The organism is Paenibacillus mobilis (genome assembly GCF_058267595.1).
The window spans coordinates 56,258-113,928 of the sequence record NZ_JBZCMS010000008.1; the positions used below are offsets into that span (position 1 = coordinate 56,258).

Annotated in this window: 45 protein-coding genes (2 of these 45 running past the window's edge); 37 read left to right on the forward strand and 8 right to left on the reverse strand. The window is 53.7% G+C overall.

Annotated features, from left to right (window positions below):
• A protein-coding gene (locus AC3ZPD_RS15705) for an MGDG synthase family glycosyltransferase (RefSeq protein ID WP_490985229.1) crosses the window boundary here: on the reverse strand, nt 1-1,033 show its 5' portion. Its footprint begins 131 nt before the window's first position; only the first 1,033 of its 1,164 coding nucleotides appear in the window; the start codon lies at nt 1,031-1,033; its stop codon lies beyond the left edge, outside the window.
• 471 nt (nt 1,034-1,504) lie between these two features.
• On the opposite strand from AC3ZPD_RS15705, the gene AC3ZPD_RS15710 reads away from it, so the two are divergent.
• The 7 genes from AC3ZPD_RS15710 (at nt 1,505) to AC3ZPD_RS15740 (ending at nt 7,242) form a co-directional block, all read left to right on the forward strand.
• Entirely contained in the window at nt 1,505-1,693 is a 189-nt protein-coding gene (locus tag AC3ZPD_RS15710; protein WP_490985230.1) for a hypothetical protein, read from the forward strand.
• Between the two features lie 165 nt (nt 1,694-1,858).
• Nucleotides 1,859-2,614 (forward strand): type I methionyl aminopeptidase, encoded by a 756-nt coding sequence (gene map, locus AC3ZPD_RS15715; protein ID WP_490985231.1) that lies wholly within the window; start codon nt 1,859-1,861, stop codon nt 2,612-2,614.
• A gap of 339 nt (nt 2,615-2,953) precedes the next feature.
• Nucleotides 2,954-3,676 (forward strand): hypothetical protein, encoded by a 723-nt coding sequence (locus AC3ZPD_RS15720; RefSeq protein WP_490985232.1) that lies wholly within the window; start codon nt 2,954-2,956, stop codon nt 3,674-3,676.
• A 57-nt stretch (nt 3,677-3,733) separates the two neighbouring features.
• On the forward strand, nt 3,734-4,147 hold the full coding sequence (locus AC3ZPD_RS15725; protein ID WP_490985233.1) for a GntR family transcriptional regulator: 414 nt from the start codon (nt 3,734-3,736) through the stop codon (nt 4,145-4,147).
• Complete coding sequence (locus AC3ZPD_RS15730; RefSeq protein WP_490985234.1) at nt 4,144-5,055, forward strand: ATP-binding cassette domain-containing protein; 912 nt, start codon at nt 4,144-4,146, stop codon at nt 5,053-5,055. The genes AC3ZPD_RS15725 and AC3ZPD_RS15730 overlap by 4 nt, the downstream gene beginning before the upstream one ends.
• Nucleotides 5,052-5,957, forward strand: a complete 906-nt coding sequence (locus AC3ZPD_RS15735; RefSeq protein WP_490985235.1) for an ABC transporter ATP-binding protein — start codon at nt 5,052-5,054, stop codon at nt 5,955-5,957. Before AC3ZPD_RS15730 ends, AC3ZPD_RS15735 begins: the two co-directional genes overlap by 4 nt.
• Entirely contained in the window at nt 5,950-7,242 is a 1,293-nt protein-coding gene (locus tag AC3ZPD_RS15740; protein ID WP_490985236.1) for an ABC transporter permease, read from the forward strand. Before AC3ZPD_RS15735 ends, AC3ZPD_RS15740 begins: the two co-directional genes overlap by 8 nt.
• Before the next feature lie 670 nt (nt 7,243-7,912).
• On the opposite strand, the gene AC3ZPD_RS15745 is transcribed toward AC3ZPD_RS15740, so the two are convergent.
• Nucleotides 7,913-8,887, reverse strand: a complete 975-nt coding sequence (locus AC3ZPD_RS15745; RefSeq protein WP_490985237.1) for a YsnF/AvaK domain-containing protein — start codon at nt 8,885-8,887, stop codon at nt 7,913-7,915.
• 222 nt (nt 8,888-9,109) lie between these two features.
• On the reverse strand, nt 9,110-11,263 hold the full coding sequence (locus AC3ZPD_RS15750) for a carbohydrate-binding protein (RefSeq protein WP_490985238.1): 2,154 nt from the start codon (nt 11,261-11,263) through the stop codon (nt 9,110-9,112).
• 260 nt (nt 11,264-11,523) lie between these two features.
• Here AC3ZPD_RS15750 and AC3ZPD_RS15755 point away from each other — a divergent pair, with 260 nt between their 5' ends.
• A complete protein-coding gene (locus AC3ZPD_RS15755; protein ID WP_490985239.1) occupies nt 11,524-11,697 on the forward strand; it encodes a hypothetical protein in 174 nt (57 codons plus the stop codon).
• A 50-nt stretch (nt 11,698-11,747) separates the two neighbouring features.
• Nucleotides 11,748-12,392, forward strand: coding sequence for a hypothetical protein (locus AC3ZPD_RS15760; RefSeq protein WP_490985240.1), 645 nt, complete (start codon nt 11,748-11,750; stop codon nt 12,390-12,392).
• A gap of 88 nt (nt 12,393-12,480) precedes the next feature.
• Here AC3ZPD_RS15760 and AC3ZPD_RS15765 read toward each other — a convergent pair whose 3' ends face one another.
• The 3 genes from AC3ZPD_RS15765 to AC3ZPD_RS15775 form a co-directional block, all read right to left on the reverse strand.
• Nucleotides 12,481-13,686 carry an MFS transporter gene (locus AC3ZPD_RS15765; RefSeq protein WP_490985241.1) on the reverse strand — a complete coding sequence of 402 codons (1,206 nt, stop codon included), beginning with the start codon at nt 13,684-13,686 and terminating at the stop codon, nt 12,481-12,483.
• Nucleotides 13,687-13,927: 241 nt separating this feature from the next.
• Entirely contained in the window at nt 13,928-14,134 is a 207-nt protein-coding gene (locus tag AC3ZPD_RS15770) for a hypothetical protein (RefSeq protein WP_490985242.1), read from the reverse strand.
• 126 nt (nt 14,135-14,260) lie between these two features.
• Complete coding sequence (locus AC3ZPD_RS15775; RefSeq protein WP_490985243.1) at nt 14,261-15,241, reverse strand: aldo/keto reductase; 981 nt, start codon at nt 15,239-15,241, stop codon at nt 14,261-14,263.
• 208 nt (nt 15,242-15,449) lie between these two features.
• Between AC3ZPD_RS15775 and AC3ZPD_RS15780 the strand changes: the two genes are divergently transcribed.
• The 10 genes from AC3ZPD_RS15780 (at nt 15,450) to AC3ZPD_RS15825 (ending at nt 35,632) form a co-directional block, all read left to right on the forward strand.
• A complete protein-coding gene (locus tag AC3ZPD_RS15780) occupies nt 15,450-15,941 on the forward strand; it encodes a low molecular weight protein-tyrosine-phosphatase (protein WP_490985244.1) in 492 nt (163 codons plus the stop codon).
• Nucleotides 15,942-16,211: 270 nt separating this feature from the next.
• Nucleotides 16,212-16,892: a response regulator transcription factor gene (locus tag AC3ZPD_RS15785; RefSeq protein ID WP_490985245.1), complete on the forward strand. Its 681-nt coding sequence runs from the start codon at nt 16,212-16,214 to the stop codon at nt 16,890-16,892.
• The gene (locus AC3ZPD_RS15790; protein ID WP_490985246.1) at nt 16,889-18,658 is read left to right on the forward strand and encodes a sensor histidine kinase; all 1,770 of its coding nucleotides are present in this window, start codon (nt 16,889-16,891) and stop codon (nt 18,656-18,658) included. Before AC3ZPD_RS15785 ends, AC3ZPD_RS15790 begins: the two co-directional genes overlap by 4 nt.
• Nucleotides 18,648-19,256 (forward strand): hypothetical protein, encoded by a 609-nt coding sequence (locus AC3ZPD_RS15795; protein ID WP_490985247.1) that lies wholly within the window; start codon nt 18,648-18,650, stop codon nt 19,254-19,256. Before AC3ZPD_RS15790 ends, AC3ZPD_RS15795 begins: the two co-directional genes overlap by 11 nt.
• A 794-nt stretch (nt 19,257-20,050) precedes the next feature.
• A complete protein-coding gene (locus AC3ZPD_RS15800; RefSeq protein WP_490985248.1) occupies nt 20,051-23,749 on the forward strand; it encodes a S8 family serine peptidase in 3,699 nt (1,232 codons plus the stop codon).
• A gap of 73 nt (nt 23,750-23,822) precedes the next feature.
• The gene (locus AC3ZPD_RS15805) at nt 23,823-28,463 is read left to right on the forward strand and encodes a S8 family serine peptidase (RefSeq protein WP_490985249.1); all 4,641 of its coding nucleotides are present in this window, start codon (nt 23,823-23,825) and stop codon (nt 28,461-28,463) included.
• 147 nt (nt 28,464-28,610) lie between these two features.
• Complete coding sequence (locus AC3ZPD_RS15810) at nt 28,611-32,351, forward strand: S8 family serine peptidase (RefSeq protein WP_490985250.1); 3,741 nt, start codon at nt 28,611-28,613, stop codon at nt 32,349-32,351.
• Nucleotides 32,352-32,501: 150 nt separating this feature from the next.
• Entirely contained in the window at nt 32,502-33,227 is a 726-nt protein-coding gene (locus AC3ZPD_RS15815; protein ID WP_490985251.1) for a copper homeostasis protein CutC, read from the forward strand.
• A gap of 281 nt (nt 33,228-33,508) precedes the next feature.
• Nucleotides 33,509-33,928 carry a phasin family protein gene (locus AC3ZPD_RS15820; RefSeq protein ID WP_490985252.1) on the forward strand — a complete coding sequence of 140 codons (420 nt, stop codon included), beginning with the start codon at nt 33,509-33,511 and terminating at the stop codon, nt 33,926-33,928.
• Between the two features lie 36 nt (nt 33,929-33,964).
• Nucleotides 33,965-35,632 carry an ABC1 kinase family protein gene (locus tag AC3ZPD_RS15825; RefSeq protein WP_490985253.1) on the forward strand — a complete coding sequence of 556 codons (1,668 nt, stop codon included), beginning with the start codon at nt 33,965-33,967 and terminating at the stop codon, nt 35,630-35,632.
• A gap of 28 nt (nt 35,633-35,660) precedes the next feature.
• Here AC3ZPD_RS15825 and AC3ZPD_RS15830 read toward each other — a convergent pair whose 3' ends face one another.
• Nucleotides 35,661-36,515, reverse strand: a complete 855-nt coding sequence (locus AC3ZPD_RS15830) for an AraC family transcriptional regulator (protein WP_490985254.1) — start codon at nt 36,513-36,515, stop codon at nt 35,661-35,663.
• Nucleotides 36,516-36,696: 181 nt separating this feature from the next.
• Between AC3ZPD_RS15830 and AC3ZPD_RS15835 the strand changes: the two genes are divergently transcribed.
• Genes AC3ZPD_RS15835 through AC3ZPD_RS15845 form a run of 3 tightly spaced genes read left to right on the forward strand, consistent with a single transcriptional unit; the run spans nt 36,697 to nt 39,105 of the window.
• Nucleotides 36,697-37,683, forward strand: coding sequence for an aldo/keto reductase (locus AC3ZPD_RS15835; protein ID WP_490985255.1), 987 nt, complete (start codon nt 36,697-36,699; stop codon nt 37,681-37,683).
• 42 nt (nt 37,684-37,725) lie between these two features.
• On the forward strand, nt 37,726-38,451 hold the full coding sequence (locus AC3ZPD_RS15840) for an SDR family NAD(P)-dependent oxidoreductase (protein WP_490985256.1): 726 nt from the start codon (nt 37,726-37,728) through the stop codon (nt 38,449-38,451).
• Between the two features lie 15 nt (nt 38,452-38,466).
• On the forward strand, nt 38,467-39,105 hold the full coding sequence (locus tag AC3ZPD_RS15845) for a ThuA domain-containing protein (RefSeq protein ID WP_490985257.1): 639 nt from the start codon (nt 38,467-38,469) through the stop codon (nt 39,103-39,105).
• Nucleotides 39,106-39,164: 59 nt separating this feature from the next.
• Here AC3ZPD_RS15845 and AC3ZPD_RS15850 read toward each other — a convergent pair whose 3' ends face one another.
• Nucleotides 39,165-40,289, reverse strand: coding sequence for an NADH:flavin oxidoreductase (locus tag AC3ZPD_RS15850; RefSeq protein WP_490985258.1), 1,125 nt, complete (start codon nt 40,287-40,289; stop codon nt 39,165-39,167).
• A gap of 229 nt (nt 40,290-40,518) precedes the next feature.
• Here AC3ZPD_RS15850 and AC3ZPD_RS15855 point away from each other — a divergent pair, with 229 nt between their 5' ends.
• The 15 genes from AC3ZPD_RS15855 to phnE form a co-directional block, all read left to right on the forward strand.
• On the forward strand, nt 40,519-41,079 hold the full coding sequence (locus AC3ZPD_RS15855; protein WP_490985259.1) for a glycerol-3-phosphate responsive antiterminator: 561 nt from the start codon (nt 40,519-40,521) through the stop codon (nt 41,077-41,079).
• Between the two features lie 221 nt (nt 41,080-41,300).
• Entirely contained in the window at nt 41,301-43,031 is a 1,731-nt protein-coding gene (locus AC3ZPD_RS15860; RefSeq protein WP_490985260.1) for a glycerol-3-phosphate dehydrogenase/oxidase, read from the forward strand.
• Nucleotides 43,032-43,181: 150 nt separating this feature from the next.
• Nucleotides 43,182-45,140, forward strand: a complete 1,959-nt coding sequence (locus tag AC3ZPD_RS15865; RefSeq protein WP_490985261.1) for an ATP-dependent DNA helicase — start codon at nt 43,182-43,184, stop codon at nt 45,138-45,140.
• A gap of 27 nt (nt 45,141-45,167) precedes the next feature.
• The gene (locus AC3ZPD_RS15870) at nt 45,168-45,803 is read left to right on the forward strand and encodes an NUDIX hydrolase (protein ID WP_490985262.1); all 636 of its coding nucleotides are present in this window, start codon (nt 45,168-45,170) and stop codon (nt 45,801-45,803) included.
• A 201-nt stretch (nt 45,804-46,004) separates the two neighbouring features.
• Entirely contained in the window at nt 46,005-47,018 is a 1,014-nt protein-coding gene (locus AC3ZPD_RS15875) for a DUF3231 family protein (RefSeq protein WP_490985263.1), read from the forward strand.
• Between the two features lie 90 nt (nt 47,019-47,108).
• A complete protein-coding gene (locus AC3ZPD_RS15880; RefSeq protein ID WP_490985264.1) occupies nt 47,109-49,136 on the forward strand; it encodes a bifunctional 2',3'-cyclic-nucleotide 2'-phosphodiesterase/3'-nucleotidase in 2,028 nt (675 codons plus the stop codon).
• 241 nt (nt 49,137-49,377) lie between these two features.
• Nucleotides 49,378-49,803 (forward strand): MerR family transcriptional regulator, encoded by a 426-nt coding sequence (locus tag AC3ZPD_RS15885; RefSeq protein WP_490985265.1) that lies wholly within the window; start codon nt 49,378-49,380, stop codon nt 49,801-49,803.
• 64 nt (nt 49,804-49,867) lie between these two features.
• Nucleotides 49,868-51,079 carry an MFS transporter gene (locus AC3ZPD_RS15890; protein WP_490985266.1) on the forward strand — a complete coding sequence of 404 codons (1,212 nt, stop codon included), beginning with the start codon at nt 49,868-49,870 and terminating at the stop codon, nt 51,077-51,079.
• Between the two features lie 22 nt (nt 51,080-51,101).
• On the forward strand, nt 51,102-51,524 hold the full coding sequence (locus AC3ZPD_RS15895; RefSeq protein WP_490985267.1) for a universal stress protein: 423 nt from the start codon (nt 51,102-51,104) through the stop codon (nt 51,522-51,524).
• A 174-nt stretch (nt 51,525-51,698) separates the two neighbouring features.
• The gene (locus AC3ZPD_RS15900) at nt 51,699-52,169 is read left to right on the forward strand and encodes a GNAT family N-acetyltransferase (protein WP_490985268.1); all 471 of its coding nucleotides are present in this window, start codon (nt 51,699-51,701) and stop codon (nt 52,167-52,169) included.
• 198 nt (nt 52,170-52,367) lie between these two features.
• Complete coding sequence (locus tag AC3ZPD_RS15905) at nt 52,368-53,822, forward strand: SulP family inorganic anion transporter (RefSeq protein WP_490985269.1); 1,455 nt, start codon at nt 52,368-52,370, stop codon at nt 53,820-53,822.
• 234 nt (nt 53,823-54,056) lie between these two features.
• Nucleotides 54,057-55,169: a phosphodiester glycosidase family protein gene (locus AC3ZPD_RS15910; RefSeq protein ID WP_490985270.1), complete on the forward strand. Its 1,113-nt coding sequence runs from the start codon at nt 54,057-54,059 to the stop codon at nt 55,167-55,169.
• 279 nt (nt 55,170-55,448) lie between these two features.
• Nucleotides 55,449-56,546: a phosphate/phosphite/phosphonate ABC transporter substrate-binding protein gene (locus AC3ZPD_RS15915; protein ID WP_490985271.1), complete on the forward strand. Its 1,098-nt coding sequence runs from the start codon at nt 55,449-55,451 to the stop codon at nt 56,544-56,546.
• A gap of 117 nt (nt 56,547-56,663) precedes the next feature.
• A complete protein-coding gene (phnC, locus tag AC3ZPD_RS15920) occupies nt 56,664-57,446 on the forward strand; it encodes a phosphonate ABC transporter ATP-binding protein (protein WP_490985272.1) in 783 nt (260 codons plus the stop codon).
• On the forward strand, nt 57,439-57,671 hold the beginning of the coding sequence (phnE, locus tag AC3ZPD_RS15925; protein ID WP_490985273.1) for a phosphonate ABC transporter, permease protein PhnE. Its footprint extends 583 nt past the window's final position; only the first 233 of its 816 coding nucleotides appear in the window; its start codon is at nt 57,439-57,441; its stop codon lies beyond the right edge, outside the window. Before phnC ends, phnE begins: the two co-directional genes overlap by 8 nt.

Consider the following 57,671-nt stretch of genomic DNA (forward strand, 5'->3'; position numbering starts at 1 on the left):
GCTGCCGGCTGCTGAAGAACTGCTCGATCTGCCGGACAAGGTCGCGCGGGCGCTGGGAAATGAAGGCGATCCCTTTCTTTTTCAGATAAAGGGCGTTGTTCAGCTCCTGACCGGGAACGGGACGGAATAAAAACATCGGCAGCCGGCAGACCAGAGCCTCCGACAACGTGATTCCCCCGGGTTTGGTAATGATGCAGTCGCTGACCGCCATCAGGCTGGCTATGTGGTTGACGAATCCGCAGACCTGCACGTCCTCGTGATCTTTGAAGCGTTCCTGAAGCTGCGCGAACAGCTCCTTGTTTTTCCCGCAGACGGCAATGACGCGCCGCTCGCCGCTTGCAGTAAGGCGGCTGCAGATATCGGCGATATTTTGCATGACCCCGTAAGCCCCGGCCATGAGCAGAATTACCGGTTTGCCGTCCTGCCGGAGGCCAGGCGGAACCAGGTCCGCTGCCGCAAGCTCATGCGGTCCCCGGTTGTCGGAAAAGCCGGGACGCAGCGGGATGCCGCTGGCCATCACCCGTTCCTCCGGAATCCCGCGGGCGACGATTTCGTTTTTTAAATCCTGGGTGGCCACATAATAACGGTTCACCGCGGGATGAACCCAGCGGCCGTGAATATCAAAATCCGTAATGACATTGACGAGCGGGATCGTTTGCCCGGTCCGTCTGAGGAGCCTTGGCATTCCGAGCTGCGGGAAAGTATGGATGACAAGATCCGGATTGATGCCCGCAACCACTTTGGCCAGCTTGTTAAGCCCGATGGAATGCAGGATGCCGTAAAACGGACGATTGGACGGCATCCTCCGGGTCGTATTGTAGACCCAGCCGTATAAATAAGGGATGGTTTTAAAGCTCTGCATGTATACAAATTTCGTTAATTCGTTAAGCAGTGGATGAGCTTCGGCCATCAAATCCAGCAGAACCACATCGGTAATACCTTGTTCGTGGAATGAATTTTCCATCGCTTTTGAGACCTGATAATGCCCGTCTCCGTAGCTTGCATAAACAATCAAAACCTTGGGCTTACGCATCAGCCGTCTCCTCCCGGGTAGCCTGGTAAGAATTCAGGGATTTTGTCTGTGCACTCTTGCTGTTTAAATATATATGTTTCAGTTGTCTATAGAAGAATTTGCTGTTCAGGGAACAAATCCTTCACTCTTATCTTAAACCGTTTAAAAACCGATAATATAACGAAAGGATCAGAAATATAATTCCCGAAAAAGGTGAAAGCTGAAACGAGCCGCTGAATATGTTACAATATAGAGAGATAGGAGGCCGTTCCATTTGTATCCGGATAAACATAAAGTGTTATCGGGTGCCTGACCGCACGTCTTGCTTATACAGCAAGCTTGATTCAGTCGGAAACTTGCCGGGTATGTATAATGTCAGATGCCTGCCGAGCAGGCGGGACAAACTAACCACTTCTAGATGAATACTTGCAGGATCTTTTCGGCGTTCTCATTTACGGAAGCAGTACCATTAGCGTTCTGGGAGGGAATCATATGGCAACGAAAGGTCATAATGAAGTTAAGGAAAGTTTGCGGGAGATGACTAGAATTTTCAGGCCGAAGGATCCCAAAAAATTTGTCAGGGAGTATGTTCGCAAGTACCGCATCATGGGCGGATATGAAGAAGAATTAACTACCCTTGTGGAAAAGGAAATGGGGAAGCTTAACTCTTCCGTTTCTTGATGTGATCCTCTGACGGTCGGCCGGCTATCGCATTGATATAAGACATTTCAAACCGTCTCTTCGCTTTTGTGCGGAGAGCGGTTTTTTTCTTCTTATAGTTTACATATATTAGATCATTAGAGCGAAAGCCAGCAGACAGGGTTATAGAAAAAGGAGGCGTTTCCCATGCCAAAAGTGATACCGAAAAACGCGCAGCAGATTGAGCTGATTCGGGCAGCGGGACGCATATTGGCGGATTGTCACCGGGCTTTGAGAAAAGCGATCGTGCCCGGTATCTCCACACGGCAGATTGACGGGTTCGTGGAAAATTTCATTGCGGAGCGTGGCGGCAAAGCGGCTCAGAAGGGCTATAGAGGATTCCCGTTTGCAACCTGCGCATCGGTCAATGATGTCGTATGCCACGGATTCCCGACGGATAACCTGCTGCGCAGCGGCGACATCGTCACCATCGATATCGTGGTCGAAAAGGACGGCTGGATGGCGGATTCCGGCTGGACGTACCTGGTCGGCGAGCCCTCCCCCGAGGTCGAGCGGTTGTACAAGGTCACCAAGCTGGCCCTGGAACGGGGCATTGCGGCGGCCGTTCCAGGCAACCGCATCGGGGACATCAGCTACGCTATCCAGCGGACGGCGGATGAGGCTGGCATCGGGATCGTGAAGCCGCTGGTCGGACACGGCATCGGGCAGCTGATGCATGAGCCGCCCGACGTGCCGAATTACGGCCGGCCGGGCACGGGGCTTAAGCTGCGAAAAGGGATGGTCATTACCATCGAGCCGGTGTTTATGCTGGGAGAAACGGGGGCCGTATTGTGGGAGCCGGACGGGTGGACGATCCGGTCGGCGGACGGAACGCCGGGCGCCCAGTTTGAGCATACCCTGGCGATTACAAGCCGCGGGGCGGATCTTTTAACAGAGCAGTAGTTAAAAGCGGGTGAAACGCGAAGCGGGCATATACCCGATCCATGTTCCTAACCCGGTTGCTCGTTCGAGGCTGGCCCCGTTGGTCAAGCACCGATCGTCCTCTAGTGTCCAGGGGAGCTGAAACAGGACCTCAAACTTCATTTTTAGGAGTTTGAGGTCCCTTTTTTGTGTGAAAAAGGGAGGGTTCCCCATGGTTTGCAAAGGCCATTAGGACAACTCTTTATATTTTTCCTAAATGTTGACAATGGAGAGGAGTGCTCATATACTGTGTATAAAGATATACACAGTATAACAGTGTGCTTGTCAGGGAGATCAAGAGGGAAGGGGCGAGGCAGGGAAATGATTTGGCGCGACGGTTTGTTTTTGTTGAAGCGGGAATGGAGCAGTGATCGGAAATTTTTTGTCTGGAATCTGATTTTTATGCTTTATATGGGAGGCTGCATCAGCCTGCTTTTTCATTCGGCTCAGGAAGACGACGTGGAACGGTCCATGGACGTTTTGCTTGATTTTATGTTTCTGATGATCATACCTTTTACTGGATTAACGTTCTGCCGCAGCTCCTTTCGCTATTTTCGGGAAGATTCCTACACCCAAAAGCTGCTTTATTTCAAAGTTCTTCCGGTTCCGCTCAGAGCGGTGGTTTTTTCCCGGATTTTGCAGGGAATAAGCGTGACGCTGCTTAACGGCCTTATTTTTTATTCGGTAATTTACATTTTAAGCAGCGGCATTCATGAATCGGTACAGGGGATCAAGTATATTCCGTTTGTTTTGACCTGGACGGGTTACTCCCTGCTTGTGAACGGCTATTATATCTATTTCGAGTTTCTGCGCAGCGGGCGGGTTTATATGTGGATGTCTTTTGCTTTTATGGGGCTTTGTGCAGCGATTGCTGCCATTATTGCGGTTTCGGGCGGCAATTTGGTGCAGTATACCCTTGCTTCTGCCGGAAGTTACGGGGCTGTGTCCCCGGTGATGTGGGCCAGCCTGGTTTTGGGCGCATTGTCTCTTTACGCGACGGGTAAAATCGTAATCCGAAAAATTGAAATCAGAGACGTGGTTTGACCTGCTTTTTACGTCCATTTTAAATTTAGAGACAGAGAAAGGACAGGAGGTGCCGGGGTGTGGATTCCCATACAAATCAATGAAGCCAGCGCAGAGCCGCTGTACCACCAGATCGAAACGCAGCTGCGTTCGATGATCGTCAGCGGGCAGCTTGGCGAAGGCACCCTGCTTCCGTCCATACGCGAGTTTGCGGGCAGTTTGAACTGCAGCGCCATTACGGTGCGGCGGGTGTATCAGGACCTGGAGAGTGAAGGACTGCTGCGAACGAAGCAGGGCACCGGCACTTTTGTGGGCAAGGTGGAGGAAGGCCAGCGGGGCACTTTTAAACGGACGTTTGTCCAGGAGGCGCTTGAGGCGGCCATCGACAGCGCAAGGTCGGTTCAATACAGCAAAGAAGAGCTGCAGGCGTTATTCCTTGAGCTATTAGAGAAGAAATTTGAGAACACGGCGAAGGGCGGGGATTCGGCATGACAGAATTGGCGGTAAAGCTGGAGGGCGTCATCAAGGCGGGAAGAAGGAAAACGATCGGTCCGGTGGATCTGGATATCCCGTCAGGCCATGTGGTGGCGGTCGTAGGCCCTAACGGCTCGGGAAAAAGCACGCTGCTTCATCTCATGATGAAGACGCTTCAGCCGGACGGGGGCAGCCTCGAGTGGTTTGGCCAGCGGCATGAGCGCACCTTGCCCGTGGAGCTTCAGCGGCTGATCGGCTATGTGCCGGAGTTCCCCCTGTACGAAGAAAATACAGTGACAGCCGAGCAGGCCGGCAGCTTCCGCGCTCGCTGGTATCCGGCCTGGGACGGGACAAGGTTTGAGCAGCTGCTCAACCGGTTTGGGGTTCCGAGAGGCATCAAGCTTTCGAAAATGTCGAAGGGCGAACGCCGGAAATTCGAGATTGCCGCCGCTCTGGCCTGCCGCCCCAAGCTGCTCCTGCTTGATGAGCCGTCCTCCGGGCTGGATCCCTTTGCCTGGAGGGAAATGATCACGGAGCTCCGCACCCTGCTGGCGGAGGAGGAAATGACGGTGGTGCTCTGCACCCATATCGTCGACGAGATCAAGAAGCTGGCCGATTACGTCTTTATGATGCGTGATGGTAAAAGCTACGGGATGGTCGAGAAGGATGCGCTCCTGAATTGCTTTCAGGAGTGGTGGATCCGCGGCGGCAAGGAGGAAGCCGGGAGCCTCGGGGCATTGGAGCTGGAGCAGGGGCCGGATCTGGTCAAGGTGCTCGTGAATCCCGAGGAAGCCGGCAAGCTGGCGGAAGGTGAGGGCATCGAAATTTTGCGGAGAAGGAGCATTGAGCTGGAGGAAGCGCTGGAGCTGTGGTTGAAAGGACATTTGCCTGAGGAACTGAAATGGAAGAGGGGGACGCTGGGATGACAAAACCGCTGGTATTGAATCAGGTATTCAAACAGTTTGGCGAGAAAACGGCTGTGAACGGGATTTCATTAGAGGTTGAACAAGGGGAGATTTACGGCCTGCTTGGCGCAAACGGCGCCGGAAAAACAACGACGATGCGGATGGTGCTGGGGGTTATTTTTCCGGATGGAGGGAAGATTTCCTATTTCGGCAAGCCTTACGGCCCGGATCAGCGGCATGAAATGGGCTACCTGCCCGAGGAACGCGGGCTGTACCCCAAAATCAAGGTGAGCGAGCAGATCACTTACCTGGCTCAGCTGCGCGGCATGTCCGCCAAGGAAGCCGACAAAAGCCTCCGCTATTGGCTGGAACGGTTTGAGGTGCCGGAGTATTACGATAAACGGATTGAAGAGCTGTCCAAGGGCAACCAGCAAAAGATGGGTTTTATCGCCGCCGTTGTGCACAAGCCCAAGATTCTGATTCTGGACGAAGCGTTCAGCGGTCTTGATCCGGTTAACGTCGAGCTGCTGAAAGCTAACGTGAAGCAGCTGCGCGACGAAGGCACCAGCATTTTGTTTTCGACCCACCGGATGGAGCATGTGGAAGAGCTGTGCCGGAACATTACGATTTTGCACCGGTCCAACCCGGTGATCCAAGGGGATTTGCAGGAAATCAAGAAACGTTACCCTCGTGAATCCGTGATACTGCATACTACCGGGCCGGTGGAAGGGCTGAACGAAATTGCCGGCGTGACCGGCGTTGAGCGAAAGGAACGCGGATACCAGCTGCGCATTTCGGATATTTCGGCGGCGAAGGCCATTTTGTCGGCGGCCATGGCGCAGAGCGAAGTCGAGCATTTTGAAATCCAGGAGCCTACGCTCAACCAAATCTTCATCAAGGAAGTGGGGGAGTCCAATGAATAAGCTCGGTACGGTCATCCGTTTCTCATTCATGAGCAAAGTCCGCAAAAAATCTTTCCTGATCACCATGCTGGTCATTGCCATTCTGATTACGATTTTGGCCAACGTTCCATTCCTGATTGATAAATTCATGAACAAAGACGACAAACCGCTGAACATCGGATTGGTATATGAGCCGCAGGCTCAAGTCGCCGAGAAGTTCCGCCAGGTTTCGGATCAGCTGAAAAGCTCGGATTACAGCCTTGTTGATTACCAGGGGAAGGTGGACGATGCCCAGCTCCAGCAGGACCTATCGTCCAAAAAGCTGGACGCCTACCTGAAATTTGGAGAAAATTCAAACGCCGGATTTCCCGAAGTGATCTATGTGTCCAAATCGGGTGACGGTCCGGGCCAGGGGCTGACGGCTACGCTGCAGAGCGCCCTGCAGTCGGTGAAAATGCAGATCATAGCGGGAGGTTCGCTCAGCGACAGCCAGCTTGCCGAACTGGCGGCCCCTGTTACGCTGAATATGGAGAAAGCCGGAAGCCCGGATACAACCGGCGGGAAAGAGGCCAGCGCCTCCGACAAGTCAAAAGTGGCTAACTATATTTATGTGTACATTCTAATCATCTTGTTCCTGATGATTAACACGACCACTGGCAGTATGATCGCTTCGGAGGTTACGGCGGAGAAAAGCTCGCGTATCATGGAGATCCTGATCACCAGCGTTTCGCCTCTGGTCCAGATGTTCGGCAAAATCCTGGCCATGTTTATGCTCGGTTTGCTGCAAATTTTGTTCTTTGCGGCCGTAGTGGCGGCGAACATCTCCATGCCGCATAACCGGGAAGCCATTAAAGGGCTTGGCGTTGATATTTCGCAGATCAGCGTGGATGTTTTCCTGTATGGGCTTGTGTTTTACATCCTTGGTTATTTCCTGTATGCGACGCTGTTTGCGGCGATCGGCTCTCTGGTCAGCCGGACGGAGGAGCTGGGCCAGGCAATCATGCCGATTACGCTGCTGCTGATGGTTTCCTTCTATATCGGAATCTTCAGCATCGGAACGCCGAATGCCATGCTGATCAAAATCGCCTCATTTATCCCGTTCAACTCGCCGATTTCCATGCTCGTAAGAGTGGGAGTAGGGGAGGTGGCTTCCTGGGAAATCGCGGTTTCGCTCGTAATCCTGCTCGTAGCCACCCTGTTTTTCGGCTGGCTGTCGGCCAAAATCTACCGGACCGGCGTGCTCATGTACGGCAAACGCCCTACGCTCAAAGAGCTGGGCAAAGCGATGCGGGCTTATAAGATGTAGGGATTTCTGATGTCTTGCTTTTATATTTATAAATATTTCCTGAACGGTGTCACAAAACCCCATATTTTTTAGTTATAGGTTATGAAAAGAGACGCGCGCGATGGATTTGAATCAAGGCGAGATAGATTTGAACGCTGTCATTAACAGTATTAAAAAAGGTGACAAACAGGCCTATGCCACAATCGTGGATCGTTTTCAAAGATCTATCTATTATAACTACTGAAGTGACTTTACCGGATGAACTGAAAATTTCTAAAGCACAGATGGGATATGATTTATTCGATGAAAAGGGGCGAAAGCTAGATGTGATTTATGGGAATGTGTCCGACGGCAAGATGCTTATAACAAATACTCGTTTTGAACCTTTCGAATCCATGCCGCATTCTGTAACTATAAAACCGTTCAGGTAGCTTAATAAAATGATAAAAGCAAAACCGCGTTTCAAAAAACGGATGCCGAAGGAAACATAAAAGTGGAGTATCTGCCTGGGTTAGAAATGAATCTTCCAAGTACAAGTAAGTAAATAAAAAATATCAGGCGAGGAGTACCTTCTTCTCGACACGAAAAAACGGACAGCATTTGCTGTCCGTTTTTTCGCTATCCGTTTCCCTTTCCATTCAACAGGGAAATCCAGAGAGACCAGCCTTTACATCGGCCCGCCCTTGCCCTCTTACAAATCTTTGTCGCCCTTAACTGTCGGATTCCCGGTCTGCTCCAGACGGGCTTCTTCCTTCTTCAAGGTATCGCTCACATGTTCAGTGTCCTGCACCTGGCGTTTGTGAATATCCACTTCACCGGTGACAACGGGTCGTTTGCTGACTTCCACCCGTTCCTCGGAGACCGGAATCCGGATCATTTCGTCACGGCCGATCGGCTCGCCGGTAGCTTCGTCCTGAACCGCCTTTTTCTCAATCACCACTTCTTCGCGGGTCACGGGAACATTAATGGATTGTTCATGTTCAACCACCTCTTTGCGCAGGTTGACCTCACCTGTGGTTTGACGTTTCTTGGAAATGTCCAGCTGTTCTTCATGCAGGCGCATGGTCCGTTCTTGACTTGTCCCATCCGGGATTATATCCGGACGGTCCATGGTCGCAATTTCCTGATAAAAGACCGGCTCTCTTGTTTCGCTAGTGCCGGCAGCCTGAGGATAGTGGCTCGCATTCATGGAATGATGGTTCCGGAATAAGGAGTAGACCTCATTTTTCCGGGTTTCAACGGCATCAACTATGACGAGGATCCGGCCGCTTTTTACGTTGGCATTGTACTCCTCGGCTTCATCCTCCGGAATTCCCATGCCCACTAAACCGCCGACAAGACCGCCCGTACCTGCTCCAACGGCAGCTCCTGTAAGCGTAGCGGCGATTGGACCGGCTGCGAGGATCGGACCGATGCCAGGAATCGCCAGAGCGCCTAATCCTGCTAGCAAACCTGCTATACCACCGAGGACACCTCCGGTCGCTGCACCTGCAGCCACACCTTCCGGCGCCTTCGTGCCTGTTTCTTCGTGAATGTCATTTAAGTCGTGTTTGTTCTTTCCGATAACGGAAATATCTTCCGCTCTGTAGCCCATTTCCTTCAAATCCTGAATCGCATTCGTAGCCTCTTGTTCTGTAGCAAATACACCCACTATTTTCTGTGTCATGGTTATTACCTCCAGATGTTGTGTTGGGTTCACATGTTACTTAACCACTACTCCTGGATTCAAACGACAATTTCAAAGGACCGTGGTCTTTTCTTCAAAATCCAATACAGATATCTTTCAGCAGCAGATTTTACTCGGATGGGGTCCAGAAGCCTTATGTAAAAAACACCGCACATCTGTGCGGTGCAGGTGATCGAACAAAAGCTTGGTCAGCCATTCTACTTATTGATGACTCGTTGGATGGTTAACCGTCAGCGGAATCTCATTGTTAAAGAGCCGGTTAATATCTCCGGCCAAGCGGAGGTAGAAATCCGACGATACAGCGACGCCATCCGCATCCAGTGTCAGGAAATACTGATTGTTTGGAATCATGGAGCTGTTTTCGGCTGCTTTGGCGATAGCGGTTCCTTCGTCGTATTCGTCGAACATGGCCACGTAACCCGTGGAAATCCCCAGGCTCTTCAGATCATAAGCCTGCCGCCACATGAAGTCTCCATGAAGCCGCGGGATCTGGTTTTTCTGCGCTCCGGGGTTCAGGTTGGACCAGGCGAATCCCGGGAAAATGACCGGCTGATAATCGATGCCATGCTGCTGGGTAAAGGTGAAGTCGGGACCGTATTGCGTCTGCTTGTAAAAGTCCGCCCCGTCAAGGCCGCTGAAACGGCCGACGAACCAAGGGGACAGCATATCGAGCGACTCGTATACGTCCAGAAATCCCGGCTTGGAATCGTTATTGCCGGTGCGCCAATACGTAGGCACGCCTCCGATTACGTAATAGCCTTGATTTTTGAACCAGCTGATTAAAGCGGCGGATTCCGCGGCCGTACCGGGACGGTCGGTAAAGCCGATGCCCCAAATGCAGACCACCGGCTTCCCATCTTGTTTGGCATAAGCGGATGATGAGGTCAGGTGCATTTTGTTCAGGATGTTGCTGCTAAAGTCGTGCTCAACGGCCTGCACCCAATCGCTGGGGTTCATACCCGTGATGTCATACATCACGTAGAATTTGCGATCATAGGTTTCGGCCGCATTTTTTACTTTGACGGCAACGCTGTCCCGGTTGGTTCTCCAGCCGTCCGGCGCGTCGCTTGCGCTGGCTCCGAAACGCTGCAGGGCTGCGCCGCTGATGTTGTAATTTTTCATCCATTCGAAATGTTTGTTCACCGTCTCCTGATCATAGGAGGAAAACAGCTTCGCCGGCTGCCCGTTCCCAAGATTCCCCAGGTTGGTGGAGTACAGCTTGGAATACTCGCGAAGATCCGGGTACAATTCAAAATTCACGTTGGAATTAGGCGTTGGCGCGCTGCTGTTTTTAGACCAGTGAATCCATCCGTTGTTCGGGGAGCCGTCGCCAGCCGCATTAAACCACCCTTGATAACCGGCAAAAAGCTTTCCGACCACATCCCCGTCGCTTGGCGGAGTCGGAGGATCCTGCGGATCGGAAGGAGCAGCACCGAACTTGAACCAGTTAATATTAAACAGGTTTCCGCTGCCTCCGGTAAATTTCAGGTACAGGTCGTGTGTACCGGTTACCGTGCTGATGGCCGCCGTAGTGGTAACCCAATTCTGCCAGCCGCCCGTATTGGATACTGCCGCGGTTCCGACCAGCGGACCGTTCAGGCTGTCCAGCCGAACTTCAATGGCCCCGCCGTTGGCGCTGCTGGCCACCCTGGCCTGAAAAGAACGGGCTCCGCTCCCGAAGTCCAAACCGTTAAACGCGATGTAATCCCCGTTATCGATGAATGCGATATTTTGCCCGCCTTCACTGGAGTTCTCCAGCTGGATGCCAAATTGGCTGTCAAAACCGGAAGCGGCTATCTGGTCAAAGGCGGAACGGGCCAAGCCAGGATTCGGATCCCCGGCAGGAGCCTCAGGCCCGTATGCTTCCAATTCGGAAACTTGGCCTCCCCCGGCTCCAGAGTTTGCCGAGAAATTGATTTTGATCGTTCTGGCTGACGTTTCAGGAAAAGTAATCTCTACCGAATTCGTGCCTGAATGGAACGTATAGTTTGCCGATGGGACCACCGTTTCGTAATTTGTGTCATCCATGCTCTTCTGGACCGACAGCGTTTGGGTGCGGTTCTCCCAGAAATCCGGCAGCTTGAGTGTTACCCGGTCTACCGCAGTTACGCTGCCAAGATCGACCCGAATCCAGTTGGGATAAGTGTTTGGGGCTCCTTCCCAATAAGTCGCTTGATTTCCGTCGTTTGCGTTAACAGCTGTATAAATCTGTGTGAAGCTTCCCGCCGTAACGGGTTTGTTCAATGCCAGGTTTTCCGCCGCCGCCGAAGCGGGGGGAGACAGGGACAAGGAAGAGAAGATCAGGACGAAAGCGAACAGCCAAGCCGATAAAGGTTTCTTTGTTAACGATTTCAAAATGGGCATCCTCCTTACAGAATTAAAATACTAGCAGCACAGCTGAATGGGAATTCATTCTCCCTTACACAGTTATAACATTGCTTGTTGGCAATTATGTATAAAATTGTTATTGATTCGATTAAATTTTAATTCGGTTAACTCGCAAATAGTTAACATATATCCCCAAATGAAGTGGTATAATCAGGAAATGTGTACTTGATTATCTGGATTTTCCATTTCAAGCTGAGTATGCGATAAAGAAAGGGGGAGGACGAAATATGGCTAGCGTGGAAGCTGGAAGCATGGGTTTTTTAGGTGTTTTTCCGATTGTGCTGCTCGTAATCTACTTGGTGCTGGCGGCCGTCAGCATTTATTGCCTGGTTTTGTTTATCAAGCTGGCTCGCCGCGGCATCAAGGCCTTGGATATTTTTCTGGAGGAGAAAAGAAGATAACCCCGAATACCGAATTCGTGTTTATTTTCATCCCGAAGGAGGGAGAGCTTGTGAAAAGGAAGGGGCTTTTTATTGCCGTTCTGTTGTTGGGATTATGCCTGCTGGCCTCCATTCCTCTGAAGCAATCGCTGGGGGATGTTATTTTTCGGGCTGCAGGGATTCCGCCATGGACAGGCGAAGGGGAAACCGGACTTCATCTGCCGGTGTTGATCGGGTTTGGTTTATTGATCCTGGGGATTGCTGGAGTCACCTATTATTATCGTCCCCGGTATCCGAAGGTTCAGAGCAGGGTGATTATAGGCTGCATCGCTTTTTTGATCTTGTTTCCCCTTGCAGCGGAGCAGGCCATGTACATAATAAAGTCCAATTCTACCGGAATTTCTACCCTGGCTTATTCGAAAAAAGACAGCGAGTGTTCGGTCCGATCGACAGACTTCACGGTTGAAGCGGATTGCATGTTTAAGATCATGAATTACAGCAGGCACACTCAAACCGTTTCGATTACCCCGGACTTGTCGGACTATTATCCGGATCTCCGTTTTGGCAGCAGGGAGCTTTCGGTTCCACCTCACAGCAAAGGGATGGTTGGCGGGAAATTTGTGGCGGATCAACAGCAGGAGGTTCAATTGACAGGCTGGCTGAAGGAGATATCGGCCGAAATCGAAGTGGACGGCCAGACTAAAAGGGTGAAATAGCGGTTAGAAACTCAGTAATCAAACCCAAAACCAGTCTTAAAAAAACAAAGACCAAAGGCGTTTATCTCCTTTGGTCTTCTTTTTGAGGTTATTGGACGGCTTTTGCCCGTTCGGCCCAATAACAGAAGGCCGCGAGCACGAACCCTAGACCGACCAGCAGCGCACCTACCCAAGGCAAAGCCGAGATTGAAAGCTGGTTAATGACCCAGCCGCCGATAAAAGCTCCGGCCGCATTGCCTAGATTTCCGGCGGAGTGGCTGGAAGTGGAGGCCAGCGCCGGCGCGCCTTTGGCCAGGCTCATGACGCGGATCTGCAAGCCGGGCATGACGGCAAAAGAGCTTAGACCCCATAAGAACACGGTCAGCACAGCGGCTACGTGGTTATGGACCGTGAAGGTGAGGATCGCAAGCAAGAGGCTGGTGACCAGGTAAATGCCCAGGATGGAGGGCATCAGCTTCCAGTCGGCCAGCTTGCCGCCGACGAAATTGCCGATGGTTACGCCGCAGCCGAACAGCACGAGGATCCAGGTCACGTTCGATTCGGCAAAACCGGTGATTTGCATCAGCAAGGGAGTGATATAAGTGAAAACTGCAAACAAACCGGCGTTGCCAAGCGCGCAGATCAGCAGGAACAGCATCAGCTTCGGTTTAACCAAGGCGACGACCTGCTGCAGCATGCTGCCGCTTTCGTCCCGCTTGATTTTTGGAATGAATATAATAACTCCGATCAAGGCAATGATACCCATCAAAGCGATGGTGGCAAAGGAAGCGCGCCATCCGAGATGCTGGCCGATGAACGTGCCGAGGGGAACGCCGATAATGTTGGCGATCGTCAGTCCGGCCATCATAAGCGAGACCGCGCCAGCCCGTTTATCCGGCCTTACCAGGTTTGAGGCAATGACAGCGCCTACTCCGAAGAAGGTGCCATGCGTCAGCGCCGTCAGAAGCCGGGCGCCCATAAGGAAAGCATAATTCGGCGCAATGACCGAAATGCCGTTGCCGAGTATGAAGATGACCATGAGCAGGCAAAGCAGCAGCTTCTGCGGAATGCGGTGGGTCAATATGGTCAGGATGGGCGCGCCGACCGCAACGCCAAGCGCGTACATCGTAATGAGCTGGCCCGCCGTCGGGATGCTGACCTTCAAGTCCTGAGCGACATTGGGCAGGATGCCCATGATTACGAATTCCGTCATGCCGATGGCAAAGGCGCCGATCGTCAGGGATAAAATCGAAACCGGAAACGGCTCTTTCCGGACTTGTTTAGTGGTTAGCGGCTGGGGATGCGACAGTTCCATGAAAATCCAACCTTTCTGTACAGTATGTTAACTCCGTCTTTTATCTCTATTTAAGATCCATAAAACCTATATCATCATAATGACAATCTGCGGGGATTAGCAAGAACTATTTTAAAAAAGCAAATAAGACCAAAGGAAATTCCTTTGGCCTTAAATAAAGCTGGAGAAGGACCTATCTACAGACCTGTGCTTATCCGACGGCACCCTGGCAAAACGACTTTTTTTCGATGGAAAACGGGCATTAAAATAAATGTCCAAGCCAAACGACAACCCAAACAATTCCGGCAAAAATAGCCCAGGCAATAAGCTGGTTGGTGATTTGCCGCCAAAGCCCCGGAACCCCTTCCTTTTGCAGCTTCTGCTGATAAACGTCGTGGTTGGCTTTATGGGCATAAGGATCGTTGGTGCCGGGATTCGGCGAAACGTTGAAATCAAAAGGATCAGGCAAAGGATCAACTCCTTTTGAAGATTTAATCTTGTTTTACAGTATATAGAAAATTTGGCGATCTGGCGAATGGAAAAAGAAAAGAAAGGCGCTTCCGGCTAAGCCGGAGCGCCTTTTCTAAATCAATTCTTATACAAATCCCGTTACCGGATGAGGCACATAAGGTTCCTCAAGCCGTTGAATTTCATCGGCGGTCAGGACGATTTCGAGTGCTGCGACCGCATCTTCCAAATGATGCGGTTTCGACGCGCCGATAATCGGCGCCGTTACGGGCTGCTTCTGCAGCACCCAGGCAAGCGCGATTTGCGCGCGCGGTACGCCGCGGGTTTCGGCGATTTCCTTGACGACGGCCGCTACCCTGCGGTCGGCTTCTTCGGTTGCCGCGTATAAGCCGCGTCCGAACTTGTCATTTTCCGAACGGTTGGTCGTTTCCTCCCAATCCCGGGTCAGCCGGCCGCGGGCCAGCGGGCTCCAAGGGATAACGCCGATATTTTCAGCCTGGCAGAGCGGAAGCATTTCGCGTTCTTCTTCTCGGTACAGCAGGTTTAGGTAATTCTGCATGCTGACAAAACGTGTCCAGCCATGGCGCTCAGCCGTAAACAGCGCTTTCTGGAACTGCCAGGCATACATGGAGGAAGCACCGATGTAACGGGCTTTGCCGGCCTTAACCACGTCGTGGAGGGCCTCCATCGTTTCCTCGATCGGCGTGTTATAATCCCAGCGGTGGATCTGATACAAATCTACATAATCGGTGCCAAGTCTTCTCAGACTGTTATCGATTTCCGACATAATCGCTTTGCGAGACAAACCTCCGCCGTTAGGGCCCGGGCGCATGACGCTGCGCACTTTAGTAGCGAGGACCACTTCATCGCGGTTGGCAAAATCTTTTAAAGCCCGTCCGACAATTTCTTCGCTGCTGCCGTCAGAATAAACGTTGGCCGTATCAAAAAAATTAATGCCGAGCTCCAGCGCCCTCTTGATAAAAGGGCGGCTCTGCTCCTCATTCAGCGACCAGGTATGATTGCCGCGTTCGGGATCGCCGTAAGTCATACAGCCCAGGCAAAGGCGGGATACCTGCATCCCGGTGTTTCCGAGTCTTACGTATTGCATGCGAATTCTCCATCCCTTCCATTCGGATATGATTTGGCAATGAATCAAGCATGTCCACATAAGCATGTGCTTATCTTTAGTTTAGATTACGGCGTCGGCAGTTGCAAATCCCTGCTTAAGCGTCTAAGGATAAACCGCTGCATTGGTAAAAAAACGCAGGCTTGTCACGTCAGGTGCCATCATGTACTATCGGTTTGAGGTGATAGAGATGACAACGGATCGACAAACGGAAACAATCGGGGTCTTGTTCGTATGCCTGGGCAATATCTGCCGCTCGCCGATGGCTGAAGCCATGTTCCGTCATCTGGTGCGGGAGGAGGGGCTTGAGAACCGCTTCCGCGTAGATTCTGCAGGCACCGGGGACTGGCATATCGGGCATCCGCCGCATCAAGGGACGCGGACCATTTTGGAGCGGTACGGCATTTCTTATGAAGGACTGCGGGCCCGGCAGGTAGCGGCCAATGATTTTTCGGAATTCGAATATATCGTAGCCATGGATGACTCCAATGTACAAAACCTTCGCAGGCTGATGAAGGGAACGCAGACCGAGGTGATCAGGCTGCTGGACCTGGTACCGGACGTAAAGAACAAAGATGTCCCCGACCCGTATTACACCGGCGACTTTGACGAGACCTACGAGCTGGTGGGCAGAGGGAACAAAGCTTTGCTGGAGCACATCCGTCAGAAGCATCGGCTGTAAAGCGGTACTGCGGCGATTCGAGGAAAGTCCTGGCATACCGGATAAATGTATAGATTCATCTAACTGAGGAGCCGCATCGGCTCCTTTTTTCTTTTCGAAGCTACACACGATGGACACAAGTTTTTTTTATACTCGGATTGGGGACGCGGAAGAAAGAGAAATGAGACGACCCAAGTTCACCGAATCCTCATATGCTTGGGTGAATTGGGGAATTATGGGGACAAGACAGAGAACAGGGAACAGAGACCCGGCAGATACGGAGTGAATGGAATGAAGCGGAAGGTATTGCTGGTGGAAGACGATGCGCTGATGCGCGAGTTTATAACGGATTATTTTAGGAAGGAAAACTGGGACGTTTACGAAGCGGAAAATGGGGCCGTTGCGCTGGAGCTGTTCGCTCAAACGAAAGTGGAGCTGGTCGTTCTGGACATCATGATGCCGGAGCTGGACGGGTGGTCAACCTGCCGGGAAATCCGGCGTCAGTCCAATGTCCCGATCATCATGATTACGGCCCGGACCGAAGACGATGACCAGCTGCTCGGATTTGAGCTTGGAGCGGATGAATACGTGACTAAACCGCTCAGTCCGCGGGTGCTCGTCGCCCGGGCGGCGGCGCTGATGAAACGGGCGGAACAAAGTCCGCAGCATCAGGGCGACCTGTTCGTGCAAGGGCAGCTTTCGGTGAACAAACAGTCGCATACGGTGACCGTAGCCGGGAACAAGGTGAATCTTTCACCTAAGGAATACGATCTGCTGCTGTTTCTGATTAATCATTACGGCAGGGTTATGCCGCGGGAATATATTTTGGACAGTGTTTGGGGCTACGATTATCTGGGCGACCTGCGTACGGTGGATACGCATATCAAGAAGCTGCGGGCCAAGCTTGGGGAAGAGGGACGGTATATCGCCACGATCATCCGCTCGGGTTATAAGTTCGAGGGGGAAACATGAGGACGCGCAGCGTCGTTTTTAAGCTGTTTGCCGTTACCTCCGCGCTCGTTCTCCTTGTGTTTTCTGTAACGATGCTGCTGGAAGGGCTGTTTTTCGAACGTTTTTACCGCTCGTCCAAAATCAATGCCCTGGCTCACAATGCACAGACTTTTGCCAAGCAGCTCCAGCAGGGCGAGGGCAGCGACCTGGAGCTTTCGCGGATGCTTGGTTCGTTCATGAACCGCAACGATGCCAGCACGGCGATTTTAAACGGCGATTTCACAAGAGTTTCAATCAGCCCTTATTTTATTCAACTCCGGACGGAGGGGAAAACCGTTACCGTCCTGTTCCCGCTTGAAGGGCTGCCGGTCAGCGGCATTCAGCCGAACGTCAAATCCGGCGACCGGCTGGTGGTGGACGGGATCTATATGGATGAACAAGATACGGTGCTGCATCCGGTGGATCTCAGCCCGTCGGGCGCGGAGCCGGGGGAAGGACTGGTGCGGGTTACCGGGACGATCACCGATCTGATCGTGCCGCAGCAGCGCTCCTTTAATCCTTATTATCAGGACGCGCTTATCGACAACGCGCTCAAGGACCTTGGGCCGCAAAACGGGCCGGATCAACGGCTCCGGGAGGGCAAGCTTCTCCAGCGGGAATGGATAGACGATTGGAGCGGCGTTCATTATGCGGTGCTCATCCAGCCGCTGCCCCAGCAGCAGATGCAAGGAGGGCGGGGATACTTGTTTGTCATGACCTCGCTGCAGCCGGTCGGCGAAGCGGTGGGGACTTTAAAGCAGTATTTTGTATATGCGGCGCCGGTCCTTTTGCTCCTTGTCCTTTTGCTTTCCTTGATCTACTCAAGGCTTGTATCCAGACCGCTGGTGAAGCTTAACCGGCTGTCGGCACGCCTGGCCAGGCTGGACTTCTCGGGACAGCCGGAAATCCGCTCCCGCGATGAATTTGGCGAGCTGTCGGGCAACCTGATCACCCTTTCCCGCCGCCTTGACGATACGCTGAGAGAGCTTTCGGAGGCTAATCTGCAGCTCCAGGAGGATGTGGAGGAGAAGGAGCGGACGGAGCAGCTCCGCAGAGAGCTGATCGCTAACCTTTCCCATGAGCTGAAGACGCCGCTGGGCATCGTTAAAGGGTTTGCGGAAGGGCTTCAGGACGGCGTAGCCGAAGATAAACGCGCGCGTTATCTGTCTCTGATCGTCAATGAGACGGACCGGATGAACGCTTTGATTCTTGATATGCTGGAGCTTTCCAAATATGAATTAAAGGCGGTCAGGCTGAATCCGGAAATTTTCCCGTTAGCGGAGTTTATCCAGACGCTTGCTGCTTCCTTTTCCCAGCAGATGGAGAAAAAAGGGCTTGAGTTCCGGATGGAGGCGCAGGGGAGAGGCCGGGAAAGCTACGTTACCGGAGATCCGGCCAAGCTGGAGCAGGTGGTGTTAAATCTGCTGAGCAATGCCGTCAGGCATGCGAATCCAAACGGGAAAATTACCCTTGAGCTCAGGCCTTCCGCAGGTGGCGAAATCACCGTATGGATTGAAAATACGGGCTCCGCTATCGCCGACGAAGACTTGGGCCGGATCTGGGACCATTTCTACCGGGCCGAGCGTTCCAGGGACCGCAAATCCGGCGGCACCGGCTTGGGGCTTGCGATCGTCAAGCATATTCTGGAGCTGCACGGCAGCCGCTTTGGCGCGGTAAATACCGCGCAAGGCGTAGCGTTTTATTTTACATTAAACGAATTTAAAGGAGACTACGAAGATGAAAACTAATAAAACGATTTTTGTTGGAGCTGCGTTGCTGCTCATGCTGGTGACCAGCGCTTGCGGCAAATCGGAAACGGGCGGCAGCCAAACGGACGACGCGGGAGGCAGCGGCACGAACGGCTCTGCTCAAACAAGCCAAAACGGCTCCACGGTTTCGGCAGCCCCGTCAGCGGAACCCGACGGAGCCTCCAGTGCTCCGGCTCCGGTCGAGGGTTCAAATGCAGCCCCTTCCACGACTGGTTCCCCTTCCGGCAATGCCGGAGCGGAGGACGGCAGCGGGAAAATTTTGATCATCATCGACCAAACGCCAAAGCCTACTACGGAAACTCGAAGCTTTGATTTTTCGATCCAGAAGGTGCCCGAAGGCTACACGCTGAAACAAATGCAGTGGGTTTCCGATACACACCAATTTTCGAGCACCCCGCAGGAGGCCCTGCAGAACGGGCAAACAGGAGGGGACGGATTTTACATTAGCGGAAACGGCCAATTTTCCGGATTTTTCTACCCGGCCGACATGAAAGGCGAAAAGGGCGAGGTCAGCTTTTTGTTCCAGAATGAGCAGGGGAATGAGCTCAGCTGGAAAAAGGAAATTGAATTGAAATAATCAGGAGAAAACATAACCGTAGGTCCAATGTCCCGGGCCTGCGGTTTTTTCTTTGAAGCAAGCTATTTACGAACAAATATCGAGTTCAGAGGTAAATAGGTTCGTTTTTATAAGATAAATTTACAGTATTTGATAATCAGGTTCGTGAATTTAAGTTTTTTTGCAGAATCATTGACGGATTTCTTAACACGACTATATAATCTCCTTAAATTTGGACCTAATTGATAGTTTAGTCAGGAAGTCCATTTTCAAAGCACTCCATGTTCTCTATGATTTATTGTAGAAAAGAGGTGATCTTCTCAGGCAAACAGTTCAATCTTAGTCTATTATTTAGTCTACCTCGATCTTTCAAGCTGCTTTATTTTCAAAATGTTAACCTCCATCATCATCAGGGAATGGCTTCCCAGAGGCGTTAAACACCTCGCCTTGCAAGCCGCTCCGGCACTTTATCGCCTTTAACGGCGATCCATCGATCTTTTCCAAAACCTACCCGTTTATTTTATTACGCTAGCAAGATCAACAGATTATTCAGATCTATAACAGAATTGATTTTGCCTTTCCGGCGCGGCGCGTTCTGCCTAGGGGCGTTTTTTTTCGTACCGGAAACCATATTATGACGCCCTGTCATAAGCTCCGGTCTTTGCCTCCTCTTGAATCAGGGATCCTCCGGCTAGCAAGCCAGGCCGATTTTTTTGATTTCTTTTATCTCTTTTGCCCATCCTCCAAGATCCTCCATCATCGTACCTATCAGTCGAATTTACCAGTCAGACAGTTTGACAGAAGGAGCGAACCACTTGAACAGAAAAGTAGCGAAACAATCTTTCTTATTCATGCTTTCCGTATCCTTGGCTTTTGGCGTTGTCCCATCGGGGGCCGCGGCCGAATTGGATACCGGTACCCGGCCGGCTTCGGGCCTGCAGGCACAGAGCCCCCGGATCCTGCCCCGTGCGGATGCAGCGGATACGGCTGATGCCAGTCACCGGGTCATCGTGAAATACAAAAGCGGGGCGGACCGTACCCTTGTGCACCGGGCTTATGCCAATGCGGCCCCCACTTATAAGCCGCTGTCCATCTCCGGCCTCGAAGTCCTGAACCTCGCGGCGAGCGCCGATGTCGCCACAGTGGTTTCCGATTTAAACAAGGATCCAAACGTGCTTTACGCCGAACCGGACATGAAGATAGTACGGAGCACATCCTCTTCTGAATCAACGGCCTCTTTAAACAAACCCTCTAAAACTCTGGTAAATGCCGGCCCGTCTTTGACTGAAGTTTCTCTGCCGGACAATCCGAGGTTCCCGGACCAGTGGGGGTTGAATAATACCGGCCAGCAAATCACGAAACCTTTTGCATTTCCGGATCACGGAATACCGGACATTGATATTGATGCTCCCGAAGCCTGGGCCATTACGACGGGGAGTCCGTCCACGGTCGTTGCTCTGCTGGACACGGGCGTGGACATCAATCACCCGGACCTGCAAAACAGGATTTGGACCAATTCCGGCGAGATTCCGGGCAACGGGGTCGATGACGACCGTAACGGATTTGTCGACGACGTGAACGGCTGGAATTTTTACGGGAATAACAATGCTCCTTACAGCATTTTTGATGATGATCTATACGGCACGCAGGCCGCCGGCGTTTTGGCCGGCTCAGGGGCTGAAGGAAACGGAATTTACGGCGCGGCGCCAAACATAAAAATCATGCCCGTAAAAATTATGGGTAAAAACGGCGACGGTTATTTGTCGGATGTGCTTTGGGGGATCGATTACGCCGAGCGCATGGGGGCGAAGATCGTGAACATCAGCTGGAGTCTGAACGGCTACAGCCAGGCGCTTAAGGATGCGATTGACGCTTCATCCATGCTGTTTGTCGTAAACGGCGGGATGGACTACATCAACCCGAATAAGGATCTTTCGCCCGAATACCCCGCCGCTTATGACAGCGATCATATTCTGGCGGTCGCCGGCATGGATATGAACGGGCAGCTGATCGACGTTTACGGACAAAAAACGATTGATATGGGGGCACCGGCCAGCAATATCCTGACGACGCTTCCCATACGCAATCCGGGAGTAGGCTTCCAGATCGGCAATGGCACCTATAAAGCTGTCTATAACGAACCGGGCTTCGAGTCCATGGACTTTGGCGTCCAGCAGGATGCCTTTGACCGAGCGCTCGATTATCTGGGAAAGCCGGACGGAAGCCCTTCCTCCATACTGCTCGTGCAGGATGATGAATATTGGGTTACTCCCAACTTGGTCCAAGCGGAGGATATAAACAAGCTGCCGACTTATCAAATGCTGCTGGGAGGACGGCCGCACGACACGATCAGCGTGAACATGGCCCAGGACGGCCCGCCGCTCCAAACGCTGCAGAAATACGATATCGTCATCTGGTTTTCGGGCGAAGGCTGGGGAAACAATCCGTTCGGGGCTCAGACAACGGTTTTGAAACCGGCCGACCAAGCCGGCTTGACGGCCTACCTAAAGGGAGGCGGCCATTTGCTGCTGTCTGGGGCGGGGGCGCTTTTTAACATCGAGCAAAGCGACTTTGTGAACAAGATGCTGCATTTGGAGAGCGTCCGTTATTTGCAGGACCGGCTGGGAGACTCAGCCAGGTGGAACGTTGCCGAGGGCCAGCCGGGGACGGTTTATGAGGGGGCAACTTACGGAATAAGCGGAACGACGGCCACAACCGTTGACCTGATGGAGGATTACAGGTCCAGCGATCCTTCCGTTACCCAAACCAATCTGTCCGTTCAAATCGAAGACTACGATTGGTACGACGGCATCGATCTTGCCGTCCCGTATGCCTCCGGAGTGGCCGCGCTAGTGCTTAGCCAGGATCCGGGCCTCGGCGCGGAAGCCGTCAGGGAAAGGGTGCTGCTTAGCGGCAAGCCGCTGGAGGGCTTGGCCGGAAGAACCAGCACCGGGAAGATGGTCAATGCCTTCAAGGCCCTTTCCGACGACAACCTTCCCGGACAGCTGCTCAAAGAAGGGCAGACGGAAGGAATCCTCGATTCGGCCGGCGATCCCCATGATGTTTATTATGTGCATCTGAACGGAGGAGACCAGTTGAACCTCTCGCTGAGCGGGGGCGAGGACACCGACTTCGATCTTCGGCTTTATAGCCCTGAAGCGTCCGATTTATCGGCGAGCGGGGAAGTGGTCGCAGAGTCGGCGCGGCAGGGAAGCTCAGCTGAATTTTTTTCTTATCAGGCCCCGGAGAGCGGCTACTATTACGTGGACGTTGCCGCCGTTAGCGGCTCAGGCGGGTACACGCTTATCTCTGGAATGGAAGAAACCTCGGGGGCAGGAACCTATGAGGATGACGATGCTTCCTTGTCTTATCAAGGCTCCTGGTCTTCGGAGCCGGGGACCGGGTATTCCGGAGGCACCCTCAAACGGCTGGATGAGGCCGGCAGCGTCAAATTTGCCTTCACCGGAAGCTCAATCGAGTGGACAGCCCTTAAGGACGACCGGATGGGGGTTGCGGATGTTTACCTGGACGGACTAAAAACAACCTCGGTTTCTCTTTACAGCGTCACTCCGCGGCCCCGTCAACCGGTCTTCAAGCAGCCGCTGCCATACGGCTATCACACCATTGAAGTTAAATGGACGGGCAAAGCGGACCCTGCCGCAAAACGGACGGTTCATGCCGTCAACGTGGATTCGTTTCTGGTACAAAACACGGCCGTCGATTATCCGGTGCTCCTAGAAGAATCCGACCCTTCTTTCCAATACACCGGTGCATGGACGTTAATTTCCAATGCTAATTATTCCGGCGGCAAAATGCAGATTACCAGCATCTCTGGCGCTTACGCGGAGGTGCCCTTCACGGGAACCAAGGTCACGCTGATGGCCGCGACTTCTCCAAACGGCGGTAAAGCGATGATCTACATCGATGATCAACCCGCGACGGTTGAACCTGTCGATTTTTACAGCCGCTCCAAGCAGTATCAGGCTGATGTTTTTGAGTCGGACGAGCTGCCTGGCGGTCCTCATGTTTTGCGAATTGTGAATTTGCATGACAAAAACCCGGAATCGGCCGGCTATGAAATCAACGTGGATGCGCTTCGGATTACGAAACCGGCATCGGGCGAGATTACCAAAGTTTATGAGGATACAAGCGCCTATGTTTCGTTTGAGGGCATCTGGACGGTGAATCTGTCTGCCCGGCATTCCGGAGGCAGCGCCAAATATGCCGACACAGCCGGCAATGCCGCCGAGCTGACCTTCCAGGGTACGAAAGTCAAGCTTCTTGCGCAAACGGGACCCAACCGGGGCAAGGTCGACGTCTACATCGACGGGGAGCTGGCAACGGCAGAACCGGTTGACCTGTACAGCGAGCACGCAAGTTTCCGGGTTCCTGTCTTCGAATCGACTTTGTTGGCTGCAGGCAGCCATGTCGTCCGGGTCGTAGGAACGGCCTCCCAAAACGCGCTTTCCTCCGGCCATTACGTGTCTATCGATGCTTTTTACGTAACCCAATAATTGCTTCATGTTTCACGAAGGGCTGATTGTCTGCGTTATTCATTATTTTCATACGGAAAAGGGGAACGGAAACTTGAAGAACATACTTATGAAAAAGACGGCCGCCTTTGCCGCCGCCCTGCTGCTCATGATGAGCGTGCCTTTAAACAGCCTGGCAGCAGGCAGCGGAACAGCCGCCGATTCGGGCGCATCGCTTTCACCGGAGCTTTTGAACCGCGTTAAAACACTTATGGAGCAGCAGGAAAAACCCGCGTCTTCCGCTCCCATCATTTCTCCCGGGATCGATACAACGTCAACGTCCAAAGTCAACGTCATTGTGCAGATGAGCGGTGATCCTGTAGCTGTCGGCAACTATTCGGCCAAGCTCAAGAAGAGATCGTTTTCGGTGCAGTCGGCGGAGCAATCCGTACTCAAGGAGCAGGCATCCTTTGTCAGTTCGGCAAACACCAAGGGAATCGGTTTAAAGGTAAACCATCAATACAATACGGTCTTGAACGGTATGGAGGTTACCGTCGAGGCGAACCGGATTCCGGAGCTTGCGAAAATGCCCGGCGTTCTCAGCATTCATGAAAATTATACTTATTACCCGCTGGACGATGAGGAACCGGGGGCCGGAATCGGAGAGCCTTCCTATGATCACGGTCCGCTTGACCAGCTCGGCGTGGAATCGGCCTGGGCTCAAAATCTGACCGGCAAAGGACTGAAAATCGGCGTGATTGATACGGGCGTCGATTATAATCACCCGGATCTGAAAGACGCTTTTAAAGGGGGTTATGATTCTGTTAATAACGACCCGGATCCGTATGAGGACCAGCCGCTAACACCGCAGGAGGACCCTTACGGCATAGGTTTTGAGGGGACTCAGCACGGCACCCACGTTTCGGGAACGATCGTAGGAAGAGCCGTAAATCCAACGCCGGAGATGGTGCAGAAAGGCGTTGCTTACGAGGCTGACCTGTACGTTTATAAAGTGCTCGGAAGAACCCCGAGCGGTGAAGTGTCCGGCTCTTCGGCCACGGTGATCGACGGCATCGAACGGGCCGTCAAGGACGGGATGAACGTCATTAACATGTCTTTGGGCTCGGATGCCGAAAAAGACCCTAATTCCCCGGACTCCATAGCGGTGAATAATGCCGTATTGTCCGGCGTTACGGCCGTTGTCGCAAACGGCAATGCGGCGGATTCCGGCCCGTACTATTATTCCATGGGTTCTCCGGCCGGAGCGCAGCTGGCTATCTCCGTAGCTGCGGCTACGACCGAAACCCGGCATTTCAGCGGTCAGTTTTCGGCTTTAGTCGGGATTTCTGCGGCTCTAAATGCCGCACAGGAGCCGTCCATGGAAGAAGAGGCGCCGCCAGCGGAAGAGACGACGCCGCCAGCAGAAGAGACGGCGCCGCCGGCGGAAGAGACGGCGCCGCCAGCGGAAGAGACGGCGCCGCCAGCGGAAGAAACAGCGCCGCCAGCGGAAGAGACGGCGCCGCCAGCGGAAGAGACGGCGCCGCCAGCGGAAGAGACAACGCCGCCGGCGGAAGAAACAGCGCCGCCAGCGGAAGAGGTGCCGCCGTCTTCCGGGAATGAGCCGGAAAGTTCCGTTACGGATGTTACTTATGCCCCGCAGATTGCAGCGGCGGGATCCGATTATCCGATAGAAGCTCTCGCCTGGACTACGGGCCGCACGAACTTCGCCGATATTCTTTCCGGTCCTCTGGACGCGGTTTACGTAGGTCTTGGCGATAGCCAGGACTACCGCTCCGCCGACGTTGCGGGCAAGGTGGTACTGATTTCGCGCGGGAACTTGACCTTTGATGAAAAGATCAAAAAAGCCCATGACGCCGGCGCAAAAGCAGCTATTATCTTTAATGGCAATTCGCTTGGCGCGGACTCGCCTGAGGCTGATCTATCCGAAGATATACCGGGCCGGAACGGGCCGATCGGAGATTCCGCCTATCTGGGCGACAACTTCGATTTCATTCCAACCTTCGATATGGCGGGCTTCGAAGGCCGTGCTTTAGCGAGGGAGATTTTGGCCCATCCGGGCGAACCTGTGAAGTTCACCTTTGCTTCGCAATTTGAAGAAAATATCATCCCCGGCGACAACATCGCAAGCTTCAGCTCCCGCGGGCCCAACTCCGACGGCAACTACGGCATCAAACCGGACATCAGCGCTCCGGGCGTCAATATTTATTCGACCTGGCCCGCTTACGGGAAATACAACCCGGATGCCAGCTACAGCCAAGCTTATAACCGCATCAGCGGGACGAGTATGGCGACCCCTCATGTGGCGGGACTGGCGCTGCTGATGAAGCAGGCTCACCCGGAATGGACGCCGCTGGATATCCGCGCGGCTCTGGCGAATACGGCGGACGCTCTATCCGATCCCGAAGGTACGCTTTATGATGTCTATTCCCAAGGAGCGGGCCGCGGCAACATCGCCCATGCGATTGAAACGCCGGCCTTGCTGAAAGCCATGGATGATATCAAGGTTTACGACGCCGATATGAATGCCGCGATCATGGCCAGCCAGGCCAGCAGCGTCAGCTTCGGAACTTTGGAGGCAGGCCGCGATGCGGTGACGGAGCCGCTGCAGCTGGAAAACAAGTCGGAAACCCCTTTGACTTATACGGCGCGAGTCGAAATGCATCCACAGGTCACCTCCGATCCAAACGACGTTATTCCTACTCCGGACATTACCGATATTGAAATGTCCCTTGGAGGCATGGATACCGCCGATTCCAACACAGTGACGGTATCCCCGGGCGGCGCCCATCCGTTTACTTTGACAGCCAAAGCCAAACCGGAAGCAGCGGATGGCGTCTATGAAGGGGAAGTTGTGCTTGAAAGCGCAGGACTTCCAACGCTTCATCTGCCTTTCGTTATTCACATTGGCGAAACTTCCGGCGATAATGACTTCGGTCTTCAAGACATGCGGTTGTCGGATGTAAAGCTCGCTCCGGGGCATCATCCGATCGACGTATCCGCAAGGCTGACGGCTGGCGACATTAACCGAGTTTACCTGCTTGCCGTGGACGTGAACGATAACGTGATCGGCCTGCTGGCGGATATGTATGCCAAAAATTACGCTGAAACCATTGCTCCAGGCAACATAAAGTTCGAGCAAATTGACGGCAGTTACGCATCCGTGGGCTATAACGGCACCTTTACAACCATCCCTAACGAGGATGGCACCTATTACCTCGGCGAACTTCCGGACGGCTTAGTGAAACTGGTCATGCTGGCCGTTCACATCCTGCCTAACGGGGTGGAAGACGAAAATAATGTCAATGTAGCATTTAAGACCGTAGATGTGGATCACAGCTATGATCCGGGAACGGATCCGGACAATCCGGGCGGCGGAAATCCGGATGACCCGGGAACGGATCCCGGACCAGGTCCCGATCCGAACCCTGATCCTGGTCCCGGCCCAGGCCCAGGACCAAGTCCGGGGACCCCTCCTCCGGCTGGAAATGACGGCGGAGTCCAGACCGGCAAGCCGGCGGCAAACTCTGACGTAACGCAAACCGTCCTTCAAAAAGGGCAAAAAAGCGTAGAGACCGAGTCTTCAGCGGTTCTGACAGACCGGAAACTGACCGTAACCACAACGGATGCCGAACTCGGGAAAGCGCTGGCGGGATTAAATCAGCCTGCAGCAATTATCCTGTCGGCAGAGAATGAGGCTTCAACGGAAGCTGACTTGCAATTTTCTCCCGAACAGGTCGTCATGCTTAAACAGGCGCCTGCCGGCAGCTCCGTAGTTTTCACCTGGAACGCAGCTTCGGTGGCCTTCCCGCTCGCCGCATTAAGCGGATTTCAGGAAGGTGCCGGACTTACCCTCAGCGTGCAAAAACAAACGGCTGCGGATTCGTCGTTCAAATCGGCCTATCCGGAGGCGGAAATTGTAGGTGACGCCTATTCCTTCGAGGCTAATATGACGTCCGGCGATAAAACAACATCTGTTGCGCTTACGGCGGCCCAGTCGTTTAAACGGGCTTTCCTGGTTAACCAAGAAGTGGAACCTGCAGCTGCTGGCGCCCTTTACGAGGAGGAAGGAAAGGTTTATCCGGTTCCTGCTCGGTTTACGCCGGCGCAAAACGGGTCCACGATCGTCACCATCAACCGGCCGGGTTTCTCTATTTACGCGGTAGCGAAACGCCATGCAAACTTTAGCGATACCAACACATCGTGGGCGAAGGATCAAATCCAAAAGCTGGCCGACAGCTTCCTGTTAAACGGGACATCGGCGGGTAAATTTGAACCTAAAGCAGACGTCACCCGCGCCCAATTCGCCTCCATGCTGGTTCGCGGACTGGGGCTGGAGAAGACGGGCCAGGCGGTACCTTTCAGCGATGTGAAGGGAAGCGACTGGTATGCGCAGGATGTAGCCGCAGCCTATGCAGCCGGTTTGATCCAAGGCATTGACGGAAAGTTCCAGCCGGACGCTAAAATCAGCCGGCAGGACCTGACAGTCATGCTGGCCAGAGCCGTCCGATTGCTGAACATTCCGCAGTCCGTGCCAACCGTGAAGCCGTCTTATGCGGATGCGGGCCAAATTGGAACGTACGCTCAGGAGAGCGTCCAGACGGTAACGGATTTGGGACTTATGCAAGGCTTCGAAGCACAAGGAGATTTCCGCTTTAATCCGCTGGGAGCAACCAGCCGTGAAGCTGTGGCCATGGTGTTGGCGAACCTGCTTCAAACTGCCGGTCTTATCGATTAACGGCGATTTCGATTGCCGTCTGCGGGGGCTTGCTGCAAACCGCTGCGGCACTTAGACATCGGGCTTTTGAAACAAGGAGCGAGCGGTAGCCCCTGTAGAACCGGCGTACATGGCGGAACATTATCTGCGACAGAAGGAGCGAAAACCTTGAAAAGAAAAGTGTTTAAACAGACTTTGATGACTGTGCTTTCGATGTCGATTGCGTTCGGGCTTGTCCAGCCGGGCGGACTGCTGCATGCCAACGCCTCAGACGGACTTGGCTCCGGACAGACGGCAAAGGAGCGCAAAAGCGCTTGGCCTGCCGAAGCAGGAGCTGCGGACTCTCAGAAAGAACAGCCGCTGACGCCGTCGGTTCTGGGCTCCGGATCCTTCGATGATTCCCTTCCGGTTACCGAGCAGGACCGGTTTCTGAAGAGCAAAGAGAAGGAGGCGGCCCAACAACCGGTGCAGGTTCAGGAGGAGCCGGGCCGCATCCTTGTTAAATACAAGGAGGGAACCCCCGGGGCTCTTCAACCGATGGCAGGCGTCTCCGCCTCCTGGCGGCTGCCGGGCACTGGGCTTGAGGTGCTGGAAGTGAAGAAGGCGGACGTAAGCGGCACGCTCCAAGCTTTAAAAAAGGATTCTGACGTTTTGTATGCGGAACCGGACGTCAAGGTCCATTTTGCTTCAGTTCCAAGTGATCCACTATTAAGCGGACAGTGGGCGCTTCACAACGTGGGCCAATATGTGGACGGTCCCGTGAAAGGGATGCCGGATATCGATATCGACGCCCTGGAGGCTTGGGACATTTCCAAAGGCAGTCCCGACACTCTTGTGGCCGTAATCGACACCGGCGTGGATATCACTCATCCGGATTTGTCGGCCAATATCTGGACTAACCGGGGGGAAATCCAGGGCGACGGTGTGGACAACGATGGCAACGGGCTTGTGGACGATGTGCACGGGTGGGATTTTTACAATGGAGACGGTTCCGTTTATGACGCTAAAGACGGCGACTACCACGGAACAGAGCTGTCAGGTATCATTGCGGCCCAATCGAATAATGGGATCGGCATTTCTGGCGCTGCGCCTAAAGTGAAGATTTTGCCTTTAAAGGTGCTCGGACCGGACGGTACGGGATATGTATCGGACGTTATCAAGGCGATTGAATACGCCAACCGCGCCGGAGCCCAAGTGGCCACGCTTAGCTGGACGACGGATGTTTACAGCCAGGCTCTGAAGGATGCGATCTCGGATTCGCCGATGCTGTTTGCAGCAGCCGTCGGCAATGATTTTGACGATGGCTTCAATACCCCGGGAAGCTCGAAAAACCTGGACGAGTCCCCTGTTTATCCGGCCTCCTACGGGAGCAAAAACGTCATCTCGGTAGCGGCAGTCCAGCCCGGCGGCGATTTTGCCTGGTTCAGTAATTACGGACCGGGTTCCGTAGACGTCGGAGCTCCGGGGAACGCAATTCTGACCACGATTCCTGCCAGAAACGTCGGGCTTGGCGCCCAGGTTAACGGGGGCAGCTACAAGGTGGTCTACAATACCTTTGGTTTTGAACTGATGCCCGATTTGATTCAGCGGCAGGATGCTTTTAAAAAGGCAATGGATTTTCTGGATCCTCCCGGCTCGCCGAAACCATCGGTATTGGTGGTGCAGGATGACGAGAGCACAGGGGCAGGGAACCCGGATTATTTGCCCGACTATACCCGGCTGCTCGATATGACGGGGTATGCTTATGACACGGTAACCGTCGGCTATAACCTGGAGGGTCCCGATCTCGAAACGCTGCGGAATTACGATACGGTCATCTGGTTCTCCGGCCTGGGCAACGGAGGTTCAACCTCTGTATTGAAGGAGGCGGACCAGGAAAATCTGACCGCCTATTTAAAGGGAGGCGGGAATCTGCTGCTGAGCGGAGAAGGCACATTGTGGAAGCTTGCGGACACGCCTTTTATGCACGATATGCTTCATCTGGACTTCGTGAGGCTGGAGGAACCGGGCAGCGAATCCTGGACTTCCGGCACCGGCCGGGCAGGAACGATTTATGAAGGGCAGACGTACGGATTTTTGGATGCGGGCAATTTCAGCGATGTGGAGTCGAACGACCCTTCAAAGACAAAAATTAATTTGGAATGGGAAGTCGACGACTACGGGCTCGGTTACGGCACTTCCATGGCCGCTCCTCACGTGGCCGCCATCGCGGCGCTTATTTTGAGCGAAGATCCTTCGGAAACGCCCGAAAAAGTCAAGGAACGGATCATGCTGAGCGGCAAGCCGCTGGATTCGCTCAAAGACCTGACATCCAGCGGGAAAATGGCCGATGCCTTTAAAGCGCTGTCCGATGACGACCTGCCGGGCAAACCGTTCACGGGAACGGTGCAGAGCGGGGCGCTCCAACCGGATGCGAACCGGGACGATGTGTATTATGTTCATCTGCTCGCCGGTGAAAGGTTAAATCTGTCGCTTTCCGGAAGCACGGGAACGGATTTTGATCTCTATGTGTACGAGCCTTCGGCAGCAACGGTCCAAGGCAGCAGCGGCATGGCGGCCTATTCGGAAAATGAGGGGACTTCATCGGAATCCATTGATTACCAGGCCGTAGAGACAGGCTACTATTATATCGATATCCGGGCTTACGCCGGAACCGGTACGTATACGCTTAAGCTCACCAACGACCAGCCGGCCCATCCGCCGGGAGACTATGAAGATAACGATCCGGCGCTGCTGTTCAGCGGGCCCTGGTCCAGGCTTGCGGATGAAGAATATTCGGAGGGAACCGTAACAAGCTTGGACGGACCGGGCAGCGTGAGCTTAACGTTCAGCGGCGGACAGGTGGAATGGCTCGGTTATAAGGGGCCGGACCAGGGCATCGCCGATGTCTACATCGACGGATTCAAAGTGGCCTCTCCGTCTCTGTACAGCGGGCAGCCGCAGGCCCGGCAGGTTATTTTTAAGAAAAGCCTTCCGGCCGGTGTGCACAATTTAAGCCTTTCGTGGACCGGAAATCGGGCTCCTCAGTCCGCCGGCAGCGCTATTAATATCGATACCCTGCGAATTACGGCTCCCGCGGAGCCGGCCCTCGTGAAGCTGGAGGAGAACGATTTGGCTTTCACCTATACGGGGCAATGGGATCCTTATTCTTCAGGCGACTATTCCAGCGGAACCTCCTTGAATTCCAGCACCGGCGGCGCAATGGCGGTTCTTTCGTTTACCGGCACCCGGGCCGTGCTGCTTTCCACCGTCAATGCAGGCGGAGGCAAAGCGATGGTCATGCTGGACGACCGGCAGGAATCGGCACAGACCATTGATTTTTATAGCCCGGATACGAAATACCAGCAGCCGGTGTTTGATACCGGGGAACTGCCGGACGGAACGCATACCCTCCGCATCGTAAACATTTTTGCGCATAACGAAAGCTCCTACGATTACAGCGTTAATATCGATGCGCTGCTGGTGACCAAAGCCTCGAAAGGAGATGCCGGCGTCTCGACGGTAACGACCTTCGAAGAAGCGGTGCCTCAGGTGGAATACAGCGGAATTTGGAAGTTCAGCTTCTCTTCGAAAAACTCCGGAGGCGGCGCCAGATACACCGACCAGACCGGGAGCTCCGTTTCGCTTGATTTCAGAGGGAGCAAGATCACCGTTTTGGGAACTCAAGGCCCGTCTTTTGGCAAAGCAAACGTATATATTGACGGGAAGTTGCTCACCCGGACTCCTATTGATTTCTACAACAAAACCTATCAATACCAGGCCGCCGTATTCGAGTATGAGCTGCCCGGGAATGAGCCCCACACCATCAAGATCGTAACCCTCGGGGAGAAAAACAGGAATGCATCCGGCACCTCGGTCAGCATCGACAGCTTTAAAGTCACTAGCGATCAGTTTGATACAACGAAATAACCCGCCATAAATGGCAAATAAACTGATGTCGGAGCTTATCCGGCGTCAGTTTTTCTTTATAATCAGTCGGCTTGTCCTTATTCCTGATACAATCTGATCGGCGTTTCTCTTATAATAACGGTAACAATTTTATGGAAAAAGAGGTGCCCCATGCTGCTCGAAGTTATTGCTACATGTATGGAAGACGCCATCGCCGCCGAAGAAGGCGGGGCGGACCGGATTGAACTGATTACCGCCATCGGGGAAGGCGGGCTGACGCCCGGAATCGGCTTGGTCAAACAGGCGGTAAAGGCCGTCCGGATTCCGGTTCACGTGATGGTTCGTCCGCACAGCCGCTCTTTTGTATACGGCGCGCTGGATCAGGAGGTTATGGCGGAGGAAATCAAGGCGATCCGGGAGGCCGGAGCCGCCGGCATCGTCATCGGCGCTTTAACGCCGGAGGGCCGGATCGACCAGGCTGCGCTGGAGCGCTGGCTGCCGCTTGCGGAAGGGATGAACGTCACCTTTCACCGAGCTTTTGACGAGCTTGCCGATCTGGCCGGCGGACTGATGGAGCTGAGAGCTTTTTCGCCAATCAACCGGGTGCTCACTTCGGGAGGAATCAAGCCGGCTCCGCAGGCGATTCCTGAAATAGCAAAGCTCGTGGGGGTGTCGAAGCGGGAAGCCGCTACGCAAAGGGACCGGCAAGCCGGAGCGGGAGACCGTCCGGTTATTTTAGCGGGACATGGCCTTACAATCGAAGGGATTGCCGATTTCGTCCGGGCCACGGGAGTGGGGGAAGTGCATTTCGGCACGGCGGTGCGCCGGGAGGGGAACGGCTTCAAGGAAATCGATCCGCAGCGGCTGCGGGAGCTGGTTAAGCACCTTAAAGGTTAATGGGATGAATCCCTGAAGATTTTAAGAACATTTCCGTTTAAAGGGGCAAACTCGAATGAGGCGGCCCAAAAGTGGTAAAATAAAACAAAGGCCAAAGCCGGAGCAGTATGCCGTAAAGGCGGGTTTTGGATCTGGAAGCAGGCTGCCTGATACCTTGACGATCCGGATAGAGGAAGGTGGATATCGGGTATGAGGACATGGATGCCGGACATGAGCATTCGGATTTCGTATCGCTGGAAGGTATGTATTCAAAGGAAGATCATGCGAAGGGAGCCAGAATAATGAAGGATCTGTTTAGCCGTGCGGTGTCACTCGGGCTTGGAGTAGCGGCCCAAAGCAAGGAGCAAATTGAAAAAGCGGTAGATGAGCTGGTCAAACGAGGCGAAATCACCCGCAGCGAATCGTCGGATGTGGTGAACGATCTGGTTGCTAAAGGCCAGGAGGCCAAGCGCAACCTGGAAGCTATGGTGAATGAGCGCGTTCAGAGGCTGACGGGGGCCGGCAGCTATGCGACTAAGGAACAGGTCGAGGAGCTGCTGAAGCGGATCGAACTGCTGGAGCAGAAGGTTTTTGCGCACAGCCAGGGCGGCGTGGCCGGGGCTCCGGGGCAGACACCGGCGGGAGGTGCCGCGGAAGGGCCGGCAGCCGACTCCGTTCAGGAACTGGCTGACGAGCTGCAGGAACCGGGCGACCGTTCATAAAAACGGCGTTTACCGGATAAGGAAGGGGGGCGGACGATGAAGGCGGGGAAACGGGTAAGGCATCTCCTCCGGTACCGGCAAATCGCGGCGGCCCTTGTCCGCAACGGGTTTGGATACATTGCCCATGAGCTGGGTTTTCCCGACCACATTCCTTTTAAGGGGAAAAAGGAGGAATCCCAGCCGAAAACCCGGGGCGAAAGGGTCCGTCTGATTCTGGAAGAACTCGGGCCAACCTATGTGAAAATTGGCCAGATCGCCAGCACGCGCCCCGATTTGCTTCCGGCGGACCTGATCGCCGAGCTGGAGAAGCTGCAGGATAACGTTCCTCCCTTCTCTTATGAAGACGCCGCTGCAATCGTGGAAGAGGAGCTGGGCGGCAGCATCGAGGAACTGTTCCTGGAGTTTGCCCGGGTTCCCATGGCAGCGGCGTCGATCGGGCAGGTGCACGAGGCGGTGCTGCTGGACGGTTCAAGGGTGGCGGTTAAAATTCAGCGCCCGAACGTGGAGCAGATCATCCGGACCGATTTGGATATTCTGCTGGAGCTGTCCAGAGTTGCCGAGGAAAGGCTGGATTGGGCGAAGCATTACCGGGTCAGGGAAATTGCCGAAGAGATTGCCAAAGTGCTGAATGAGGAATTGGACTACACGCAGGAAGCCAGGAACGGGGAGAAAATCGCGGCCCAATGCGTCCGCACCGGAAACGTCAGAATTCCGAAGCTGCATTGGGAATACTGCACCCGCCGGGTGCTGACCATGGAGTTCCTGACCGGGATTAAACTGGCGGATGCCAGAAGGCTGGAGGCGGCCGGGATCGACCGCAAGCAGCTTGCCGGCCGGATTGCTTCGGTCATTTTCCATCAGATTCTGGTCGAAGGGTTCTTTCACGGGGATCCCCATCCGGGGAATTTTCTGGTTCTCCCGGGCGGCGAACTCGCCATGCTGGATTTCGGGATGGTAGGGCGGCTGTCGCCGAATATGAAGCAGCATTTCGCCTCGATGGTGATTGCGCTGCGGAATCAAAGCTCCAAGGGCATTTTGCGGGCGATTGCCGCCATGGGGATCGTGCCGGATGACGTAAATGAGGCCAAGCTGTTTGACGACGTCGAGCAGCTCAGGGAGAAGTATTACAATGTTCCGCTCAGCCAGATCAGTCTCGGGGAAGCGGTCAACGATCTGTTTAAGGTGGCTTTCCGGCATCAGATCGTGCTGCCATCCGAGCTGACGCTGGTAGGCAAGGCGCTGCTGACCATGGAGGGCGTAGTTACCGCGCTGGATCCGGAGATTAGCGTATTTGACATTGCCGAACCTTACGGCGTGCAGCTGCTCAAGGAACGGGTAAATCCGCTTAACGTTTTCAAGAAGTGGTCGGACAAAATCCCGGATTATTGGGATCTGCTCAGCGACGTGCCCAAAAACATCAAGGTGTTAAGCACGCTGGTCAAAAAAGGGAAAATTCAGGTTGAGCTTACGGCCCCTGAGCTGAACGCTTTTCTCCGCAGAATGGACCGGGTCAGCAACCGGGTTTCTTTAAGCATTGTCTTGCTGTCCTTCAGCATTCTGATGACGGGCCTTATTATCGCTTCCGCCCTGACCAGCCAGAAATCGGTTTTATGGAACTTCCCGGTCATTGAGATCGGACTTCTGATTTCGGGGGTGCTGGTGGTTTGGCTGATCTTGGCCATCTTCAGGTCGGGCCGCTTTTAACAGATAAAGAAAACCGCCGGGTCGGGAGCTATAAGCGCTCTGGTCCGGCGGTTTTTGTTGTCCGGTAATCCGTAGGGGAATAACCGGTGGTTTTCTTGAACATCCGCGAGAACAGCAGCTGGTCGGAGTAACCGACCGAAAACGCGATCTCCTTCATGGAAAGCGCCGTCCCGGCCAGCAACTCGCACGCTTTCTCCATCCGGTACCGGGTCAGGTACTGCTGGGGAGGCAGGCCGGTGGCCGTTTTGAACAGCTGGGCGATATATTTGCGGTGGAGGCCAAGCGCGGCGGCCATCTTTTCGATGGTCATCGGCTGCGTGTAATGCCGCTGGATATAACAGATGCCCTGTTTCACATAATCGTTGTGAATCTGCTGCTTCTGGGACAGCTGGGCGGCCGGGGCCTCCGGCTCCAGCAGGATGGACAAGAACGCATAAAGGGCGGAAGCTACGCGAAGCGGATTGCTGTAGGGCTGCTGGTTGGCGTCAAACAGGCGGCTGAGGCAAGCCCGGATTTCAGCGTCTTTGGAGCAGGGAATGACCGGATGCTCGCGGGTAAATCCCGCCTGTCGCAGGTAATGCTCCGCTTGGCTGCCGTTAAAGGCCACCCAGGAATAAGCCCAAGGGTCGGCTTCGTCGGCCTGATAATGGCAGAGTTCCCCGGGCGTCAGCAGAAAAGCATGGCCGGCGGACAGACGGTAGCTTTCAAGGGGAGTGCTGTAAATCCCTTTACCGCTATGTACGTACAAAATTTTATAATGATCCTTGATGCCTGGTCCCCATGAATGGCCGGGCAGGCACTGCTCCGTGCCGGTGTAATAGAACTGGATGTCCAGCCCGGTTTCGATAACCTGCTGGGCGATTTTATGGGGTTTTATGTTCATGGGTATAAAAACTCCTCCCGGATTTGGTGCGAATAAGGGTCAGCGGGCCTTGGCCGGTCCAGTATGCAAGCAACGGAATAAGGACATTTTTCCATACGATACTGCCATTCTATCATAGAATCCGTCTTCTTATTTTACTAAAATGATATAGTAAGCGCATTCATTAAGAGGGGGTAAGCTCATGGAATTTACTTACTTGGGCCGAACAGGCCTGAAAGTCAGCAGCTTGTGTCTTGGAACGATGAATTTTGGTACGGCTACGGAGGAAAAGGAAGCATTTCGCATCATGGATGCAGCGCTGGATGCGGGCATTACTTTTTTTGATACAGCAAACGTATACGGCTGGGGGGAAAATGCCGGCCTGACGGAAAAAATCATCGGCAGATGGTTCGCCCAAGGCGGCGGACGCCGGGAAAAGGTGGTTCTGGCGACCAAGGTTCACGGTCAAATGAACGATGCGAACGACGGGCCAAATGATGAACGCGGTTTGTCCCTCTACAAAATCCGGCGTCATCTGGAAGGCTCCCTGCGTCGTCTGCAAACGGACCATATCGAGCTTTACCAGATGCATCACATCGATCGCCGGACTCCATGGGAGGAGCTGTGGGGCGGATTCGAGGCCATGGTTAACCAAGGGAAAGTCGATTATATCGGCTCCAGCAACTTTGCCGGCTGGCATTTGGCGAAAGCACAGGCAGCGGCTGCGAAACGGAATTTCCTCGGCCTTGTCAGCGAGCAGCATTTGTACAACCTTGTAAACCGCAACGCGGAGCTGGAGGTGCTTCCGGCGGCGCAGGACTATGGCCTGGGCGTAGTGGTATGGAGTCCGCTGGCCGGCGGCCTGCTGGGCGGAAGCGCGTTGAAAGCAGAAAAGGAAAAGGGCGCCCGTACCACTCAAAGCAAAGAAGTCATCGAGCGGCACCGCCAGCAGCTTGAACAGTATGCCAAGCTGTGTGACGAGCTGGGCGAATCACAGGCTAACGTCGCCCTGGCCTGGCTGCTTGCCAACCCGGCGATTACAGCGCCAATCGTCGGGCCAAGAACGATCGAACAGCTGGAAAATACGCTGCGGGCCGTTGAAATCAAACTCGATCAAGCTACGCTGGACGAGCTGGACCGCATTTTTCCGGGGCCGGGTGGAGCAGCGCCGGAAGCTTATTCCTGGTAAGCAGGCAAGTTAAATACCAGCAGCGAGAGGAGCGGAATCCGCTTGAACAGATATGCGTTCGTAACCGGAGCCGACCGCGGTTTGGGCCTGGCACTGGTCAAAGGGTTGCTGTCGCGGGGATTTCACGTGTTTGCAGGACAATATATGCCGCAATGGACGGAGCTTTCGGAGCTGAAGCGGGAGCAGGGCGAGTCGCTTAAGCTGGTCCCGCTTGATATTGGAAGCGGCTCCAGTGTCAGCGAGGCTGCGAAGCTCGTAGCTTCCGTCACGGATCGGCTGGAGCTGGTCGTGAATGCGGCGGCCATTTTGGGCGATGTGGATGCGACTATTGAAGATGAACTGGATTTTCAAGAGATGCAGCAGGTCTTTAATGTCAATGCGCTGGGAACGCTGCGGGTGTCGAACGCCTTGATCGGCCATTTGCTGAAGGGGGAGGGCAAACTGCTGGTCAATATCTCTTCGGAAGCGGGCAGCGTCAAAGACAGCGGCCGGGTCAGCTGGTTTGCCTACTGCATGTCCAAATCCGCTCTCAATATGCAGTCCAAGCTGATCTTCAACCGGATTGCGCCGCAGGGCGGCAAAGTGCTTATCGTCCATCCCGGCTGGGTGCGAACGTACATGTCGGGGATGCTGAATACGGTAGGCGATCTCTCGGCAGATGAGTCGGCGGCGGCCATTTTAAAGCTGGTTGACGAACGGCTGCAGCCGGGATACAAACAGGAAGCGCTGGCGCTGCTGGATTACAGCGGGAAACGTTTGAACTGGTAATAAGGAGGGATTGGAATGGCTGTAAAAGCTTTGCTGCTCGGGGACAATGAGCGTGCTTCTTATCACCCGATGGAGGCGGTGCGCGAAACGCTGGTCGGCCTTTTAGGAAAGGATTTTCTGGTGGAAGACACGGAGGACCGGGGAGAATTGGTTATGGATCGGTTGACCTCTTCCGGATACGCTTTGTGCATTTCTTATACGGACAGCTGGAAAATACCGCCGCAGGCGCACGAAACCGCCGGTCTGCTGCAATATGTAGCGGGAGGCGGGGGACTGCTGGCGATCCACAACGGCATCTCGCTGCAGGCGGCGCCGGAGCTTGCGCAGCTAATTGGCGGCAAGTTTACAGGTCATCCCCAGTATACGGCCCTGGATTTCAGTCTTACGGGCGCGGAGCATCCGGTAAGCAAAGGGGCGCCGTCTTTTTCGATGGACGAAGAGCCTTACCGTTTTGAACTGGATCCCCTTGCCGGCATAGAGGTGCTGCTTACGTACCGGCACGAGGGGAAAGATTGGCCGGCAGCGTGGGCCAGAAATTACGGTCTCGGAAAAGTGGTCTTTCTGATGCCGGGCCATCACCTTCCTTCTTTTCAAATCAAGCCTTATCAACAATGGATTGTCAACGCCGCCCGCTGGGCGTCCGGACAAGGATAAGAGCACAAACAAACGCCAGGCCCCGAGCAGAATGTCCGTTAGGGGTCTGGCGTTTTTAGTTAATACAATTTGCTAAGCGACTCCGAGGTAAACGACTGGAGTTCATTAAGCCGGCCCTCCCGGACCTTGGCTGCCCATTCGGGATCCTGAAGCAGCGCCCGGCCCACCGCCACAAGGTCGAATTCTTGACGCTCCAACCGTTCAACCAGCTCCCGGAGGTCTTTTAATCCCGCGGATTTGCCTTCGCCGAACGTAGAGGTGAATTCGGCGTCCAAACTTACGGAGCCAACGGTTGTAGTCGGTTTTCCGGTCAGCTTCTTCACCCAGCCGGCCAAATTCAGCTCCGATCCTTCAAATTCCGGTTCCCAGAAGCGCCGCGTCGAGCAGTGGAAAAGATCCACGCCGGCATCCGCCAATGCGCCTGCCAGCTGACCCAGCTTCTCCGGCGTATCGGCGAGTTTGGCGCTGAAATGTCCGGATTTCCATTGGGATATACGGAAAGCTACCGGAAAATCGGGACCTACTGCAGCGCGAACGGCTTTCACGACCTCAATGGCGAACTGGGCCCGCTTTATCATGTCGCCGCCGTAACGGTCCGTGCGTTTATTCGTTTTCTCCCATAAAAACTGGTCGATCAGATAACCGTGCGCGCCATGAATTTCAACGCCGTCAAACCCGATCCGCTTGGCGTCCGCCGCGGCATCGGCAAAGGCCCGGATCACCTTGGCGATCTCCTCCTCCGTCATCGGTTCGACGGTAGGGTTGCCATTCAGGTCCAGCCCGGACGGTCCAATCGGCAAAGCTTCCGGGTTTGGACCGGTTCCTTTTTGCCGCGTCATGCCGACATGCCAGATCTGCGGGAAAATTTTGCCCCCAGCTTCATGCACCTGCCGGACGACTTCGGCCCAGCCGTTCAAGGCTTCTTCGCCGTAAAAGAAAGGGACGTTAAGCGTATCGCCTGCGGCAGGATGGTTAATCAGCGTGCCTTCGGTCACGATGAGCCCTACGCCGTTTTCGGCGCGGCGGCGGTAATACGCAGCTACGTCCGGGCCGGGAACGCCGTTCGGAGAGGAAGCGCGGGTCATCGGCGCCATCACGATCCGGTTCGAAAGCTTTAACCCGTTTATCGTAAAAGGCTCAAACAAGGCTTCCAGAGAAGTGGATTGCTGCTGTGGATTGCTCATGAAAAATTCGCCTCCAATGATATAATTTTAGTTTATTGATCAGAATACTGCGATTAGATTGTACTCCTTTTAGAAAATTTTGCAAATCTGCCGTCCCTTCATAAACGGAACAAGGTCGTTCAGACTTCTTTCGGCAGCCCGGCCGGCCCATTTCTGCTCAATTCGTCTATACTATAATAGAGACGAAACAGACAAAAATCTTAAGACTTAACGGGAGGACCTTGCTAATATGCCCTTCGGACAGCAATACATTCTGCCGGCGGTCAAGACGGCCAAAGAGATAGAAGCAGTGCTGGATGCGCCGTACGTTTATCTTGTGCTGCTTGGCGGCAGGCTGGCCCGTCTTCGCCCGCTGGTCGAGCTGGCGGAACGTGCCGGCAAAAAAGTCCTGCTTCATGCCGATCTGGTTGAAGAACTGAAAAACGATGAATATGCGGCGGAATATTTATGCCAGGCCGTCCGTCCCGCAGGCTTGATCTCCACCCGCTCGAGCGTGGTGCAGAAAGCGAAGCAGAACAAGCTGATCGGCGTTCAGCGCATGTTTCTGATTGATTCCGGTGCGCTGGAGAACAGCTATGCTTTATATGAAAAAGCTCGTCCGGATTATATCGAGGTTCTTCCCGGCATAGTCCCTTCGCTGATCCGGGAAGTGAAGGAGCGTACCGGCATCCCGATTATCGCCGGGGGATTTATCCGGACGCAGGAGGATGTAAAGGCGGCGATTACGGCCGGCGCTCAGGCGATCTCCACTTCCCGGCGCGAGCTTTGGGAAGCGGGGACCGGGAAGTAGGAACGTAGAACGGGGGAAACGAAACAAACCGATTCTTTAAATTTAAAATGCATATGGTGTGCCGGTATCGATGGTGTTATAATGGCCCTAACAAGTTGATACGGGTTGGAGACGAGGAGAAACCACGAAATTCGCCGGGACTTTATAAGGTCCAGGCTGCTTTCGCGGTTTCTTTTTTTATTTCTAGGGTCTGCCCCGATAGGTTGAAGGAGGAAACAGCGATGAACGCCAAGGTCAATTCCGTTTTGGATTTTTCGGCGTACAGCCGGGAGGAAGTTTTGAGTCAGCTTCAGGAGGGACCGCTGGATGTATTGATTATCGGCGGGGGGATTACAGGGGCGGGCATCGCGCTGGACGCGGCAAGCCGGGGCCTGAAGACAGGGCTCGTAGAGATGCAGGACTTTGCGGCAGGCACGTCCAGCAGATCCACCAAGCTGGTGCACGGCGGGCTGCGATATTTGAAGCAGCTGGAGATCGGTGTCGTGGCCGAGGTGGGCAAGGAGCGTGCCATCGTTTACGAGAACGGGCCGCATGTGACAACGCCGGAATGGATGCTGCTGCCTTTTTATGCAGGCGGCACGTTTGGCCCGCTGTCCACCTCGCTGGGGCTGCGGGTGTACGATTTCCTTGCGGGCGTGAAGAAATCGGAGCGCCGGACGATGCTGAGCCCGGAGGAAACGCTGCGCAAAGAACCGCTCCTGAAGAAGGAAGGGCTGAAAGGCGGCGGATATTACGTCGAGTATCGGACCGACGATGCCCGGCTGACGATCGAAGTGATGAAAAAGGCTGCCGAATATGGCGCTAAGGCCGTTAATTACGCCAAAGTGGAGTCGCTCGTTTACGAGAACGGAACGGACGGAAAGGAAGCCGGCCGGCTAACGGGGGTTCGGGTCACGGACCTGCTGGGCGGGCGGAGCTATACTCTCCATGCCGCCAAAATCGTGAATGCGGCCGGGCCTTGGGTGGACACGATCCGTGAGCTGGATCAATCCAAAAGCGGCAAAACGCTGCGGCTGACCAAAGGCGTTCACCTCGTTTTTGACCAAAGCCGTTTTCCGCTCCGGCAGGCGGTTTATTTCGATACGCCTGACGGGCGGATGGTATTCGCTATCCCCCGAGGAGGCAAAACGTATTTCGGAACGACCGATACGAATTACCAAGGGGATATCGCTCACCCGCTAGCCACAGCCGAAGACCGGGCCTATCTGCTGGAAGCCGCCAATTTTATGTTTCCGGATTTGAAGCTGGCGGATGCCGATATCGAGTCCAGCTGGGCCGGACTGCGGCCGCTGATTCAGCAGGAAGGCAAAGACCCGTCCGAGATCTCGCGGCGGGATGAAATTTTTCATTCCCCGTCGGGCCTCATTTCGATAGCGGGAGGCAAGCTGACCGGTTACCGTAAAATGGCGGAACACGTCGTGGATGACGTGGTCCGGCGTTTGGACGAAGAAGGCAAGCTGGCGGGCAGAAACATCGAGGCCGCATGCCGGACGAAAAAAATCCCCATCTCCGGTGGGGACGTCGGAGGCTCCGCCGCTTATGAAGCTTACGCGGCAGCCCGCGCAAGCATCGGAACGGCTGCGGGTCTTCCCCCAGAAGAAGCGCTGGCGCTGGCGCTGTTTTACGGCTCAAACGCCGAAGCCGTGTTTGCCTTTACGGCGGATGGGGAAACGCGCGCCTGGGCGGAGCGCTTTGGCCTTCCTTTGGGCATCGCGGCACGGCTGCGCTACGCGCTTGAGCGGGAGATGGCGGCGAAGCCGCAGGACTTTTTTGTCCGCCGAACAGGCTGGATGTTCTTTCGTATTGCGGAGGTTCGGAAATGGCAAGAGCCGGTGCTTCAGGCTATGGCGGAAAGCCTGGGCTGGAGCAATGAATTAAAAGACCGCCACGCCGCCGAGCTGGAACAGTTGATGGAGGAAGCGGTTCATGCCGGGCCGTTGATTACGGCGTAGGCGAGCTTTACCAATTGAACGGTGCGAAGGAAAGCAGGGGGATTGGACCGTGCTTCCTCCGCGCCGTTGTTTTTTTTACGTCTGCATGCGATAATGGAATTTTGCCGTTTGTTTATATATTGCGATAAGCAGTGGAGGTAGGAGAAGCAAGTGAGCCGTTATCCTTTTGAATACGATCCTTCCCGACCGTTCGTCGAGCAGGCGGGCGAGTGGATCGGGGATGTTTTTTATGAGCTGCTGCCCGAAGCCGGATTTGAGGTCCGGGACGAGCAGATTTATATGGCCTATCAACTGGAGCGGGCTTTTGCCGAGAAGATGCCGATCTTTGCGGAGGCCGGCGTGGGTACGGGGAAAACGCTGGTTTACCTGCTGTACAGCATCTGTTATGCGCGGTATACGCGGAAACCGGCGGTGATTGCCTGCGCCGATGAATCGCTGATCGAGCAGCTCGTCAAGCCGGAGGGCGATATCGCCAAGCTGTCGCGCCATCTGGGGCTTGAAATCGATGCCCGGCTGGCCAAATCGCCGGATCAATATCTGTGCCTCAAGAAGCTGGATCAGGCGCAAAACCTGCAGGATGCAAGCCTGCCGCTTGCGGAGGTGTACGGCACGATCCCGGATTTTGTCCATGCCCATACCGCTCTGCAGGAGTTCCATCCGTACGGAGACCGCCGGGATTATCCCGATATGACCGACGAGCAGTGGAGCCGGGTCAACTGGGATTCGTTTCAGGACTGTTTTGCCTGCGATATGCGCCACCGCTGCGGACAAACGCTTTCCCGCGACCATTACCGGAAATCGGCGGATCTGATCATCTGCTCGCACGACTATTATATGGAGCATGTATGGACTTACGAGGGGCGCAAGCGTGAAGGACAACTTCCGCTGCTGCCGGAACACAGCGCCGTCGTATTTGACGAAGGCCATCTGCTGGAATCGGCGGCGATGAAGGCGCTTGGCTACCATATGAAACACAATGTCTTCGAAGAGCTGATCAGCCGCCTGCTGCAAAATGAAATCCGCGAAACGCTCGCCGTTCTCGTTGACGAGGCTATCCTGCAGAGCGAGCGGATGTTTGCGGCGATCCGCCGTCAAAGCCAAAGGGTGCCGGGCTCCGAGCGGATGAGCATCGAGCTGAGCCCAGCGCTGCTGCGCGAGGTGCGCCGGCTGCGCAGCGTGGTCAGCGCCATCGAAGAAGAGCTGGTCTTTGAAGGCGAGCTTTATACGATTGACAGCTACCAGCTGCGGATCGTCGAGGAGCATTTAGAAATGATGGGGATTGCCCTGCGGCTGTTCGAGGAATCCGGCGCTTTGATCTGCTGGGCGACGGAGGAGAAAGACGGCCTGGCGCTCAGCGTCATGCCGCGGAACGTCAAGCAGGTGCTGGAGGAACGCGTGTTCAGCCAGCGCATGCCGATTATTTTTTCATCCGCGACGATGTCGGTAGAGAAATCTTTCGGGTTTATTGCAGACAGCCTGGGCATGAAAGATTATCTTTCGTTTTCGGTCGATTCGCCGTACGATTATGAAAAGCACATGAAGGCATATATTCCCGAGCCCTTGCAGGGCGGTTTTAACGAAAAAATGGAGACCGCTATGCGGCTGATCCGGCACACGGAAGGCCGGGCTCTGGTACTGTTCCGCACGCAGGAGGAGCTCCGGCAATTTAAGGCGGCAGCCGATTCGCGCCAAGAACTGACAGGTCTGCGGATGCTGTATGAGGGCGACCGGGAAATCAGTCATCTGATTGCGGCTTTCCAAAACGATGAGCACAGCGTTCTAAGCGCCGTCCGGCTGTGGGAAGGCCTTGACGTTCCGGGGCCGTCGCTGTCGAACGTCCTCATCTGGTCGCTGCCTTATCCGCCGGATGATCCGGTTTTTGCGGCCAAGCGGGCGGAAGCTGCTCATCCGTTCGAGGAGGTGGACCTGCCGTACATGCAGCTTCGCCTGAAGCAGGGCATCGGCAGGCTGATCCGCTTAAGCGAAGATCAGGGCATGGTTACGATTATGGCCGATCCGGAAGACGGCCGGCCGGTTCACGATTTTATTCGTTCCGTCCTGCCTAAAGGCGTGGAATTGAACAAGCTAGACCGGAATACCGTTATCTGAATCGGTAAACGAAAGGGAGGGATTCCTTTGTCGTCTGAGGAAATGCTGGACGTTTATACGGAGCAAGGGATAAAGACAGGAAGCGTGAGCCGTAAGCAGGCCCATGCGGAAGGGTTGTGGCACCAGACATTCCAATGCTGGGTCATCGACAGGCAAACCGATCCGGGCAATCCGGGGCTTTTGTTTCAGCTGCGCGCAGAGGACAAAGAAACCTTCCCCGGCAAGCTGGATATTTCCTGCGCCGGCCACCTGCTTGCTGGAGAAACGCCCGAGGACGGCGTCCGGGAGCTGGAGGAGGAGCTGGGCATCCAGGCGGCCCCGGACGATCTCGTGTATTGCGGCAGTGTTGCCCAGGAAAGCTATATTTCACCTGGTCTGATCGACCGCGAATTTAATCGGGTGTATCTTTACGAATGCGGTCTGCCGCTAGAGGCTTATCTTTTTCAAAAGAGCGAAATTTCCGGCCTGTTCCTCATCGGTCTCGCCGAATACAAGGCGCTGCTGAACGGGGAACGGGAATACGTCGAGGCCAGAAACGGAGTGCGGCATAACAGGCAGCTGGACAAGCTGTTCCGGTCGGTCGAACGCTTTGGGCTTAACGACTTCACGCCAAATTCGGAGGAATATTACAAGCTGCTGTTTGATGCTCTCGAAGGCCGTTAAGACTAAATGGAATGAAGGGAACCGGGTTTTAACCAGGTTTTCGGGAAAAAGGATTTAAAAGCGCCAATCTATGGGATTGAGCGCTTTTTTTGATTTTTAAAAGAAAGCGTTACCGGCCAACAGGGCCCCGGATGCATGAAACTTTTTTGAAAGGGAATACCATTTTAAAAGTCAGGAACAAACCAGAGAAGGAGAGCGCATATGAGCAAGGAGCATCGCCCGCCATTAACTTCCACCGAGATGGGATTGCTTTGGAGTACCTACATCAATGATTCCATGTCGGTTTGCACCATGAAACATTTTTTGAACAATGTTGATCATGCCGAAACCCGATCCTTGATCAAACTGACGCTAAGCTTATCGAACAGGCACCTTGAAGAGATTTCAGCATTGCTCCACGAAGAAAATTTCCCGCTGCCCATAGGCTTTCTGGAAGAAGACGTCAACGAAGGCGCCACGCGTTTATTTTCGGACCACTTCTATCTGTTTTATATCAAAAACATGTCCAAAGTCGGTTTGGCGATGCACAGCATGGCCTACTCCATGAGCGCGAGACTGGACATCAGAAGTTTTTACCGCGAATGCCTGTACCAGGTGGAAGCCCTGGACCAGAAGGTCACGGAGGTGCTGCTGGAAAAAGGTATTTTTATTCGTCCGCCTTACATGCCCGTTCCTGAGAAAGCGAGGTTCGTGGAAAGCAACCGTTTTTTATCCGGAGGGTTCTTCGGGTTCATGGAAAAACGCCCGCTTACGGCCATTGAGATCAGCCACCTCTTCTCCAACATTCAAACTAATGCGTTAGGCAAAGCGCTTTTGATCGGATTCAGCCAGGTGGTCCGGTCGGAGGAAATCCGGAAGTTTTTGCGCCAGGGGGTGGACATTTCCGCCAAACACGTGAAAGAGTTTTCGGAAGTCTTGAGCGCCGACGGCCTGCCGATTCCCATGACTTGGGATTCCGAGATTACGTATTCGCAGGAGCCGCCGTTTTCGGACAAGCTGATCCTGTTTCACATTTCTCTTCTGGTCGGGGCGGGAACGGCAAATTATGGATTGGCGGCTGCGGCGAGCCCGCGGAAGGATATAGCTGCAACCTATCTCAGATTAGCCGCGGAAATAGCGACCTATGCGGAAGACGGGGCGAAAATGATGATTAGACACGGTTATCTGGAGGAACCGCCTGAAGCGCCGGATAGAAAGGAATTAACCAAAGCCTGAGCTTTTATGGGAAATGGACGAATAAAATAAGCATTTAGGAGCCAAAGCCTGTATACTCGATAATGATAAAAGGCTGCGGGAGGAAATGCTTTGGATACGGAACAAATGGAACAAATGAAATTAATGAGACAAAAGGGGCAAACCTCGAAACAAGACTTATCCCCATCGAAAAAAACGGCAGGCTCCAAGCTGCGGATCATGGCGACCACAGACGTGCATGTACATCTGCTCGGCTACGATTATTACGGCGATCAGGAGACCGACCGGAACGGGCTTGTTTATACGGCCGGACTGATCCGGCAGGCCAGAGCCGAAGCGCCGAACAGCCTGCTGCTTGACAACGGGGACATTTTGCAGGGCTCGCCGATGGGCGATTATGAAGCGCAGAAAGCCGCCAATTCCGCCGGTTCGGCTGGAGGCTCAGCTTCGGCCAAGGCCGCGGGGAGCGGCATTCACCCGGTATTTAAAGCGATGAATTATCTTGGCTATGACGCCGGGACGCTGGGCAATCATGAATTCAATTACGGCCTGGATTACCTTCAGCAATGCTTGAAAATGGCCGATTTCCCTATTACGAATGCTAATATTATCGCTGCCGGACACGAGGGGGATGAGGCGGACGGGACTGCCGCCGCCAAAGGCCGCCCCTTGTTTCAGCCTTATGTTTTGCTGGACAAACCGCTCAAATGTGAAGACGGGACAGAACGTACGGTAAAAATCGGACTGATCGGTTTTGTTCCTCCCCAGATCATGCAGTGGGACAAAAGCAACCTCGAAGGCAAAATCAAGGTGCGCGATATGCTGGAAACGGCCCGGGAATGGATTCCGGTCATGAAGGAGCAGGGGGCGGAAATCGTCATCGCCATGGTCCATGCCGGATATGAAGACCTGCCGGAAACGCCTTACATGGAAAATGCCGCGCTTCATTTCGGCCGGGTGCCGGATGTGGACGCCATCGTTTTCGGGCACGCGCACAAGCTGTTTCCCGGCCCTTTTTTCGAAGGGAAAACCGGCGTCGATAACGAACGCGGGACGATTTACGGCATTCCGGCCGTGGAGCCCGGTTATGCGGGGGAACATCTGGGGATCATCGACCTGGAGCTGGAGCAGCGGGACGGCCGCTGGCGGGTGACGGACGGGAGAGCCGAATGCAGGCCGATGTATGATGCGGCTGCGGGCAAACCGCTCGTCGAGCCCGACGGGGAATTGGCCCGGCTGCTTGCGGACAGCCATGAAGAAGTGCTGGCTTACATCCGGGGAGCGGTAGGGCAGACAACGGGGCCGATCCACAGCTATTTCTCCCTGATTGCGGACGACAGCTCCGTTCAGCTCATCAATGATGCGCAGCGGGATTATACCCGTAAGCAAATGGCGGGTACGGTCTATGAAGGACTGCCCGTGCTTGCGGCTTCGGCGCCGTTCAAGACGGGAGGCCGATACGGCCCCGGCCATTTTACAAGCATTCCGGCCGGCGGTTTGGCCATCAAACATATCGCGGATTTGTACAACTATCCGAACACGCTGCATGCTCTGCATCTGAACGGCGCCGAAGTGAAGGAATGGCTGGAGTGGGCCGCGGGTCTGTTTGCACAGATCGATCCGGATTCACCGGATGAGCAGCCGCTGATCAATCCGGATTTCCCAAGCTTTAATTTCGACGTGATCGACGGGGTTGACTATAAGATTGACGTGACCGGGCCGGCGAAATACGATGCGGCAGGCAAGCTGATCCACCCTGAGGCGAACCGGATCGTGGAGCTGGCTTTCGAGGGCCGCCCCGTGGGCCACGAACAGTTTTTTATCGTAGCGACCAACAGCTATCGGGCGTTTTCGTCCGAGCTTGCGAATCCGGGCGGGCAGCGAATCGTGCTGGCTTCCACGGAGGAGAACCGTCAGGTGCTTACGCAATACATTAAAGACACGGGCATCATCCATCCTTATGCGGACGGCAATTGGAAGCTGCTCGCTCCGGGCGGGCAGCCCAATACGACGATTCTGACTTCACCGAAAGCCGTCCAGGCAGCGGAAGGATGGGAGGGGCTACAGTTCGAAGGGATGGACGAAGCCGGCTTTGCCAAATTCAGGGTCGATTTGAACCATTTGATTGCAGCGAAATAAGGTGAAAAAAATTCGAAGACCGTTTCCGAACAGGAACGGTCTCTTTTTTTTGGCAAAACGGGAATACTAAGCCGGAATCTCGATAAGAGAATCACCTAATTTCAGGATAAAAAGTTTACGTTGACGTTAACGTTAGTCAGATATATAATATTTTACATACTTAAAAAATGATTGTGTAACAATTGTATTTTTTGTTTGGGGATAGGAGGGGAAAAACAGGTTAAGAAAGGGGAAGGCGCACATGCTTTATAAAATCGACGAGGTGGCCAGGGAATGCGGCCTGACCAAACGGACGATCCGGTATTATGAAGAAATTGGCCTGCTTCCGTCTCCGCAGCGGAGCGAAGGAGGCATGAGGCTCTACAGTCAAAACGACATTGATTTGCTCAAGCGAATCGTCAGCGCACGCGAGGTGCTGGGTTTTTCGCTGCAGGAGCTGCACCAGTACGTCCAGTATGCCGAGGTGCTGACAGGCCAGCGTCAGGATTATATGGAGAAGATGAACAGCCTGACGCCTGAAGAACGGAAGCGCAAACTCGCCGAAATCGATAAGACGGTAACGGGCCAGCTGGCTTTGATGGAGCAGAAGATCCAGAATATCCAGCGGTTCCAAGAGGAGCTTACGGAGTTTCAGAAGCTTGTGAAATCCGCTTTGGCTAAGCTCTAGCAGAATTTATGCAATTTTGACGGGGAACAAATTAATGCTGAAATGAATTTGGAGGGTTGGAGTCATGAAATCAGAACCACACAATGCAGAGGAGCTGCAAAAACGCTCCGGCATGTTATCGCAGCCCAAAGCCGTTTGGGCTGTTGCTTTTGCCTGTGTCATCTCGTTTATGGGTCTTGGACTGGTCGATCCGATTCTGCCGGCCATCGCCGATCAGCTGCATGCCAGCAAAAGCCAGGTGTCCCTGCTCTTTACGAGCTATAACCTGGTTACCGGCCTGGCGATGCTGATTACCGGCGTTATTTCCAGCCGGATCGGCATTAAATGGACATTGCTGACGGGCATGGTTTTTATCGTTATTTTCTCTGGGCTTGGCGGGTTGTCGGATACGATCAGCCAGATCGTAGGTTTCCGTGCAGGCTGGGGCCTCGGCAACGCCTTGTTTATTGCGACGGCGCTGTCGGCGATCGTCGGCTTTTCCACGTCGGGAACGGCCAAAGCCATTATCTTGTATGAAGCCGCATTGGGGCTGGGGATTTCGGTAGGTCCGCTGCTGGGCGGCGAGCTGGGTTCCATCTCCTGGCGCGGTCCCTTCTTTGGCGTAAGCGGGCTGATGCTCCTCGGTTTCCTGTTTGTCCTGTTTGTGCTTCCTAAAGTCAAGAAAACGGCAGCCAAAACGTCCTTGAAAGATCCGTTCAAGGCGCTGGGTTATCCGTCCCTGCTCACGCTTGGAATCGTGGCTTTCTTGTACAACTTCGGCTTTTTTACCTTGATGGCTTATTCGCCTTATGTCATGGATCTGGATGAACATGGCTTGGGATATGTGTTTTTTGGATGGGGCGTTCTGCTTGCTTTGTCTTCTGTGTTTATCGCTCCGAAAATCCAGCGCAGATTCAACCTGGTGCCTTCCATCGGCTGGATGCTGACGCTGTTTGCGATTGATTTGGGCGTCATGGCGATCGGGACGATCAACCATTCCCCCAATACGGTGATCGTGGCCGTTATCGTAGCCGGCTTGTTCCTTGGCATTAACAACACCTTGATTACAACGGCGGTTATGCAAGCTGCCCCGGTTGAACGTTCAACGGCTTCCGCGGCTTACAGCTTTGTCCGATTCCTCGGCGGAGCGGTATCGCCTTGGCTGGCCGGCAAACTCTCCGAATGGTACAACGCCCAGCTGCCTTTCTGGTTTGGCGGTGCCATGGTGCTTATTGCCGTAGTGGTTTTGGTCGCCCGCGGGAAACATCTGCGCGGCATTAATATGGAAGGTCATTAATTAAACAAGGGAGTGTTCCGCAATGTTCAAACATATTCTGGTTCCGGTGGACGGTTCCGAGCATGCTCTCCATGCTTTGGCCTATGCAAAAGAACTGGCGCTCAGCACGGCCCCCACGCCGAAGCTGACCGTGCTGCACGTCAATCCCGACGTGACGATCAACGAACCGCCGGTTGGCGTGGAGCTGGATGAACGGATCGCCGAGGAAGGCGGCCAAACGCTGATCCCGGTCCGGGACCTGCTGGCGGAGCTGCATGGCGGATATCAGACGGCAGTGAAGCACGGCGATCCCGGCAAAGTCATTTGCCAAACGGCCGCACGTGAGGGAGCCGACCTGATTGTGATGGGCACCAGGGGCCTGGGACTGGTTTCCGAGCTTCTGATCGGCTCCGTCAGCCATTATGTGATTCAACATGCGTCTTGTCCCGTATTGACCACTAAATAAGGTTGCTTTTCCTTCGAAGCTATTTGGAAGTAGGTTTCAAAAAGAATAAACCGGCTCCTGATCCCGTTTGTTTTCAGGCGGAAGCGGGGGCCGGTTCTATTTTTTTTATCTATAGAACTAAAAGGTTTTCTGGGTTACAATGTATTCCAGTAAAACCAAGGAGATAGACGATACATGGTAACGTTGGAGAGAATCAAGAAAGGCCAGGTGCGTTCGGAAATGGAGCTTATGAACTCCGATCCGTATTTCAATTTGGTCTCCAAGGGAAAAAAACATTTTAGTTTGGAGGAAGCTCTGGAAGAGATCTGCGAATCCGAAGCATTGGGAACCGAAAGGTATTTCGTCGTGCTGAACGATGAGCGGATCGGCATTCTGGAGTTTTTGATGGAAAATCCGAAAGACGGCCAAACCTGGCTTGGACTTCTCCTGATCGGCAAACCTTGGCAGCGCCGCGGATATGGCAGGAAGGTTTTTAAGCTGTTTCTGGCGATGATGCAGGAACGGGAAGTATCCCGCGTGCGAATCGGGGTTACGGTCAACAATGCGCCGGCGCATCACTTCTGGATTATGCAGGGGTTTAAGCCGATTGCTTCGAATCAGAAAGAAGACGGCCGGGAAATCATAATCTATGAAAGGCTTATCTAGCAATTTCGATTAAAAATGAGGATAAGCAAATTTTAAGCGGTTACATAAAAGAATTCCGGTTTTGCAGCCCTTTTTAGCTTGAAGGTATAATGAAGGCATAAGCGTTGCATCGGACCATAGAAGATAATAATCTCAGGCAGGCAAACCGGAAGTTCGGGTGTCTGCTATTTTGTTTGACGAAAAAGGAGGATTTCACCTTTGTTATTGGCACAACTTAAAAAGCACTGGTTCTCAAATACGCGGACGGATGTGCTGTCCGGTATGACGGTTGCCCTTGCGCTGATTCCCGAAGCGATTGCCTTTTCGATTGTGGCCGGCGTCAGTCCGATGGCGGGTTTGTATGCGTCGATTACGATGGCGATCATTATTTCCCTTGCCGGAGGCCGTCCGGGCATGATCTCCGCCGCTACCGGAGCGGTTGCGCTTTTGGTGACGGGGCTGGTAAAGGACCATGGCGTTGAATATTTGTTTGCGGCAGCCGTGCTCGCCGGTATTTTCCAGATTATTTTAGGCGCGCTGAAGCTGGGGCGGTTTATAACCTTTGTGCCTCAACCCGTCATGACGGGGTTTGTCAATGCGCTGGCGATTCTGATCTTTATGGCTCAGCTGACGCATTTCAAAGGACAGGGCTGGGTGATGTATGCCTTGGTGGCGCTGACGCTGGTGATCATCTACGTATGGCCTAAAATTACGAAGGCGGTGCCGCCTGCGCTGGTGGCGATCCTCATCGTCTCGGTGTTGACCATTACGCTGCATCTGGACGTTTACAAGGTGGGCGATTTGGGCAGCCTGTCCCGCGCTCTTCCGACTTTCCATCTGCCGGCTATTCCATTTACCTGGGATACGTTTATGATTATTTTGCCTTATTCGGTGTCCATGGCATTTGTCGGGCTGCTGGAATCGCTGATGACCGCAATGCTGATTGATGATTTGACGGATACCCGCAGCAACAAAAACCGCGAGATGCGCGGACAAGGCATGGCGAACATCGTCACCGGCTTTTTCGGCGGGATGGGCGGCTGCGCCATGATCGGCCAATCGATGATCAACATCAAATCGGGCGGCAGAACCCGCCTGTCCACCCTGGTGTCGGGCGTGTTTCTGATGATTTTGCTCGTGCTGCTCGGCGATATCGTCAAGCAGATCCCGATGGCGGCGCTGGTCGGCGTTATGATCGTCGTTTGTATCGGTACTTTTGATTGGAAGTCTTTAACGACCTTAAATAAAATTCCGCTGCCGGACGCGATCATCATGATTGTAACGGTCATCGTCGTGGTAGCCACGGATAATTTGTCCATCGGCGTAGCGGTGGGCGTTGTGCTCAGCTCGGTCGTGTTTGCCTGGAAAATGGCCGTTGTCCGTCTGACGGCGTCAGCCTCGGAGGACGGAAGCAAAACGTACGAGGTTTCCGGGCAGATGTTTTTCGGTACGATGCATCACTTCGTGAAGGAATTTAATGCGGCCGAGGATCCGGACCGGATCACGATTGATTTTTCCGGAACCCATATTTGGGATCAGTCGGCGGTAAACGGCATCGCCCGTGTCGTCGAGAAATACCGGCAGCTCGGCAAGGAAGTCCGCATTAAAGGGCTTAATGCCGAAAGCAAAGCGCTGGTGGAGCGGATTGGCCTGGCCGGAACGGGCGGTCATTAAATTTCATTTCATGAATGAAAGCTGTATAGGGATTTCCGCAAAGGCGGAGATCTCTTTTTTTATGGGTCCAATTCCCGTTCTGCAGCGCAGATTTGGAAATGAAAAAAATGAAACTTTCATTGTCGGCATTTCGTCTATTATGGAAAGTGACCGGAGTTTTCAGGAGAGTTTTCCTGCTGCTTTCGGGAGCTTTTCATTGTTATCATTTAATCCTAGGAAAGAAGGAACCGTCGCATGGCGCAAACAGCGCTGCCCAAACGTCAGGATGCAAGGACGGGCAGAACAAAGAAGAAAAAGAAGAAACGCGGATTTTTCCGTTTTGTATACCGGTTGGCTGTATTTTTTCTAATCTTGGGCATTATCGGCGTATGCTGGCTTTTCTTTACCCAATCGGGAGAAAACTTCCGCTATCTGGCGGCAGATACGTTAATTACCACCCAGCACCGGAAGTGGGCGAAATATATTATCGGGGAAGACGAGCTGAAGAAACGTGTGGCGGAATATACGCAGCAGTTCGAACAGATGGGGACCGAAAAAGATACCCACACGATCAGCATCCCGACTCCGGTGAAAGCCGAGGAGAAACCTCTCGTGCAGATTGAGGAAATTTCGGGCGCCAGTTATCACGGCTACATTATGACCGTCAATGATCCGACCAAAATCCGGCTCGGCGTGCCTGCCAAGGTTGGGAAAGGCGAAAAGGTCTCCAGCATGGTCAACCGCCTCGGGGCGATCGCCGGGGTGAATGCGGGCGGCTTCGACGATCCAAACTGGAAGGGCAACGGCTTTAAGCCGATCGGCGTCGTTATTTCGCAGGGCAAGCTTTATTACAACGGTTTGGGCAGCAGCAGCTCCACCCAGATCGTAGGCATCGACAAACAGGGGAAAATGATCGCCGGCCGCTATTCGCTGAAAGAGCTCAGCGACATGAACGTGCAGGAGGCCGTGACCTTCCAGCCTCGGATCATCGTTAACGGCAAAGGCCAGATCAAAAATCACAAGGACGGCTGGGGCATCGCCCCGCGCACCGCGATGGGCCAGCGCGCCGACGGCGCGATCCTGTTTGTGGTCATCGATGGACGCCAGCCCGGCTACAGCATCGGGGCCGATTTGTACGATGTCCAGAACATCATGCTGAAGCACGGGGCCGTCATCGCCGCCAATCTGGACGGAGGTTCCTCAACCGTGCTGGTCAAGGACGGCGATATCCTCAACAAACCTTCCTCCCAATACGGCGAACGTTATCTGCCGACGGCCTTCCTGGTGTTTGACCATCCGGAGAACGTCAGCGTGCCGAATGTTTGGAAAGGGCTGGATCCGAAGGAGATCGACGGAGGGAAGAAATAGGGGCCGCTAACCGCCGTTTTTTAAAAGCAAAACCCGCAGGAAACTCTCCTGCGGGTTTTTTGCGCCTCGTTTTGCGGAGGATGGAAAACAAAGCTGGAAGATCTCGAATTAAAGGGAAACTCGCTGCATGTTTTAACATAATTTTACAATCTTCACAAAACCAGCGACAATATCGAAAAAATTAATATATTAATTTACAACTTGTTAACAACTCGCTAATATAGGATTAGTATGATGGTCATGTGTTTCAGAAAATTATAAACTAGGGGGATCACTAGAGTGAAAAACAAGCTTTCTCTTTTTGCCATGTTCGCATTGATTCTTGTGCTTCTGGCAGGCTGCGGCTCTAACAACAACACGGCAGCAAACAGCAATTCATCCGCGGGCAACACTTCTGCAGACAATACCGCTTCTGCACCGGCTGCCGACGCATCGAAGGAAATCAAGGAGCTGAAAGTAAGCTTTGTTCCATCCAAAGATCCGGGAGAAATCATTACCGCTACCGATCCGCTTAAAGATTTGTTGAAGAAACAACTGGCTACAGAAGGTTACAACGTAGATACCGTTAGTATCGATGTAGGTACGACTTACGAAGCAGTAGGGGAAGCTTTGACGGCTGGAACAACGGATGTTGGTTTCATCCCGGGTGGAACTTACGTGCTATACGACGATGGCGCTGACGTTATTTTGACGGCTACGCGCGCCGGATTGTCGAACGATTCCGATAATCCGAAAGATTGGAACGATAACAAACCCACTCAACCCACTACAGATCAAGCGACTTACTACCGCGCCTTGTTCTTTACGGGTCCTTCCAAGAAAGGACAAGAACTGGCAGCTAAAGTCAACGCCGGTCAACAATTGACTTGGGACGACCTGAACAGCGCCAACTGGGCCGTAATGTCGACTTCGTCTTCCGCAGGTTATATTTACCCAACGCTTTGGCTGCAAAAGAACTACAACAAAGGCATCACGGATTTGGCTCATGTTGTAACCTCGGATTCCTACGGCAGCTCCTTTGCCCGCCTTGCGGCTGGCCAAGCTGACGTCGTTGTCGCTTATGCCGATGCAAGAAGAGACTTCGAGAAACAATGGACAACCGATTTCGGCCGCAGCAAAACGATCTGGGACGAAACAAACGTAATTGGCGTAACGGACGGTATCTATAACGATACAATCAGCGTAAGCAAAAACGATCCGATCATGACCGACGACTTCAAAAAAGCGCTGCAGGATGCCTTTATCGCCATCGGCCAAACGGAAGAAGGCAAAAAAGTTATCGCCATCTACAGCCATGAAGGATATAAAGCGGCTCAATCCTCCGATTACGATGCCGAAAGAAAAGCGCAAGAAGTTATTAAAAGTTTGAAGAAATAATCGTTACCTAACCATTTGTCAGGATTTCCTTTAAAAGGTGAGAGCATCATGCCTACATGATGCTCTCATCTTTTCCTAGTTCAAGACAGTTGAGACTAAAGAGATCGGGGGAATTCCATGATAGAGTTTATTGATGTGGAAAAGAAATACGCTAACGGTACAGTTGCGTTGCAAAATATTAATCTGAAAATCGAACAAGGCGAATTCGTTGCCGTCATCGGTCTTTCCGGTGCGGGGAAGTCCACGCTGATCCGCTGCATCAACCGCATGCACGAAATCACCGGCGGACAGTTAAACGTGGACAACGTTGACGTTGCCAAGCTGAGAGGGAAGCAAGTCCGCCGTTTCCGCAGAAGAATCGGGATGATCTTTCAGTCCTTTAACCTCGTAACCCGGACAACCGTGATGAAAAATGTGCTCGTCTCCTTTGTACCTGACCTGCCGTTCTGGCGTAAGCTGACAGGGGTTTATAAACGTGAGCAGAAGATTAAAGCTTTGGAAGCCCTGGATAAGGTGGGCATTTTGGACAAGGCGTATGTCCGGGTGGACCAGCTTTCCGGCGGACAGCAGCAGCGGGTTGCTTTGGCGCGCACGCTGGCCCAGAATCCGGACATTATTTTGGCGGACGAGCCGATCGCTTCTTTGGACCCGGTTACGGCCAAAATGGTTATGGACGACTTTAAACGCATTAATCAAGAATTGAACATCTCCGTTATCATGAATATCCACCACGTGGAAATCGCTCTTGAATATGCCGACCGCATTATCGGCATCCACAAAGGGGCCGTTGTCTTCGACGGGGAATCGGGCAAGGTGACTAAGGAGATTTTGGACGCCATCTACGGAGGACAAGCCGAGGAAGCTTCGGCTCCGCTCGAGGAGACTCCGGCCTATGTATGATAAAATTTTTCCGCCTAAAAAAATAGTCCTGCCCGACGGTAAGGTCGTTTTGGAAAAAAGAACGCGGCTGCCGCTAATTTTGCTCATCCTGATTGTTGCTACTATCTATTCGGTGCAGCTTACCGACTTCAGCCTGAAGGTGCTGTTCAGCCGGATTGACCAGTTTTTTGTCATTATCGGCGATATGATTCCGCCGAAATGGAATTATTTTGACGACTTGTTGGG

Bases quoted from the DNA above. Each gene is read 5' to 3' on its own strand.
- AC3ZPD_RS15710 (WP_490985230.1), top strand. From the start codon at position 1,505: ATGGCAACGAAAGGTCATAATGAAGTTAAGGAAAGTTTGCGGGAGATG.
- map (WP_490985231.1), top strand. From the start codon at position 1,859: ATGCCAAAAGTGATACCGAAAAACGCGCAGCAGATTGAGCTGATTCGG.
- AC3ZPD_RS15720 (WP_490985232.1), top strand. From the start codon at position 2,954: ATGATTTGGCGCGACGGTTTGTTTTTGTTGAAGCGGGAATGGAGCAGT.
- AC3ZPD_RS15730 (WP_490985234.1), top strand. From the start codon at position 4,144: ATGACAGAATTGGCGGTAAAGCTGGAGGGCGTCATCAAGGCGGGAAGA.
- AC3ZPD_RS15735 (WP_490985235.1), top strand. From the start codon at position 5,052: ATGACAAAACCGCTGGTATTGAATCAGGTATTCAAACAGTTTGGCGAG.
- AC3ZPD_RS15740 (WP_490985236.1), top strand. From the start codon at position 5,950: ATGAATAAGCTCGGTACGGTCATCCGTTTCTCATTCATGAGCAAAGTC.
- AC3ZPD_RS15745 (WP_490985237.1), bottom strand. From the start codon at position 8,887: ATGACACAGAAAATAGTGGGTGTATTTGCTACAGAACAAGAGGCTACG.
- AC3ZPD_RS15755 (WP_490985239.1), top strand. From the start codon at position 11,524: ATGGCTAGCGTGGAAGCTGGAAGCATGGGTTTTTTAGGTGTTTTTCCG.
- AC3ZPD_RS15765 (WP_490985241.1), bottom strand. From the start codon at position 13,686: ATGGAACTGTCGCATCCCCAGCCGCTAACCACTAAACAAGTCCGGAAA.
- AC3ZPD_RS15775 (WP_490985243.1), bottom strand. From the start codon at position 15,241: ATGCAATACGTAAGACTCGGAAACACCGGGATGCAGGTATCCCGCCTT.
- AC3ZPD_RS15780 (WP_490985244.1), top strand. From the start codon at position 15,450: ATGACAACGGATCGACAAACGGAAACAATCGGGGTCTTGTTCGTATGC.
- AC3ZPD_RS15785 (WP_490985245.1), top strand. From the start codon at position 16,212: ATGAAGCGGAAGGTATTGCTGGTGGAAGACGATGCGCTGATGCGCGAG.
- AC3ZPD_RS15790 (WP_490985246.1), top strand. From the start codon at position 16,889: ATGAGGACGCGCAGCGTCGTTTTTAAGCTGTTTGCCGTTACCTCCGCG.
- AC3ZPD_RS15795 (WP_490985247.1), top strand. From the start codon at position 18,648: ATGAAAACTAATAAAACGATTTTTGTTGGAGCTGCGTTGCTGCTCATG.
- AC3ZPD_RS15815 (WP_490985251.1), top strand. From the start codon at position 32,502: ATGCTGCTCGAAGTTATTGCTACATGTATGGAAGACGCCATCGCCGCC.
- AC3ZPD_RS15820 (WP_490985252.1), top strand. From the start codon at position 33,509: ATGAAGGATCTGTTTAGCCGTGCGGTGTCACTCGGGCTTGGAGTAGCG.
- AC3ZPD_RS15825 (WP_490985253.1), top strand. From the start codon at position 33,965: ATGAAGGCGGGGAAACGGGTAAGGCATCTCCTCCGGTACCGGCAAATC.
- AC3ZPD_RS15830 (WP_490985254.1), bottom strand. From the start codon at position 36,515: ATGAACATAAAACCCCATAAAATCGCCCAGCAGGTTATCGAAACCGGG.
- AC3ZPD_RS15835 (WP_490985255.1), top strand. From the start codon at position 36,697: ATGGAATTTACTTACTTGGGCCGAACAGGCCTGAAAGTCAGCAGCTTG.
- AC3ZPD_RS15845 (WP_490985257.1), top strand. From the start codon at position 38,467: ATGGCTGTAAAAGCTTTGCTGCTCGGGGACAATGAGCGTGCTTCTTAT.
- AC3ZPD_RS15850 (WP_490985258.1), bottom strand. From the start codon at position 40,289: ATGAGCAATCCACAGCAGCAATCCACTTCTCTGGAAGCCTTGTTTGAG.
- AC3ZPD_RS15855 (WP_490985259.1), top strand. From the start codon at position 40,519: ATGCCCTTCGGACAGCAATACATTCTGCCGGCGGTCAAGACGGCCAAA.
- AC3ZPD_RS15860 (WP_490985260.1), top strand. From the start codon at position 41,301: ATGAACGCCAAGGTCAATTCCGTTTTGGATTTTTCGGCGTACAGCCGG.
- AC3ZPD_RS15875 (WP_490985263.1), top strand. From the start codon at position 46,005: ATGAGCAAGGAGCATCGCCCGCCATTAACTTCCACCGAGATGGGATTG.
- AC3ZPD_RS15885 (WP_490985265.1), top strand. From the start codon at position 49,378: ATGCTTTATAAAATCGACGAGGTGGCCAGGGAATGCGGCCTGACCAAA.
- AC3ZPD_RS15890 (WP_490985266.1), top strand. From the start codon at position 49,868: ATGAAATCAGAACCACACAATGCAGAGGAGCTGCAAAAACGCTCCGGC.
- AC3ZPD_RS15895 (WP_490985267.1), top strand. From the start codon at position 51,102: ATGTTCAAACATATTCTGGTTCCGGTGGACGGTTCCGAGCATGCTCTC.
- AC3ZPD_RS15900 (WP_490985268.1), top strand. From the start codon at position 51,699: ATGGTAACGTTGGAGAGAATCAAGAAAGGCCAGGTGCGTTCGGAAATG.
- AC3ZPD_RS15910 (WP_490985270.1), top strand. From the start codon at position 54,057: ATGGCGCAAACAGCGCTGCCCAAACGTCAGGATGCAAGGACGGGCAGA.
- phnC (WP_490985272.1), top strand. From the start codon at position 56,664: ATGATAGAGTTTATTGATGTGGAAAAGAAATACGCTAACGGTACAGTT.